Annotated in this window: 47 protein-coding genes; 17 read left to right on the top strand and 30 right to left on the bottom strand. The window is 35.0% G+C overall.

All coding sequences use genetic code 11. The features are described from left to right. Nucleotides 1-380: 380 nt before the first annotated feature. Nucleotides 381-638, bottom strand: a complete 258-nt coding sequence (locus tag QZV03_RS06135; RefSeq protein WP_296874892.1) for a hypothetical protein — start codon at nucleotides 636-638, stop codon at nucleotides 381-383. A gap of 46 nt (nucleotides 639-684) precedes the next feature. Here QZV03_RS06135 and QZV03_RS06140 point away from each other — a divergent pair, with 46 nt between their 5' ends. Then, nucleotides 685-849, top strand: a complete 165-nt coding sequence (locus QZV03_RS06140; protein ID WP_296874895.1) for a hypothetical protein — start codon at nucleotides 685-687, stop codon at nucleotides 847-849. On the opposite strand, the gene QZV03_RS06145 is transcribed toward QZV03_RS06140, so the two are convergent. Then, on the bottom strand, nucleotides 844-1,170 hold the full coding sequence (locus tag QZV03_RS06145) for a hypothetical protein (RefSeq protein WP_296874897.1): 327 nt from the start codon (nucleotides 1,168-1,170) through the stop codon (nucleotides 844-846). The two genes, QZV03_RS06140 and QZV03_RS06145, sit on opposite strands and share 6 nt — an antisense overlap. A gap of 234 nt (nucleotides 1,171-1,404) precedes the next feature. Between QZV03_RS06145 and QZV03_RS06150 the strand changes: the two genes are divergently transcribed. After that, the gene (locus QZV03_RS06150) at nucleotides 1,405-1,932 is read left to right on the top strand and encodes a hypothetical protein (RefSeq protein ID WP_296874898.1); all 528 of its coding nucleotides are present in this window, start codon (nucleotides 1,405-1,407) and stop codon (nucleotides 1,930-1,932) included. On the opposite strand, the gene QZV03_RS06155 is transcribed toward QZV03_RS06150, so the two are convergent. The 11 genes from QZV03_RS06155 to QZV03_RS06205 all read right to left on the bottom strand — a co-directional run bounded on the left by QZV03_RS06155 (nucleotide 1,933) and on the right by QZV03_RS06205 (nucleotide 12,064). Further along, complete coding sequence (locus QZV03_RS06155; RefSeq protein WP_296874900.1) at nucleotides 1,933-2,949, bottom strand: alcohol dehydrogenase catalytic domain-containing protein; 1,017 nt, start codon at nucleotides 2,947-2,949, stop codon at nucleotides 1,933-1,935. After that, nucleotides 2,942-3,652: a 2-C-methyl-D-erythritol 4-phosphate cytidylyltransferase gene (locus QZV03_RS06160; RefSeq protein WP_296874902.1), complete on the bottom strand. Its 711-nt coding sequence runs from the start codon at nucleotides 3,650-3,652 to the stop codon at nucleotides 2,942-2,944. The genes QZV03_RS06155 and QZV03_RS06160 overlap by 8 nt, the downstream gene beginning before the upstream one ends. A 135-nt stretch (nucleotides 3,653-3,787) precedes the next feature. Further along, nucleotides 3,788-4,390, bottom strand: a complete 603-nt coding sequence (locus QZV03_RS06165; RefSeq protein ID WP_296874903.1) for a class I SAM-dependent methyltransferase — start codon at nucleotides 4,388-4,390, stop codon at nucleotides 3,788-3,790. Between the two features lie 309 nt (nucleotides 4,391-4,699). Then, complete coding sequence (gene argJ, locus QZV03_RS06170; protein ID WP_296874905.1) at nucleotides 4,700-5,923, bottom strand: bifunctional ornithine acetyltransferase/N-acetylglutamate synthase; 1,224 nt, start codon at nucleotides 5,921-5,923, stop codon at nucleotides 4,700-4,702. A 15-nt stretch (nucleotides 5,924-5,938) separates the two neighbouring features. After that, nucleotides 5,939-6,349: a hypothetical protein gene (locus QZV03_RS06175; RefSeq protein ID WP_296874907.1), complete on the bottom strand. Its 411-nt coding sequence runs from the start codon at nucleotides 6,347-6,349 to the stop codon at nucleotides 5,939-5,941. A gap of 19 nt (nucleotides 6,350-6,368) precedes the next feature. Continuing rightward, nucleotides 6,369-7,571: a hypothetical protein gene (locus tag QZV03_RS06180; protein WP_296874910.1), complete on the bottom strand. Its 1,203-nt coding sequence runs from the start codon at nucleotides 7,569-7,571 to the stop codon at nucleotides 6,369-6,371. After that, entirely contained in the window at nucleotides 7,564-8,589 is a 1,026-nt protein-coding gene (locus tag QZV03_RS06185; RefSeq protein ID WP_296874913.1) for a Zc3h12a-like ribonuclease, read from the bottom strand. The genes QZV03_RS06180 and QZV03_RS06185 overlap by 8 nt, the downstream gene beginning before the upstream one ends. Before the next feature lie 68 nt (nucleotides 8,590-8,657). Beyond that, the gene (locus QZV03_RS06190; protein WP_296874916.1) at nucleotides 8,658-9,401 is read right to left on the bottom strand and encodes a metallophosphoesterase; all 744 of its coding nucleotides are present in this window, start codon (nucleotides 9,399-9,401) and stop codon (nucleotides 8,658-8,660) included. 4 nt (nucleotides 9,402-9,405) lie between these two features. Further along, a complete protein-coding gene (locus tag QZV03_RS06195) occupies nucleotides 9,406-9,756 on the bottom strand; it encodes a nascent polypeptide-associated complex protein (protein WP_296874918.1) in 351 nt (116 codons plus the stop codon). Nucleotides 9,757-9,818: 62 nt separating this feature from the next. After that, nucleotides 9,819-10,961, bottom strand: coding sequence for an aldo/keto reductase (locus tag QZV03_RS06200; protein WP_296874920.1), 1,143 nt, complete (start codon nucleotides 10,959-10,961; stop codon nucleotides 9,819-9,821). Between the two features lie 17 nt (nucleotides 10,962-10,978). After that, on the bottom strand, nucleotides 10,979-12,064 hold the full coding sequence (locus QZV03_RS06205; RefSeq protein WP_296874922.1) for an acyltransferase: 1,086 nt from the start codon (nucleotides 12,062-12,064) through the stop codon (nucleotides 10,979-10,981). A gap of 62 nt (nucleotides 12,065-12,126) precedes the next feature. Between QZV03_RS06205 and QZV03_RS06210 the strand changes: the two genes are divergently transcribed. Further along, nucleotides 12,127-12,663, top strand: coding sequence for a DNA-3-methyladenine glycosylase I (locus tag QZV03_RS06210; protein WP_296874924.1), 537 nt, complete (start codon nucleotides 12,127-12,129; stop codon nucleotides 12,661-12,663). Here QZV03_RS06210 and QZV03_RS06215 read toward each other — a convergent pair whose 3' ends face one another. The 3 genes from QZV03_RS06215 to modA all read right to left on the bottom strand — a co-directional run bounded on the left by QZV03_RS06215 (nucleotide 12,664) and on the right by modA (nucleotide 15,365). Beyond that, the gene (locus QZV03_RS06215; RefSeq protein ID WP_296874926.1) at nucleotides 12,664-13,701 is read right to left on the bottom strand and encodes a sulfate/molybdate ABC transporter ATP-binding protein; all 1,038 of its coding nucleotides are present in this window, start codon (nucleotides 13,699-13,701) and stop codon (nucleotides 12,664-12,666) included. 12 nt (nucleotides 13,702-13,713) lie between these two features. Next, nucleotides 13,714-14,388 (bottom strand): molybdate ABC transporter permease subunit, encoded by a 675-nt coding sequence (gene modB / locus QZV03_RS06220; protein WP_296874929.1) that lies wholly within the window; start codon nucleotides 14,386-14,388, stop codon nucleotides 13,714-13,716. 149 nt (nucleotides 14,389-14,537) lie between these two features. Next, nucleotides 14,538-15,365, bottom strand: a complete 828-nt coding sequence (modA, locus tag QZV03_RS06225) for a molybdate ABC transporter substrate-binding protein (protein ID WP_296874931.1) — start codon at nucleotides 15,363-15,365, stop codon at nucleotides 14,538-14,540. Between the two features lie 316 nt (nucleotides 15,366-15,681). On the opposite strand from modA, the gene QZV03_RS06230 reads away from it, so the two are divergent. Beyond that, a complete protein-coding gene (locus tag QZV03_RS06230) occupies nucleotides 15,682-16,089 on the top strand; it encodes a pyridoxamine 5'-phosphate oxidase family protein (protein ID WP_296874933.1) in 408 nt (135 codons plus the stop codon). A 12-nt stretch (nucleotides 16,090-16,101) separates the two neighbouring features. On the opposite strand, the gene QZV03_RS06235 is transcribed toward QZV03_RS06230, so the two are convergent. The 5 genes from QZV03_RS06235 to QZV03_RS06250 all read right to left on the bottom strand — a co-directional run bounded on the left by QZV03_RS06235 (nucleotide 16,102) and on the right by QZV03_RS06250 (nucleotide 20,502). Continuing rightward, nucleotides 16,102-16,821 carry a carboxymuconolactone decarboxylase family protein gene (locus QZV03_RS06235; RefSeq protein WP_296874935.1) on the bottom strand — a complete coding sequence of 240 codons (720 nt, stop codon included), beginning with the start codon at nucleotides 16,819-16,821 and terminating at the stop codon, nucleotides 16,102-16,104. A gap of 26 nt (nucleotides 16,822-16,847) precedes the next feature. Continuing rightward, nucleotides 16,848-17,675: an SDR family oxidoreductase gene (locus QZV03_RS06240; RefSeq protein WP_296874937.1), complete on the bottom strand. Its 828-nt coding sequence runs from the start codon at nucleotides 17,673-17,675 to the stop codon at nucleotides 16,848-16,850. A 213-nt stretch (nucleotides 17,676-17,888) separates the two neighbouring features. Beyond that, a complete protein-coding gene (locus QZV03_RS11255; protein ID WP_342764229.1) occupies nucleotides 17,889-18,002 on the bottom strand; it encodes a symporter small accessory protein in 114 nt (37 codons plus the stop codon). Continuing rightward, nucleotides 18,002-19,612: a sodium:solute symporter gene (locus QZV03_RS06245; RefSeq protein ID WP_296874939.1), complete on the bottom strand. Its 1,611-nt coding sequence runs from the start codon at nucleotides 19,610-19,612 to the stop codon at nucleotides 18,002-18,004. Before QZV03_RS06245 ends, QZV03_RS11255 begins: the two co-directional genes overlap by 1 nt. A gap of 92 nt (nucleotides 19,613-19,704) precedes the next feature. Further along, nucleotides 19,705-20,502, bottom strand: coding sequence for a lipopolysaccharide assembly protein LapB (locus QZV03_RS06250; RefSeq protein ID WP_296874941.1), 798 nt, complete (start codon nucleotides 20,500-20,502; stop codon nucleotides 19,705-19,707). A gap of 211 nt (nucleotides 20,503-20,713) precedes the next feature. On the opposite strand from QZV03_RS06250, the gene QZV03_RS06255 reads away from it, so the two are divergent. Further along, the gene (locus tag QZV03_RS06255) at nucleotides 20,714-22,012 is read left to right on the top strand and encodes a phenylacetate--CoA ligase family protein (protein ID WP_296874943.1); all 1,299 of its coding nucleotides are present in this window, start codon (nucleotides 20,714-20,716) and stop codon (nucleotides 22,010-22,012) included. Between the two features lie 12 nt (nucleotides 22,013-22,024). Continuing rightward, complete coding sequence (locus QZV03_RS06260) at nucleotides 22,025-22,456, top strand: amino acid-binding protein (protein ID WP_296874945.1); 432 nt, start codon at nucleotides 22,025-22,027, stop codon at nucleotides 22,454-22,456. A 118-nt stretch (nucleotides 22,457-22,574) separates the two neighbouring features. Here the strand turns inward: QZV03_RS06260 and QZV03_RS06265 are convergent, their stop codons facing one another. From QZV03_RS06265 to iorA, 3 genes are read right to left on the bottom strand one after another with little or no spacing between them, the layout of a single operon-like run. Beyond that, nucleotides 22,575-22,853 carry a hypothetical protein gene (locus tag QZV03_RS06265; RefSeq protein WP_296874947.1) on the bottom strand — a complete coding sequence of 93 codons (279 nt, stop codon included), beginning with the start codon at nucleotides 22,851-22,853 and terminating at the stop codon, nucleotides 22,575-22,577. A 53-nt stretch (nucleotides 22,854-22,906) separates the two neighbouring features. Next, entirely contained in the window at nucleotides 22,907-23,491 is a 585-nt protein-coding gene (locus tag QZV03_RS06270; RefSeq protein WP_296874950.1) for an indolepyruvate oxidoreductase subunit beta, read from the bottom strand. Between the two features lie 4 nt (nucleotides 23,492-23,495). Next, nucleotides 23,496-25,388, bottom strand: coding sequence for an indolepyruvate ferredoxin oxidoreductase subunit alpha (gene iorA / locus QZV03_RS06275; RefSeq protein ID WP_296874953.1), 1,893 nt, complete (start codon nucleotides 25,386-25,388; stop codon nucleotides 23,496-23,498). A gap of 105 nt (nucleotides 25,389-25,493) precedes the next feature. Between iorA and tfrB the strand changes: the two genes are divergently transcribed. From tfrB to glyS, 5 genes are read left to right on the top strand one after another with little or no spacing between them, the layout of a single operon-like run. Next, nucleotides 25,494-26,969 carry a fumarate reductase (CoM/CoB) subunit TfrB gene (gene tfrB, locus QZV03_RS06280; protein ID WP_296874989.1) on the top strand — a complete coding sequence of 492 codons (1,476 nt, stop codon included), beginning with the start codon at nucleotides 25,494-25,496 and terminating at the stop codon, nucleotides 26,967-26,969. A gap of 12 nt (nucleotides 26,970-26,981) precedes the next feature. Next, entirely contained in the window at nucleotides 26,982-27,890 is a 909-nt protein-coding gene (locus QZV03_RS06285; RefSeq protein WP_296874992.1) for a TrmJ/YjtD family RNA methyltransferase, read from the top strand. Then, nucleotides 27,887-28,717 carry a 4Fe-4S binding protein gene (locus QZV03_RS06290; RefSeq protein WP_296874956.1) on the top strand — a complete coding sequence of 277 codons (831 nt, stop codon included), beginning with the start codon at nucleotides 27,887-27,889 and terminating at the stop codon, nucleotides 28,715-28,717. The genes QZV03_RS06285 and QZV03_RS06290 overlap by 4 nt, the downstream gene beginning before the upstream one ends. Before the next feature lie 13 nt (nucleotides 28,718-28,730). Continuing rightward, entirely contained in the window at nucleotides 28,731-29,318 is a 588-nt protein-coding gene (gene dcd, locus QZV03_RS06295) for a dCTP deaminase (RefSeq protein ID WP_296874958.1), read from the top strand. Nucleotides 29,319-29,330: 12 nt separating this feature from the next. Next, complete coding sequence (glyS, locus tag QZV03_RS06300) at nucleotides 29,331-31,025, top strand: glycine--tRNA ligase (protein ID WP_296874960.1); 1,695 nt, start codon at nucleotides 29,331-29,333, stop codon at nucleotides 31,023-31,025. An 8-nt stretch (nucleotides 31,026-31,033) separates the two neighbouring features. On the opposite strand, the gene QZV03_RS06305 is transcribed toward glyS, so the two are convergent. Beyond that, a complete protein-coding gene (locus QZV03_RS06305; RefSeq protein ID WP_296874962.1) occupies nucleotides 31,034-31,810 on the bottom strand; it encodes a winged helix-turn-helix domain-containing protein in 777 nt (258 codons plus the stop codon). A 166-nt stretch (nucleotides 31,811-31,976) separates the two neighbouring features. Between QZV03_RS06305 and QZV03_RS06310 the strand changes: the two genes are divergently transcribed. Then, nucleotides 31,977-32,732 (top strand): TatD family hydrolase, encoded by a 756-nt coding sequence (locus tag QZV03_RS06310; protein ID WP_296874964.1) that lies wholly within the window; start codon nucleotides 31,977-31,979, stop codon nucleotides 32,730-32,732. Between the two features lie 5 nt (nucleotides 32,733-32,737). Continuing rightward, nucleotides 32,738-33,634 (top strand): TDT family transporter, encoded by an 897-nt coding sequence (locus QZV03_RS06315; RefSeq protein WP_296874966.1) that lies wholly within the window; start codon nucleotides 32,738-32,740, stop codon nucleotides 33,632-33,634. 21 nt (nucleotides 33,635-33,655) lie between these two features. Here the strand turns inward: QZV03_RS06315 and sepF are convergent, their stop codons facing one another. Together sepF and QZV03_RS06325 are read right to left on the bottom strand one after the other, a co-directional pair. Further along, a complete protein-coding gene (gene sepF, locus QZV03_RS06320; protein WP_296874968.1) occupies nucleotides 33,656-34,225 on the bottom strand; it encodes a cell division protein SepF in 570 nt (189 codons plus the stop codon). 5 nt (nucleotides 34,226-34,230) lie between these two features. After that, the gene (locus QZV03_RS06325) at nucleotides 34,231-35,283 is read right to left on the bottom strand and encodes a DUF1611 domain-containing protein (RefSeq protein ID WP_296874970.1); all 1,053 of its coding nucleotides are present in this window, start codon (nucleotides 35,281-35,283) and stop codon (nucleotides 34,231-34,233) included. Between the two features lie 196 nt (nucleotides 35,284-35,479). Between QZV03_RS06325 and QZV03_RS06330 the strand changes: the two genes are divergently transcribed. Both QZV03_RS06330 and QZV03_RS06335 read left to right on the top strand, forming a co-directional pair. Beyond that, nucleotides 35,480-36,424 carry a 3H domain-containing protein gene (locus QZV03_RS06330; protein ID WP_296874972.1) on the top strand — a complete coding sequence of 315 codons (945 nt, stop codon included), beginning with the start codon at nucleotides 35,480-35,482 and terminating at the stop codon, nucleotides 36,422-36,424. Next, complete coding sequence (locus tag QZV03_RS06335; RefSeq protein WP_296874974.1) at nucleotides 36,417-36,998, top strand: ZPR1 zinc finger domain-containing protein; 582 nt, start codon at nucleotides 36,417-36,419, stop codon at nucleotides 36,996-36,998. The genes QZV03_RS06330 and QZV03_RS06335 overlap by 8 nt, the downstream gene beginning before the upstream one ends. A gap of 11 nt (nucleotides 36,999-37,009) precedes the next feature. On the opposite strand, the gene QZV03_RS06340 is transcribed toward QZV03_RS06335, so the two are convergent. Then, nucleotides 37,010-37,447, bottom strand: a complete 438-nt coding sequence (locus QZV03_RS06340; RefSeq protein ID WP_296874976.1) for a hypothetical protein — start codon at nucleotides 37,445-37,447, stop codon at nucleotides 37,010-37,012. Nucleotides 37,448-37,713: 266 nt separating this feature from the next. After that, nucleotides 37,714-42,648 carry a hypothetical protein gene (locus tag QZV03_RS06345; protein WP_296874978.1) on the bottom strand — a complete coding sequence of 1,645 codons (4,935 nt, stop codon included), beginning with the start codon at nucleotides 42,646-42,648 and terminating at the stop codon, nucleotides 37,714-37,716. A 445-nt stretch (nucleotides 42,649-43,093) separates the two neighbouring features. Here QZV03_RS06345 and QZV03_RS06350 point away from each other — a divergent pair, with 445 nt between their 5' ends. Together QZV03_RS06350 and QZV03_RS06355 are read left to right on the top strand one after the other, a co-directional pair. Then, nucleotides 43,094-44,245: an adhesin gene (locus QZV03_RS06350; protein ID WP_296874981.1), complete on the top strand. Its 1,152-nt coding sequence runs from the start codon at nucleotides 43,094-43,096 to the stop codon at nucleotides 44,243-44,245. Between the two features lie 34 nt (nucleotides 44,246-44,279). Then, on the top strand, nucleotides 44,280-44,963 hold the full coding sequence (locus QZV03_RS06355; RefSeq protein ID WP_296874984.1) for an MIP family channel protein: 684 nt from the start codon (nucleotides 44,280-44,282) through the stop codon (nucleotides 44,961-44,963). A gap of 21 nt (nucleotides 44,964-44,984) precedes the next feature. Here QZV03_RS06355 and QZV03_RS06360 read toward each other — a convergent pair whose 3' ends face one another. Further along, the gene (locus QZV03_RS06360; RefSeq protein WP_296874987.1) at nucleotides 44,985-45,677 is read right to left on the bottom strand and encodes a nitroreductase family protein; all 693 of its coding nucleotides are present in this window, start codon (nucleotides 45,675-45,677) and stop codon (nucleotides 44,985-44,987) included. Nucleotides 45,678-45,798 lie beyond the last annotated feature (121 nt).

Consider the following 45,798-nt stretch of genomic DNA (forward strand, 5'->3'; position numbering starts at 1 on the left):
GATTCTTTAATCTCAAACATACACAAATTAAAGACTCACTAATATTAAATTAACAACCTCATACATATATAAAGAAACAGTAAGAGAGCAAATGATAATAAAAAAAAATTCCATATAAAAAAAATAATTATAATAAGGAAAACAATCACAAAAAAAGTTTATACTGAATATTAATACACATCAGTTATTATAAAATAAGCTTATTTAAAAAAATAACTATTTAAATCAGATAGTTAACAAAAGTACACCCAATTTGCGATTCATCCCAGACTTACAGAAGTCGAGGTATTCTCGCATTTTTAAGATAAATCTGATTGAAAAATTAAATGAAAAAACACTAAAATTTTCAAAAAATATTAAAAATTAAAATAAAAAAATAATTAAGGATTGCATGCCTCATCAGCCGCACCCATAACTACACTAACTTCCTCAGACAGGTTTATCTCTGATATTCTCTTATCGGATTCATATTTTGCAGTATAATATGCCTGTGCAAAGTTCATTGTAACAAATAGGACCTCTTTGAAATCGATTATGAAATCATCCTTAGGGATTTTGTTTAAAATACCGATTAATTCGGTTGCATCATCACCGGATTCCAAATGAGAGCCAAATTCAGCTCCAAGATTAATCATCATAATTAACACCTACATTATTATTTAGGGTTCATCATATATTAGAATAATGAAATGTCCATACTGTAACAGAAAATTAGTCAAAGTGTTTCATGGAGAACCCGGCGATGAACTTGCCGAGGAATCCCTGAACAACACTGTAATTATAGGAAATTGCTGTTCGATTGAGTCAAACTATTACTGCGAGTATTGTGACGAATTCTTCAATCTATAACTCTAAAATTTCCCTGTCCGGGTCGGCATTCTTGAATAGGTTAACAGTGGTGTCCCTTCCATATGCGAATTTCAAAATGCCTGTGTGAATAACCTTCAAGTCATCATCTGAAAATCCTTCCAAATAGTAGATTTTACCCTTTTCACCAATATTTACCAGAAATCTTATTAAATTTTTGTAAACAAGAATATTGTGAGGCTTATATATGATAATGTCATCAGTGATATATTCCTTAAGCTTTTCAATATCTAAAAATCCCGGTTGGATAACTTCAACATTACAGTTGGGAAATTTTTCCAGGATTATCGATTCATAGTCCACACCATCACCAATTAACTATTGGCCTACTACAATTAAATAAGTTATCCTAATCAATGAACTCTTCAAAGAAATCATCAAAAACATCAGAAATTACAGATTGTAGAAAAATGAAAAATTGTTATTGGTGATTAAAATTGATTTTATGCTTGTAAATTATCTTTATTTATAACTTAACCATTTATAAGCAATGAAAAATAATATTGGAATGCAAATAAAAATTTATGAGGTTAAAAAATGAATGAAATTAATTTAAAAGCCTATGCCAAAATGTTTCAAGAAACATTTAATGACTCAAGAAAAATCGCATTCCTGACTCCAGAACATCTGAAAAAACTAGATGGAAATGCAACTCCAAGAAGAGACATTTTCATGACTGAAGATGGGGAATTTATTGATTTTGAAATCCAATATGAAGATGTTGATGTAGCCGAACTTGTGAAATACATTGAAATTGCTGAAAACCTTTATGAAAAACTTCAAAAACCTATTTCAATTTATGTATTATGCCCAAAAAATAGCAGACTGTTAGTGAAAGAGTGTCCAATTAAGTCAGATGCAGATTTTAAAATCAGAATTGCCTGTTCACATCAAGACCCTTGCCATATGATTCTCAACCACATCAAACATAAGACCAGAAAAAACATTAGTCTTGACCATGAGGACATCCAAATCCTACATATGCTTCCCGTAAACTGTGCAAAAAAGGACAGGCATTACTTTAGAATGGAAACATTACGAATAATTAATGAAAATTACCTGTAATTATTTGTTCCATTTCAAAATGGTTTTTCCGAAGTGGGAATTATGATCCATGTCAAAAGCCTGTCTCAAGTCATCTAGAGTTTTTATTTCACATATGTTTGTAACGAGCTTTTCGAGATATTCAAAAAGTTGAGGATTTTGCTTGAGAGTTTCAACAACTCCAACAAAGTCTTCCCTTTCAGACCGGCTATTTCCCTGAATGGTCAATCCCTTTTCCAAAACCATTCGAGTATTTATAGGTATAGGATACTCACTTACACCAAATAGGTTTACTGTACCCTGTGGATTAATCAGATCGATAATCTGTTCAATTGCAGACTGGGAAGCGCTTGAACCTACACATTCAAAGGCATGATCAATAGCCAAATCCTTTGGGACGTTATGTATCTGATATATCTCATCAGCAAAGGAGAAGAGATTCAAGTTTTCAAGGTGCTTTCCAAAAACAACAATTTTTGAATCCGGAAATTTATTCTTTAAAAATAGTGCAGTGATAAAACCTAAATTTCCATCACCCCACACTCCCAATGTATCCTTTGGAGTTATGGCAAGTTCACCAAACTTGGAAATTCCCTGAAATGCTACACTAATCAGTTCTATAAATACTGCAACATTAGGATTGAAATCATCAGGAATCTTTACAACACGACTTGCATCGAGTTTAACCAAATCTGAGGTGAATCCGTCAAAACCGCTTCCTCTGAATTTGGATTTATATGAATAATTCGCCCTGCAGACATCCTCACCACCGGGAGTGTTCGGTATCATCACTACATTGTCACCGGAGTCAAACTCTCCGGTATTATCATAAACAACCTCTCCGATTCCTTCATGAATCAATGCCATAGGCAATTTCTTTTCCAGAACATCCCCTGGCCTTGAACCCTGATAGTATCTTTGATCAGCCTGACAGATTGAAAGGTAGGTTGGCCTTACAACCACACCATCCAGTTCTATTTCATCAATAGCCTCTTCAAAGAACTTTGGTGATTTGAGTCTGTAGACAATGTTAATCATTTTTATCCTCAAGTATTGTATTTGCTAATTTTAAATCATATGGATAAGTAATCTTGATATTTGTCACTTCACCATCAACCAGATGTACATCTTCATCTTTAAGTGTGAAGATTTTACATGCATCTGTCAGTATATTGGTTTCAGCTTCTGTTAAACTGTTGATTAAATTGAAAAGTTTCTTTATATTGAAGCTCTGTGGAGTTTGGCCTTGGTAATAATAATCCCTCACAGGGATACTTTCAATGGTCTCACCATTGACACTTTCAACGATAGTGTCTGTGGCCGGAACAACGGTGTCACATGCTCCATATTTTCTTGCAGCATCTATATTGTCCTCAATAATCCTATGGGTAACGAATGGACGTACAGAGTCATGTGTAAGAATAATAGAATCCTCATCAATTCCAAAATTCTCATCAATATATTTTATACTGTTCAGCAAGGTGTCATTTCTGGTTTGCCCACCTTCAATGACAATTATGTCATCATTTTCACCAATGAATTCATTGATTAAATTAATAGTGTGGTTTATGAAGTTTTTTGGAATCAATACAATGGTCTTATCAATATCATCATTAATTACAAATTTTTCAATTGTATGAATAATAACAGGCTTGTTTCCTAATGTCAGGAACTGTTTTGGAGTGTCAGTATCTCCCATTCTTGAACCTATCCCACCTGCCAAAATTGCTGCAAAAATCATCAACATTACTCCTTAAATTAATTTTGGAACCAAATAGTCTATAATCACTGTTCCATCATTAACATTTTTAAAAAAAATACTATATAAAATTTTCAAAAAAAAAGTAGTTGAGAGTAAGACTCTCAAATCTAAAAATTATTCCTTTGAAAACATGATTAAAAAATGAGATTTACCTTCAGGAATATCTTCACCGATTTCCTCATTCAAATAAATCTTTTTAAGACCATGGTCATTGAATAATTTTTCCAAATCTTCAGGAGAAGATCTGACTTGTGTAGGAGGTCCATTTGGAACATCCCATGCTTTATAATCCATTATCGCAATTTTACCATCTTTTTTAATTATTCTTGAAAGTTCATCGACAGCCTCATCCATTTTTCTTGACGCTTTAAATCCATGGAAAACATTGACCATTAAAACTACATCTATTGATTCATCATCCACCCCAGGAATACCTTCGGTAATATCTGCCTCAATATTAATCAAGTTTTCAATGTTATTTTCTGATTTATATGTTTCCATATCCTCAATTGATGCGTTATAGATATCCACTGCATATACTAACCCTTTATGATTGTAGTCTTCAAGGATTTTGATTGCATTGTGACCATCACCGCAGCCAGCGTCCATAAATGTTTCATCACCAGCCAACTCCAATTCTTGAATTATTTCATCGGAATCTAAAAAGAATGCACTGGAAAATCCATGTGCTCTGTGTCCATTTTCTGGCATCATCATTATTATCACCTAAATAATAATCTTAAAAAAATAGTATATAATATTTATCAATGTGAAAGAATGTAAATAACAATCAAAAATAGTTAAAAATAAGAAAAAAAAGTTATAAGAGGATTATTTTTTCCAAGTTTGTTTAACTCCTCTTCCTCTTTTACTACCAGGTTTAGTATAACTTCTTTTTTGTCTGGTTCTTCTGTTAGTACCTTTAACTTTAGCCATGTCCTTCCCTCCTTAAAATTTATCATTACAAAATTAGAATTAAATCTATAACATAAAAATATTTGTTTTTAATATATTTAAAACTTTTCTTTAAGTAGTGTATTCTGCATTGATTTTCACATAATCATATGTTAAATCACAGCCCCAAGCGGTAGCTTCACCGTCACCCAAATACATGTCAATATTTACTGTGACATTTTTTGACTGCATTATCTTTTCAGCTCTTTCAAGATAAGGTGTGTCGTCAAAGGCCAATATTTCACCTTTTTTAACCAAATCAACATCATCCACATCATCTGCAATTGAAATTGTGACAATATCCGGATCCAGTTCACAACCTGAGTAACCAATTGCTGAGACTATTCTTCCCCAGTTTGGATCCCCGCCAAATACTGCAGATTTAAACAAACTTGAAGAAATGATTGATTTTGCTGCAAGACGTGCATCCTCATCATTTTTAGCACCATACACATTGGCTTCAATGAATTTGGTGGCACCTTCACCGTCACGCGCCATCTTTTTGGCCAAATCAATGCAAATGTAATTTAATGCTTCCTGGAAATTGGAATCAAGTTCACCATCCCTAGCAACTTCAATTCCGGATGCACCGTTTGCCATCATCAGGCATGTGTCATTTGTACTTTCATCACCATCGACAACAATCATGTTGAAACTGATATCGGCTGCTTTTTTCAATGCCTTATTGATTTCATCTGCAGGAATAACCGCATCGGTTACAATGAATGACAGCATTGTTCCCATATTAGGGGCAATCATACCGCTGCCCTTGGTGATTCCTGCAATCTTAACTTTTTCACCAGTTGTCAAGGTCACTTCAACAGCACATTCCTTTGGAAATGTATCAGTAGTCATGATGGCCTTAGCGGCCGCAAGAGAATTTTCAGGTTTATCACCCAAAGAAGATAAAGATTCATATGCAACTTTTGAAATGATATCTATTGGCATTTCACGGCCTATAACACCTGTGGATGAAATGGCAATCTCATCTTTTGGCAATTTTAAATCTTTAGCAACAAGTTCCACTAGGGTTTCACAGTCCTTAATTCCCTGTTGACCTGTAAAACAATTTGCATTACCACTATTTACAAAAACAGCAGAAATAATTCCTTTCTTAAGAACATTTTTTGTATACTTAACAGGCGCTGCAACAACTTTATTTGATGTAAATACAGCTGAAGCAGCACTGTTTGGTGAAACAATTATGCTGACACCATATTTACCTTCACGAGCGCCTGACACCTTAAGATTTTCTATTACAGAAAATCCTCCATCAAGCTCTTTAATAAAACTCATAAAAATCACAAAAAATCAGTTATTTACATTAGAATAATTATTACTTAACTGAGAAGTTATATTTTCATTAAAGTCAATACTATCAACTTCTTTATCATAAATTACCTGACTAGTATTATTTAATCCTGTTGTCATTTCCCGGGTAACATTTTCAAAATGAGGTCCATCATCATTACCATCATCAAAACTTAATGACACTCCAATTCCAGCACCTATTACAAACGCTGCCAATGCAATAATCATGATTAAAACAACAAAACCACTAGTTTTTCTTTTTTTCTTAGCTCTTCTTGGATTTTGAGAGACAGGCATAGCTGGACGAGCATTAAAGTTATTTTTTCTTCTCCTCCTTACCTTTCTATTGGAGGCCTTATTACGACCATTTCCTGATCTTAAAACTCTCTTATTGTCGTTCTTTCTAGCCATAATTTTTCTCTTTCAATCTTTAAGCAAAAAATGCATAGCCTAATGCTATTATAACACCTATAAAACTGAATGCACCTAATCCTAAAATGGACAGCATATATGCAAATATAAATACGAATGCAAATACTCCAATTAACTTAGGCTTTTCATTTTCCACCAGGTTAATCAATGTCCTGGTGAATTCAGATGGAATATTATAAGCATATAATCCATTTGCCAATTCAAAAACAACTAAAGATAATGGAGAAGTCGCTTCCAAATCATCAACCAATTGTGCTCTTTCACCAGCTTCACGTCTGCTTCTTCCAATTCCTGCTCTGATTTTTGCACCGTTATCCAAAGCAAACCATGCTGCATCAAGTCCTGCACGAATAGCCAAATCCTTTGATGGGAATCTTGCAATAAAGTCATCCCCACCTTCACGGTATCCTTCAAGTTCACCGTCACATTCGGTTTCAATGAAATTCTTGATTCCTGTCATCAACTCAACAAGTTGGTTTCTACCGTTTTTGTTGATGAATTTGGTTGAGTCAATCAAATCGATGAAGAGATAATTTTCCAAATCCACTGGCCTTGATTCCTTAAGAAGGAAAGGTTCATCGAACACCAATGCATACTCTCCACCTAATTTAGTGAAGGCAATTCCAGGAAAACTTCCAACACTTTGAGTATAGTGAATAGCACGTTCAATTGAAGCTGCACCAGTCATTCCTACAGCAGATATAACCTGAATTCCTTCAGATAATCCGATTCCAATCAACTCAATAGCAACACGAATTGCATCGTTTTTACTCAGCATTCTTGCAACCAGTTCTGTTGCTGTTTTTTCCACAATCTCTCCTTTTTCGTTTTGAATAATTTTAACGAAAATATCAATTAAACGAGAAGGATGTGGAAGTTCAATGTAGAAATAACGGTCACTTCCCATGATGATGTTACTAACCAATGCATATTCTTCAATCTTATTTTCTGCAGGTTTCAGTTCATGAAAAGTATAATCCTTTGGCAGGTTTTCAGCCCCTACATCACGAACAAGATTTTGCAAAATTGTATCTGAAGTAATTTCTGCTTTTTCAAGTTCAAACAGGATTGTTTGAGTATAATTGAACAATTCTACATACTCAGTTTCCAAAGAATTTGTTGGAAAAAATTTTGTTCCAACCGCAATAGGATTAAGTTTGGTTGTAAGCTTGATAAAAGACTTAGTTAATGAATTAGCCATCTAAGTCCCCTCCTTTTTCCAATTCTATTTCAAATTGTCCCGGTCTTTCTAAAATCATATCCGGCTTTACAGACACGAACGGGAACTTCCAAGATCCGAGTCTTCCGGCTATAGTGCTTGCAATATTTCTTGAATTTCTTTTAATGAAAACTTCATCATGCTCGCTTACACGTACTAAAATGTTATATGGAGCAGTTTCGGTCACTTCATCTGCAAGCAGAATATTCAATTCAAAAGTGCCAGGTTTTGTAAATAAATCATTTCTTACTGCAATTAAAGGCTTTTTCTCCAAACCTAATCTGTCTGCAACTGTAACTGAAATGTTACCTGCATTTTTTACAGCAAGCTTATAATCTTTAGGATGCACCAATACAAAAATCACATATGGAGCTGCAATTTCAACATCATCAACCATTTCTACGATTTTATTGAACATTGGAATTTTCGCAAAAATGTTCTCCAGTTTGGATTCCGCATTGGTTTCATTATCAATACGAATAATAGCCTGTTTGGCAATATTCAATGGAGAAATCTCTAAACCTTCCTTACCTGTGTAGATTTCCCATTTTTTAAAGTTTAATTCTTTAATGATTTCATCACAAATGTGTTGAAGAATATTTTTATCCTTTTTAGGTTTTTTCGGTTTTCCGAATGTTAGTCTTCCATTGTCAATAATGAATGGAATTCTCATTGAAGCAATATTCCTAAATTCAGCAGCATAATCTCTGAATTTATCATTTGATAAAATTTTTGCTTTTTCACGAGTTGCAATATCCAATATAAAATGATCGGCATCATTTCCTGCCGGAACTTCCTCTACATTATCACTGTCCAGCAATCTAGCAAATTTTTCTTTATCATCAATATCATGACGTAGTGATGCATCAGCTATAATTACAAATTCATCTTCACTTTCCTCTAATGCTTTAACAGCAGCAAGAATGTTGGACATTTGAGGTTGTCCATTTTCGTTTTTAACATGATACGCCACATTAGAAGCATCTACAACTACTTTCATAATATCACCTAAAAATAATAATTTAATTCAGTATATTATATATATTTCATTCAATATTTAAACTTAATTTATAATTTATTTCTTGGATATTTTCCAAATAAAAACCTTTCGCCTTTTACTTCATTTAGAAAAATCTCGATTTCATCTTCAGTTATGTTATAAACATTATAGGAATTCTTATTTTTACCCCTGAGTTTTGTGGAGCATAATGAACCAGCATTTATAATCAATGTGTCATTCAGTTTCCAAATCTTTGGAACATGCTTGTGTCCGGATAAAACCAAATCGACCTCATGGGTTATCAGAGTGTCTAAAATATCGCCAGCATCATTTAAAACATTACGTTCACGGCCAGTTTGAGGAATAGGCACTACATGATGGTGCAAAGCAACAATAATAAAATTTTCATTAATTACACACTCATCCAACTGATGTTCCAGCCACATGTGCTGAGGCCTTCCAACATGACCCCCATCGACATCAGGAGAGCTGCTGTCAATTCCGATGACTGTGAAATCACCATCCATAGTTAATTTCCAGCTTTTTTCACCAACCAACTCTTCAAAAGTCTGATATCCTAAGTTACGGGCATCATGATTTCCAGGAATGGCAAATAATGGAGCTTCAAACATTTCCAAATATCTTTTTGCCTGTTCAAACTCCTTGTAATAACCAGTATCTGTAATGTCCCCTGTCAATATTATCATGTCAGGCTGCAAATTGTTTATTTCAGCCACTGCAGCCATAAATATCTCTTCATCAAAAGAGATGTTAGAGACATGTAAATCTGAAATGTGTGCAATCAAAGTCATGTTATCATTGATTTAATTTCATTATAGCTTCTGCAAGATCTCCTTTACATTCTTCAAGTGCTTCTCTTGCCTTTTCCTGAGAAACCCCTGCACTGTTTGCTACCATTTCAACATCTTCATCAGGAATTTCAATTTCATATTCCAATTCAACCTCACGAGCCTTACCTTCAATCTGGTATGTTTCCTGGCCCATAACATTCATTAGACTTACACTAGGATTATCAATGATTAATTCTTTATCTTCAAAACGGATTATGACTTCTTGAGCACCGTGGAGTTCCTCCATTTTCATACCCATCTTTTTCATCTGTCTTTCCATCTGCTTCATTTGCTTTTTATTCATACCCGGTATCATGTCTATAACCTTCAATAAATTAACTATTTATAATTATATCTTTAATTATTATTAAAAGTAACTTAATTTTCAAATCCGTAAATTTCAGTTTCAAATGTTTTAGCAACATCTTTTAAAACTTCAGGGATATTGATTGATTGTGGACACTCTTCAATGCATGCTTCACATTCGATACAGTCAGAAGCGATTCCAACATCAGGAAGCTTTGAATAGTTGAGGTAGGCATTTCCAAATTGTGTCCAGTCCTCCTTTTCAAGCATCTTATGCTTGTTATACAAATCGAATACCTTAGCAATGTCAATCTCTTCAGCGCATGCATCAACACAGTATCTGCATTTTGTACAGTCAACTGTAATGTTGCTGTTGATGATGTCTGAAACCTCTTTTATAATTTCCATTTCCTCATCATTTAACGGATCGGCATTTTTAAACTCATCAATGTTGTTTTCAAGCTGTTCAAGAGTGCTTGCACCTGTATACACTACGCATACGTCGTCAATGTTGGCTACAAATCTCATTGCCCATGAAACTACTGACCTGTCAGGATTATAATCTTTCATGAGTTTTTCTGCCTCTTGAGGCACATCAGCCAAAAATCCTCCTTTATAAGGTTCCATGATCATTACTTTCTTGTTGTATTTCCTTGCAACTTCCCAGCATTTTCTTGAGTCAATTCCCTCATCGTCCCAGTCAAGGTAGTTGATTTGAAGCAACACGAATTCCAATTCAGGATGCTCAAATAGGATTTCCTCCAAAAATTCCGCATTTCCGTGAGTGGATATTCCAATGTGCTTGATGTAGCCTTCCTCTTTTTTCTTTTGGATGAATGAATATAAGTCAACGTTTTTCCAAGCGTTTTCTGTAAATCCGCTTACATTATGAAGCATATAATAGTCAAAGTAGTCAACACCACAGTTTTCAAGCTGTTGTGCAAACAACGGCTCAAGCTGTGATTCCTCAGTTATTACAAACAATGGCAATTTTGTTGAAATTTTGAATGATTCCCTTGGATATCTTTTAACTACGGATTCCCTGAAGGCTGCTTCACCCACTCCTTCATGATAAACGAATGCTGTGTCAAAGCAGTTGAATCCTGCATCCATATATAAGTCCACCATCTTGTTTACCTGTTCCATGTCAATGCTTGTCTGGTCGTTTTCATCAACCAATGGAAGTCTCATCATTCCCATACCTAATTTAGTCATTATTATCTCCTCTAAAATCATTTTGCTCCAATTACTTTATTGATATATGGCACTTTTTCCAAAACATACATTATTATCATAGAAGTTATGAGAATCAATAATACCATTTCTATAAAAGTACTGCAGTATCCACAATATGGAACGATGTCCCTATAAATACAAAGGAACAATCCCTGTATTAGATAAATGCCATAACTATATTTAGCAATCATGAAAATAAACATTTTAACCATTTTGGTCAATCTTTCACTGAAATTTAAATTAATATTGAACTTATTGAAATTCTTGAACAGCAAGAACACAGCCATCACTTCAATGCACATGAGGATGGAATACCTGTTATATACATACATTTCAGAAGCAGTTGAATGATAGGTCGCAAGTATGACTGTTACCGCTGATGTTATGATCAGCAGCGCCAATGCGAAGTAAGGATTGTTTAGAATCCTTCTTTCAGTGTGTCTTAAGTAATATCCTGCCACTACAAGACCTATTGGGCATGTGAAATAAGACAGCTTAATTGGAAATGCCATATTTAATGTATAATCATACAGACAAGTTATAAGCCAGAAAACCAGAAAGTATTCTGCTTCCACAAGCTCTGAATGCAACAGCCACTTGTTGAATATCGGCATGATGAGGTAAGTTCCCAAAATCATCCAGAAGAACCAGTATGGATCATAACCTCTTGAAGTGGCAAAGAAAACACCCATAAAGAACTCATATATTGAATTAATATCAAAACTATTTATAAATGAAAATCCAAAATAATACGATATTATTACAGCAATAGCACCTGTCACAATCCCCCAGAAAAGGAAAGGGCCAACAATACGTGGAATTCTTTTACCTAAAAACTCCCTTATCGTCCATACTCTGCCCAATGACAATGCTCCCGCTAACATAAGAAACAAATCAACACCAATTCTAAAGCAGTTTCCTATGAACTGTGAAAATATCCAGTCAAATGATGGAATAACTGCATAATCGGCCATTACATGGACTCTGGTGACTGCATAAACGTGAACAACAATAACACAGATGATTGCTAATGCCCTTAAAGCATCAAAATAGAATATTCTCTTAGATTTCGCAACTGTCATAATAAAATTTAACCAAAATAGATTAAAAATATATTTAAATTAAGTTAATAATAAGTATTTTCATGAACACTAACAGATGCCATTGGGCAGGAGACGATGAAACCTACATAAGATACCATGATGAGGAATGGGGAGTTCCAACCCATGACGACAAGGAACTATTTGAAATGCTAGTTCTGGAATCATTTCAGGCAGGGCTTTCATGGATTACCATCCTTAAAAAGCGTGAAAACTTCAAGAAGGCTTTCGATGACTTTGATGTCGTTAAAGTTGCAGGTTATGGTGAAGAAAAAATCAATGAACTTAGGGAAAATGAGGGGATAATCCGCCACAAGGGAAAAATAACCTCCGCAATTAACAACGCCAAGATTTTTATTGAAATCCAAAAGGAATTCGGCAGTTTTGACAACTATATCTGGGGATTTACTGACGGTGAAATAATAAAAGCAGAATACTTGACTGAGTCAGACTTGTCAAAAAATATCTCCAAAGATTTGAAAAAACGTGGAATGAAATTTGTCGGACCAACAATAATCTATTCATACCTGGAATCAATTGGTGTTATTGACAACCATCAGGAGGATTGCTTTAAGTATTAGCTAGTCTTCCAGCAATATTATATTATTGGGATCAATTTTTATATAATCAGGGATGTTAAATTCGTGATCCCGAATTTGCTTATCCTTTTTCCACCACAAACCGTTTGCCAGAGTTATTTCCCACTCAAAAGGCATCTCTAATTTTGTTGCATCCACAGTATCAAATGCATTAAGGTCATCCCTATCAGCAGGGCCAAAGTCGTGTGCCCTTATTCCTATATGGGTAATGTTAGGTGAGATTTTCTCAGCCACTTCCAATTCAAGATTCCAGTCAATAGCCATTACATGATAATCATCGATTTTCTCGATTTTGGAAATGTTTTTACAGCCTGTGAGCTTGGCAACCCTCACATTTCCAGGATTTTCAAAAAGCTCATGGGTTTTTCCTTTCGCTATGACTTTTCCCTCATCCAGTATCAGAAGCTCATCACAGAACTGGAATGCCTCATCACGGTCGTGAGTAACAAGAACAGAAAAACCGTCAAAAATTTTAAGTAAATTTACCAGTTGGATACGTAACTGTTCCTTTAATACAGTATCCATAGCGCTAAAAGGTTCATCCAAAAGTAAAACATCAGGCCCATAAGCCAAAATACGTGCCAAGGCCACTCTCTGCTGTTGACCACCGGACAATTGTCGAGGATATCTTTTCTCCAATCCTTCCAGATGAAAACGCCTGATCATTTCCGAAACGATTTTGCCGTCATGATTTTTAGGCAGCCCACTTGCAACATTCTCCTCAACTGTCATGTTTGGAAACAGCGCATAGTTTTGAAAAAGATAACCAACATGTCTTTTTTGGGGTTTTAAATTAATTTTTTTAGAGGAATCATAATAAACGTACTCTTCATCAGTCGTTAAACTTACAACCCCACTATCAGGATTTACAATACCGGCAATGGATTTTAATGTCATACTTTTACCGCAACCGGAAGGACCAAGAATTCCCAGACATCCATTTTTTAATTCAAAATCGACATCCAAGTCGAATTCCTTGAGTTTCTTGTGGATATTTACTTTTAATGATTTGTCGCTCATAACCCTTCCCCATTATCTCCATTGCTTCTCCTTACGTATTGAAACATAATCCATTACAAAAATGGCTATGAATGCTATAATAACAATGACAACTACATAATTGAATGCATCTCCCATATTTCCTGCAGCCACTTCAGAATAAACTGCCATTGGAAGAGTTCTGGTTTGTCCTGCAATATTACCTGCAAGCATTGCTGTAGCACCGAATTCTCCTAAACCACGGGCGTAAGCAAGAATTCCTCCACCGATAATTCCAGGCAATGCGTTTGCAAATAAGACCTTCCAGAAAATTTTCCACTCGGACATCCCCAATGTACGGCCGGCATCCAAAAGGTTGGAATCAACCTGTTCAAATGCACTTCGAGCGGAACGATACATCAAAGGAAAAGACATGACGACAGCAGCAATAACGGTTGCCCACCATGAAAATGCAATCTTTACGGTGAAAAAATCTATAAAGAATTTACCAATAGGTCCCCTGACACCAAAAATATACAATAAAAAGAATCCCACTACAGTAGGAGGCAATACAAGAGGCAGTGTGAAAATACCGTCAAGTACACTTTTTGTTGTATCGTTTTTTATCATGACAATGCCCCAAGCTACAATCAAACCTAAAAAGAAGGTTATTAAAATTGACAAACTTGCGGTTTTCATTGAAATGAAAATAGGTGACCAATCCATCATGTATTTACTTCCTTAAAAATAATTCAAAAAATAAAATTTATTAACAATATTATATTAAATAATCTGATATTTAAATGAACGACAAGAAAAAATAAATGTGCAAATCATCTTCAACTTAAAGTCGAAGAATGATTGCATTGAAAGTTAAACTATTTGTGAATAGTAAAACCATAATCTACAAATACATCTTGAGCTTCTTTAGATTGCAAGAATTCAAGGAATATTTTTGCAGCATCTGCATCTTTAGAATCTTTTAAAACAGCTACAGGATAAATAACTGGAGTTTTTAAAGCATCTTCAGGAGCTTCACAAACTACTTTAACTTTATCATTAGATTTAGCATCAGTAGCATATACGATACCGCAATCAGCAGATCCTTCTGCAACTTGGTTTAATACAGCAGTTACATCAGTACCTAAAGATAATTTGGATTCAACATCACTCCATATACCTGTATTGTTCATTACTTCTTGAGCATATTGTCCAGCAGGTACGGATTCCGGATCTCCAATAGCAATGTTTCCATTAACATTTTTTAAATCATCGAATGAGGAAATATTTGAATTGGAATCAGCCGGTACGATTAAAACAACTTTGTTTTCTAAAGATTGTACGTTTGTACTGTTGTCAATTAAACCTTTTTCAGCTAAAGCATTCATCTGTTTGTTAGCAGCAGACATGAAAACATCCGCTTCCAAACCGTTTTCAATTTGAGTTTGTAAATCTCCACTTGAAGCGTAAGTTGGAGTGACCTTTACTCCAGGATACTTTTGCTCAAACATCGGAATTAATTTTTCATCATAAACATTTTTTAAACTGGCCGCTGCAGCCAAATTAATTTCCTTACCATTTAAATCAGTACTGTTTGTGCTGTTGTCACCGCCTAAAAAATCAAATAAACCTGCGCTGACTGTTGAAGCTGCACAAACAACTATAAATATAGCCAAAATCGCGATAATTATTTTTTTATTATCCATAATTTCTCCTCTAAAATCGTTGTGAAAAAATGTTCACATACTAATATTTTTAACAAAATCTATATAAATCTTTTGTTATGAAACATATTACTAAAAAAATCATTCGAAAAATAAAAATAGATTAAAAAATATTTTATAAAGATAAAAATACATTTTATCAAAAATAACGAATAATATCATATTGCGTATCAATAACTAAAAAATCGAATGTTATTTTGTTTACTATAGATAGTATGGTTGGACAATGAGAACATTCAATACTATCAAACAAAAAGTTATATAAAATGAAATAAAATTATAATTTAGGTGAAAAAATATGTCAAATATCGAAAAAGTATACGAAATTTTAGAAAAAGCAGAAACTTTCTACCTTGCAACCGTTGATGGCGACAAACCAAAAGTAAGACCATTGGGCGGTCGTGTATTTCATGACGATAAAATCTGGTTTACCATAGGAACATACAAAGACGTCTACAAACAACTTGAAGTCAACCCTAATGCCGAAATTGCCGCATGGGACGGAGAACACTTCCTAAGATACTACGGAGAAGCAGTTCTTGAAAAAAATGAAGAAGTAATTGCAAAAGCATTTGAAGCAATGCCTGAAATCAAGGCAGTTTATGAAGAAAACAACCTTGAAATGGGTGTATTCTACCTCGACAATGCAACTGCCGAAATAAGAAACATGATGGCTATTGAAGAGTCATTTGAATTTAAGTATTAAGGGTTTAACCCCTTAATCACAAATTTCATTAATGATGCCAAGCGCATTTAATAATCTTGGAAAACCAATATACGGCAATATAATAGTTATTGCAGACACCAGTTTTTGCTTATCATTGCCAACGCTCAAATTGCCCTGAGTGTGACCCCTTAACTGATTTTCACAACCACCCAAAGTTGCAATAAATGTGAATGTTATCAATTCCCTTTGCTGGTCATTTAACCCGTCACGGGTGTAGAAGTCACCAAAACAATAACCTTCAAGGAAACTGTCAAAATGTTTTTGACCTTCAGGTCTTGTCTGCTTCATTGCTGTAATTAACTCTTCACCGAAATATCTGTTTTGTATTTCAAGACCCTTTTCATACCTGTCTTCGGAATTGGTATTGGATCTTGGAGACAAAGGCAAATCAATTCCTTTTTTATCGAATACTTTTATTACAACCCCAAAGAAATTGTGTGCACGGCCAAATCCCACATATGGAACAGATTGGTAAAGCAGTTCTTTAACTTCTTCAGGAGTTATATATTTATTTATAGCAGCCAATAAAATCTTTTTAAATGCCTTTGGAGATTGACATGCAATCAATGATGCCAAACTCACCAATACTGAATCCTTTTCATCCAAACTGGAATTCTGGTAAACTTCATCATAAGCAAAGTTTTTAAATATCTCATGAAATTCCGGGTCATTTTTTTCAATTCTTTCAAAATTTTCAAATAAATCTTTCATTTTCACACCTACCTACTATTTTATCATTATAAAGGTTTAAGTTTTCCATAGAAGTATGATGCTGTTGCACCGCCATCCGCTAAAAAGTCACTGCCTGTGATGAATGTTCCCTTATCACCCATCAATAATTCAGCCACATTTGCAACCTCATCCGCTGTTCCAGGCCTTCCGGATGGGCAGTTTGCAAACATGTTTTTGTAGAAATCACCTCTAGGACCCTTGAATTCATCAATAGCAAGAGGAGTTACGATAATTCCCGGAGAAATTGAGTTGATTCTTGCTCCCTTTTCACCCCATCTGCATGCTTCATACATTACCCTTTTAACATTGCATCTTTTTGCCAATTGATAGGCATGGAGCGTATCAACAATATTTTCCTCCTGAAGCACTTCCAAATCCAGCAATTCTTCAGTTGGAGTTGTTGCAAGCTGTTCATCAATTTCTGCACCTAACTGTTTCATCCTATGTCCAGATTGAGAAGATATTGTTACTCCAACACCTCCTTCTTTTATTACTTTTCCGATTTCTTCAAGTAAAACTGCAGTTCCATATAAGTCCACTTTTAATATTGTCTTTATTGGAGCCTGTGACGGTGATACCCCAGCAGCATTAACGAAATATGAAATTTCACCATATTTTTGGGCAGTTTTGATTAAATTTTTAATTGATTCCCTTGAGGAGATATCACATTCCTGAATTTCAACATCAAATCCCGCTTCAACCATTATTTTAGCAATATTTTCTGCATTTTGAATGTTTTTATCCCCTATGACTATTTTTTTGCCATGTCCAATTCTTCTTGCAATTGCCATACCAATTTGGCCTGCTCCTGTTAATAACACTACCTCTGACATAATATCTCCTAAAATAGAATTAGTTTAAAGACATATAAAAATGTTGTTATATGCAACAATTAGGGAAATAAATCCAACCATTAATGATAATCCCAAATCTTCCATATCACTATTAAAAAAATAATACAATATCAAAAAAGTGAACTTGCATACAATAAACAAAAAAAATAGTAAAAAAAAGAGTTATTTAAAATAACTCCTGTTGGAGATAACCTAATCTCCCTTATTCCAATTTACGATACCATAAACAATACATAGAAGTGTGGACAGGATAATTCCAACATATACTCCCCAAATCCATGGGTCTTCCATACCTAAAATCATCATTATGCATCACTTCCTTTTGTGTCTATGTTTTCAAATGCTTTGTCAATAACCTCATCAGCAGGAGGTTTGGTCAGTAAACTTACTACGATTGTAAATATTGCTGATACAGGCACTGCAATCAGCATTACATCAATAAATGGCCATGGAGCGGCCGGCAGGATTGTTTCAACACCAAGGATGAATTGGCATATTCCAAGTCCCACTGCAGTCTTTTTAAATACGAATATTAACCAGAATAAACTTACGAATGTTCCGGACAATATTCCTGCAATGGCTCCAAGTCTTGTGATTCCCTTCCAGTAGAGTGCTCCTAAAAATACAGGCAGGAATGCCGCTGCACAGATTTCAAAGAACAGGCTTGTACCTAATGCAACTACACTTCCCGGAAGTGAAAATGCCATTACCAATGCCAAAATGATAGCTATCAAGATACCTACTCTTGAAATGCTTACCTGATCAAGCTTTTGTTTGGATTTTTCCCTTATTGTACCGTAGATATCCACACCAAAGGCAGTTCCCTGTGTGTGAAGCTGTGATGAAATTGTTGACATTGCAGCCGCAATAAGGGACAATAGGAAAATATATACAAACCATTCAGGAAGTGCCATTGTAATGAATGTCGGAATAATCTTATCGATGTTTCCTCCAACAACATCCACTGCAATCTTACCCAATTTATCGAAGAAATATACATTGGATAGGGATCCTACAATATAAGCGGTTGTCGGCATGATTGCAATGAATATACCTCCAATAAGAACTGACCTGTTAAGTTCCTTATCTGATTTAACGGTCATGAACCTTACAATCAATGAAGGTTGTGCGAGTACCCCGATACCTACACCAATCAATGTTGAGGATACAAGTGACCACCAGAAAGGTGTTCCAAATTCCGGAAACGAAGTCCAACCTGTTCCGCCCGTTGCCATTGCATCGGCAGGATACAAGTGACCCATGTTTGTAAGTGCGGTGTTTGCTGTGTCCACTCCTCCAAGCAACCAGTAAACAAATACAAGAAGGAACATCATTGCCACAACCATGATGGTTCCCTGTAATGCGTCTGTATACATTACACCACGGATTCCACCAAAGAGCACATAGAATGTGATAATGATAGATAATATTAAAAGCGCAATGCTGAAATCAATCAGTAAGGATGATTCCAAAAATCTTGCAGCACCGATTAGCACTACCGCCGCATAAAGTGGCATTGCACAGAATATGATTAATCCGGATACATAGTGGATGAATTTGGAATCGAAACGTTTACCTAAAAATTCCGGAAATGTCAGGGATTCCAGTGCATGTCCCATACGACGGGTTCTTTTTCCTAAAAATACAAATGCGATAAATACACCAATTATAATATTTAAAAATGCTAGCCATAAAACACTCATTCCATATTGGCCTGCAACTCCACCGAAACCTACAATTGCCGCCGTTGAGATGAATGTTGCACCATAACTCATAGCCATAATGAATGGGTGTGTGTCTTTACCAGCAATCATAAAGTCTTCAGAGGAATTGGTTTTCTTGTAAGCATAGTAACCTACAAAGACTAAGGCGAATATGTAAACAATAAATATTATTGCCAAAATCATAACGTCCATAATTAATTACCTCTAAAAATATTCACCATTTAATATATTGCTTGTAAAATATTTAAACATTATTATAATACCTTATGGTACATTATCGTTCATCAAAGTACAAAATAATTTACACCATGAATTTGGCCGTGATCCGTGCCGTTTTCCTTGAATTTGAGCATGATTCTAATGGCGTCTTCAACATCCAACTCAATGTTATCATCAAGCATCAACTGTGCATTCAAATCATCAGTCAGATGCTTATAGATTGCTCCCTTGTACAATTCAACATAATTTTCATCTTCCTTTTGAACATTAGCCTCATTCAGCAAATCCAGTGCCCCCTCATAGTCTTTTGAAAGCAATTTCATGAAAAACAGAGGCATGGAATCAATTAGCCTTTTATCGGAAATGTCGTATAACTTCACTATTGCCTCCTCCTGAGATTTCTTATCCCTGAGCTGAACAGCAGTTAAAAACTTTTCATCCAATGCATCCACATAATTTTCATCAATTTCCAATGCCATATTGACATATTCAAGAGCCTTCGAATTGTCATGCAAATAATTGTACAATTTGGCCATGTACAACAAATCCACCTTGTCGGTTTTATCAACAATCCTTTCTAAATGGATAAGGGCAGATTCCATCTCATCATACTCCTTTAAAAGTATATGGCATCTGGCCTTGTCAAACCACAATGGAAATTCCCGAGGATACTTTTCAATTAACCGATTTGATAATGACAGGGCTTGCCTATATCGTTTTAAATGAATCAGACAGGAAATTTTGTACAGCAAAGAAATTTCATAATCATCATCGTCTTGGCCAATACCTTCAAAATGCTTTAATGCACAATCATAACTTTCATTTTCAAATTCTTCAATTCCTTGTTTGAATTTAGATTTCATTAAAATCACCACGATAATCTATAAAATAATCAACATATAAATGTTATAGTTTAAATAAAGTCAATATTGATGTTTATTTATAATTTAACAAGTTTAAATCAATTTTTACCTTAACTTGAAAAAATAAAAAAATTAAACAAATTAACAAAGTTTTATATGATTCAAAGTGAATAATTAAAATATTAATAAAATTTGAAAAAATAGGGATACTATGTTTTGGAATGAAAAAGCAGAATGTATGAATAAAGAAGAAAAAGAAAAAGTACAACTAGAAAGACTACAAAAGACTGTAAAGCTCGCCTATGAAAATGTCGAGTTTTATAAAAAAAGATTCGATGAAATCGGATTAAAACCAGAAGATATTAAAACATTAAAAGACATTGAAAAAATTCCATTTACAACAAAAAGTGACCTAAGAGAAGCTTATCCATTAGGACTTTTAGCAGTCCCTCGTGAAGAGATTGTGGAAGTACACGCATCATCCGGAACCACAGGAAAACCAACCGTAACCGCATATACCCAAAATGACTTGGACATTTGGGGAGAATGTATTGCACGTGGACTCAAAATGGCCGGTGCTAAAGAAGAATACATTATCCAAAACGCATACGGATACGGATTATTCACCGGAGGATTCGGTATACACCACGGTGGGAATAAAATGGGAGCAATCACAATTCCAATTTCTGCGGGAAACACCCGAAGACAATTAGATACAATGATAGACTTCCAAAGTGATATCCTAACATGTACCCCTTCATATGCAATGTATCTTGGTGAATCAAGAGAAAAGGCAGGAATCGCATTAGAAGACATTAATCTGAAAGCAGGAATCCACGGAGCTGAAATGTGGACAAACGAAATGAGAAAAAGAATTGAAACTTCTCTTGGAATTAAAACCCACAACATCTACGGTTTAACCGAAGTAATGGGTCCTGGTGTAGCACAGGAATGTGACTGTCAGAACGGAATGCACATTCAGGATGACCACTTCTACCCTGAAATAATCGATCCAAAAACCGGTGAAACCTTGGATTACGGTGAAAATGGAGAACTTGTCCTAACTTCACTTACCAAAACTGGAATGCCTATTTTAAGATTTAGAACAAAAGACTTGACATCACTCATCGGTGAGAAATGTGAATGTGGAAGAACCACTGTCAGAATGACCAGAATTACCGGTAGAAGTGATGACATGCTTAAAATCAAAGGAGTTATGGTTTTCCCATCCCAAATTGAAAAAGCATTACTTAAAGTTTCAGGCGCAAGCCCTAACTACATGATCCACGTAACCAGACCGGACATTCTTGATGAAGTAGAAGTGAAAGTAGAAGCTTCAAAAGAGTTATTCTCAGATGAAATGAAAAAAATGGAACAAGTTGAAAAACAAATTCAGGCATCCATCAGATCAGAAACTGGAATCAGGGTTGACGTTACTATTGTTGAACCGGAATCCCTTCCAAGAAGCGAAGGTAAAGCAGTACGTGTAATTGACGAAAGAAATCTTTAAAAAGGTGATAAGATGGCAGTTAAACAAATCTCAATTTTCGTAGAAAACAAAGAAGGAAGAATTAAAAAAGCAATCGACACATTAGCAAAAGCTAATATCAACATCCGTGCATTATCCATTGCAGACACAACCAAATATGGTATTTTAAGATTGATTGTTTCAGATAACAAAACAGCAATTGAAGCACTTGAAAAAGACGGTTTTATTGTTAAAGAAAATGAAGTTATCGTTTTAGCAATACCTGACGAACCAAACGGATTAAATTCAACCTTGGCTGTTTTTGATGAAAAAAATATTAACCTTGAATATTTATATGCATTTGTCGGAAGCAACAGCAATGAAGCTATTGTTGCAATGAGATTAGAAAACATGGAAATGGCAATCGATGCACTTAAAGGCAGCAACGTTAAAATTTTAGACGAAGCAGACATTAAAAATATATAGAAAAGATTTACTCTTTTCTCCTATTTTTTTTAAACACCACTAAAATTAGAAAAACTATCTATAAAAAAAATCCACACTAATTTTGTAAAAATATTAAAAAAAGATAAGAAAAAGATATCTAAAATTCTTTTAAAAGATTAGATATATCTTCTCTTGAATAACCCAAACGTACAAAAAGACTTTTTAAAGGTTCATTATCAGGAATAGTGCCTAATTCTCTCCAATTTTTAAAGTCATTGCTCAATATACCATTAATTAAAAGTTGAATGGTAATTAAATCATCACTTTTAATAGCAATGAAAGCGTCTTCATCTTTAAAAACATTTTCAGGATCAATTAATGATATCCTTCCGTTTCTGTCTTTTTTTACAATAGCATTGTCAATTTTATAAGCCATAATACCACAACTGTTAATCTAATTAAATATATTATATAAATACTATTTAAAATTTAACCTTTGATAGATTTGTACCCACTTTCAATAGCCTTTAAATTCATGTCATGGAATTTAGGTTTTAAGTTATTTTTCATTGCATCAATGACAGATTCCTTTGTTAGTGGAAACTTGTCATCAGCAGTAACCGCACCTAAAAGAACCATATTCAATGATAAAACGCTTCCCGCATCAATAGCCAATTGGGTTCCGTCTATAGGCAGCACATGCTTAAAGTTTTCCTTTAATGTTCTGGTTATGCTGTCAACACTAGGATAAGCCTTGTCTGTTGAAGATGGGATTATCGGATGAGTATTGTAAACGATCTTGGTTTCAGAGTTGACCTTGTCAAGTCCCCTTATAGTTTCAATAGGCTCAAAGGAAAGCAACATGTCTGCACCCTGTTTTGGTATGATTGATGAATTGTATCCTCCAATTTTCAATTCAGTTGATACGGATCCTCCTCTTTGAGACATACCGTGAATTTCACTCATAACTACATCCAAACCCTGGTTCATTGCAGCTTCACCAATGATTGTGGAGGTTTTAATAATTCCTTGACCTCCTACACCGCAAATATAAATACTATAATGATTATCCATATTATCACCTACCTGCCTCTAGAGCACCATACTTACAAACCTGTATACAAACATTACAGCCGTCACATTGCGCTTCATCAATTACTATCTTTCCATTGATTTTTGAAATGGCCGGACATGCCAGTTCACTTACACACTTGTCACAGTTATTACAGTTTTTCTCAACCAGCTGTACAGGAGGTTTTTTAGTCAAACCTTTAATCAAAGTACATGGAGCTTTTGATATGATAACTGCAGTATCTTCTCTTTCAATAGCCTCTTTATAAGTTTTAACGACTTGGTCTAAATTAAACGGATTGATTACACGTACAAAATCACATCCGCATGCCAGAGCAAGTTTACGGATTGAAACTTCAGGAGCCTCATCGCCCATTCCGTCAACAGGAATTCCAGGGTTAGGCTGACCACCGGTCATTGCAGTGATTCTGTTGTCAAGAACGGTCAATACAAAATTGTGTTTGTTGTGTACCGCATTGATTAATGGTGAAACACCACTGTGGAAAAATGTGGAATCTCCAATGAAGCTTACAACCTTCTGGTCAGTTGAAACTGAAAATCCGCAGCCGTCACCGACACTTGAACCCATTGACAATAGGTAATCGGCAGCATTGTAAGGAGGATTGATACCTAAAGTGTAACAACCGATATCTGAAGCAAATACAACATCGGATGGTTTCAAACCCAATTCCTCGATTGCAATGTTTACTCCATAATACATTGCCCTGTGAGGACATCCCGCACACAATACCGGAGCACGTGAAGGAATATCGTCCTGAAGCTTTTCAAGACTTGAAGAGAATTTAACTTCTGAATCCTGTTTGAAATTTAAAACCTTGTTTATGCCGTCGGCCACGACATCGGAGTTGAATTCATGATAAATAGGAAAAGTTTCATCCAGTTTACCGTGCACTGTAACATTGAGTTTTTCAGCACCAACAACCGCCAAGGTATCTCTTTCAATAATCGGGTCCACTTCCTCGACAATGAAAACCTCATCCAAATCCTTCAGGAATTCGGCTACAAGGTCATGAGGGAACGGATATGAAAATCCTAATTTTAAGATGTTAATGTCCAAATCATTGAACTTGCAGACATCATGGGCATAATTGTATGCACTGCTTGAGGTTATTATACCGTACTTCTTATCGCCTGAAAGTTCAACTTCCCTATTGAATTCACTTTCATTGGTTAGTTTTTCAATTTTATGGATTTTGTCCCATAATCTTACGTGCATATCTCCTGCAAAGGCCGGAACCGGAACATACTTGGAAGGGTCCTTGTTAAAGTGTCCTCTTTTCCAGTGATTGTCGTTGTTTGATGAATTGTCAGCCACATCTCCGAATTCGACAACACCCCTCATATGGGATACACGGGTTGTTGTTCTCACAATTACCGGTATTTTAAACTGTTCTGATAAATCAAATGCATATTTAACCATATCTTTTACTTCTTGACAGTTGGATGGTTCTAAAATAGGCATGTTAGCTAATTTTGCATAATTACGAGTATCCTGTTCATTTTGAGATGAGAAAAGTGAAGGGTCATCGGCTGACAGGATCACCATTCCGCCGTTCACACCGGAATATGCGGTAGTCATGAATGAATCCGCAGCGGCATTCAAACCTACATGTTTCATGAATGTAAATGACCTTAAACCAGAAGCCGCAGCAGTGGCAGCAACTTCCATGGCGACCTTTTCATTAGTTGAAAATTCAAAATAGATATTCGCATCCTTAGCCAATACTGACAATATATTTCCAATTTCTGATGAAGGAGTTCCTGGATATGTAGCTGCAATGGAAACACCTGCCTCAATAACTCCCCTTACAGCAGCTTCATTACCTAGCAAAAACTGTTTTTCACCAGATACTCCTGTGACTAATTCTTTTAAATTCATTATAATTTCCTCAAAATAATATTAATAACAATATATTATATAGTACAACAAACTATAAATATATATTATAATGTTTTATAAACTTACAAGTTTAGAGGGGAAATGATGATTAAAGTTTATGTTTCAAGATTCAATAGTGAAACAGACACAGAACCTCATCTGGAGTGTTATGAAATTGAAAAGACACCCCATATGAAGGTTCTCGATGCTCTGCAAGCTATTAATGACAAATATGATGCAGATATCAGTTTTCAAAGTTCCTGTAGGGCAGGACAATGCGGATCCTGCGGAATATTATTCAAAGGAAATGGGGCCCTTGCCTGTCAGAAGGAAATTAAGGACGGAGCAATAATCGAACCTCTCCATTTTCCAGTTATTAAGGATTTGATTGTTGACAGGTCAAGCATTGAAGCTAAAGTAAAGCAATTGGAACTGTCTCTTCAATGTGACCATAAATGTGAAAGCATCAACGAAGACATCACAAAAAGTGAATCCAGCGAAACTAAAAAGGTAAGAAGCTGTATCGAATGTTATTCCTGCCTTTCAACCTGTCCGGTTGTCAACATTGCAACTGAGGAGTTTGGCGGACCGTACCTTATGAGATACATCAGGAAATTTGAAACAGATCCAAGAGATAACTTTGACAGACTCAAAGAAGCCCTTGATGACGGATTGTACAACTGTACAAGTTGCGGCAAATGCTTATCCGTTTGTCCGAAAAACATAAACACCTTTGGAGACGCAATTGAAAAGATGCGTGCAATTGCAGTGGCCAACGGTTCAGGACCTCTCCCAGAACATGTTGCATTCAAGGAAAACATTTTGGAAACCGGAAGGTCTGTTAAAACCAAAAATACACCATTCCTCAAGGAAGCTGTACACGAAACCGGCTCCAAAATTGCGTTCTTTACAGGCTGTATGGTGGACTACAAATTCCCCGAACTTGGCCACACATTAGTTAAAATTTTAAAGGAAAACGGAATTGACATTGATGTTCCTGAAGGCCAGGTATGCTGCGGCTCACCCCTTTTAAGAACAGGCCAGACTGATATCGTCCAGGACCTTGTTGATAAAAACAAGGAAGTGTTTAAAGATTACGACACGGTCATTACAATCTGTTCCGGCTGTGGAGCTACACTGAAAAACAATCATCCTCATTTTGGATCTGAACTAAATGTAATGGACATAAGTGAATTTCTGGAAGACAAAATCGACGCTTCAAAACTAAATGAAGTGAACATGAAAGTCACATATCACGACCCATGCCATTTAGGAAGAGGACAGGGAATAAAAGATGCTCCTAGAAACATTATTGAAATGATTCCTGGAGTGGAATTTGAAGAGATGAAATATCCTTGCCAGTGCTGCGGCGCAGGCGGAGGAATCAAATCCGGAAAACCTGAAATTGCAATGGACTTATCAAAATCCAAAGCTGAGATGATAAAGGATACAGGTGCCGAAGCAGTAATTACAATATGTCCGTTCTGTGAATTGAACCTGCAGGATGGTTTGAATGCAATTGACTTGGAAAACGTTGAATCAATGCATATTCTCAAATTATTAGAAAAAAGTTATGAATAAGATTACTTGGAGTTGATTAAAATAGGAGATGCTGCCGTAACTGAAGAAAAAGTGGTGGAAACAACTGCCATGAATTCCCCAGAAAGCAAAGAAGAAAGCAAAACCGAAAAGAAATCAACATCTACAAAAAAAGCAAAATCAAAAACCCAATCCCGAGGCAGTGCCAGGGCTAAACTCATTAGGGAAAAAGAGGAAAAGGAACTTAACCTATTTAAAGAAAATATTTACATCGTTTTTGTTGAATGTGAAACCCCTGGAAATGTTGGTTTTCTGGCAAGGACAATGGCAAACTTCGGATTGAAGAATTTGGTTTTGATAAATCCAACAAAATTAACAAATGAAGCTTATTACCAGGCAACACATGGAAAGTATATCGTGGAAAATGCAAAGATATACCAGAGCCTGGATGAGTTTTACCAGTCACAAAGAATCGACTTCAAGGTTGCATCTACAGGAATGGCTGGAGGAAGCTACAATTTATCAAGAATTCCAATAAGGCCTGAAGAGCTTGGCAAATCAATGAACGTTTCAAATAAGATTGCAATACTGTTTGGAAGAGAGGGGGATGGACTGACAAATAAGGAAATAAGTGATTGTGACATTTGCGTATCCATTCCAACCGATCCGACATACCCAATAATGAACATTTCACATGCAGCCGCAATAATATTTTATGAATTATTTAAAAACAAGCATGACTATGCAGTTGAGGGCCTGAGTGAAAGCAGCAATTTAGAAAAAGACTATTTGCAAAAAGATATGAACGATTTAATAGATTCTCTTGATATACCTGAGCATAAAAAGAAAAATGCTAAAAAGACATTCAACAACATTATTTCAAGAGCATTCATAACAGGACGAGAAGCCTTTACATTAAAAGGCATTTTAAGAAGATTAAAAAATAAGATTGGTGAACAATGAGGCGACCTAGATTTGTAGACATTAGCAGATTTTCTCTAAAATACGTCTTCAATTGGAGATTTTGGATTGCAGAAATTACAAAAAAATCAAAAGTATACAGAAAAATCGTTGACAAAATGCTTTTTGAAGATGACGAAATTATCGTCATTCCGAATACAATCAACATAAATCAGAAAATAGAATCAGAAGGCTCTGAATTTTTACCTACACAAATTATCAAGGATGTTATCAAACGTTGTGATGACATAGTAATTATGAATTCCTGCTTATGCAGGTCATCAAACAACTGTCAGGATTATCCTCAGGACATAGGTTGCATTTTCCTTGGACCTACAGCAAGAAAAATTCCTAAACATATTGGACATTTGGCCACAGTGGAAGAGGCATTAGAACAAGTTGATAGGGCAGATGAAGCAGGATTAAGCCACATTATCGGAAGAAATAAGATTGATACCGTTTGGATGAATATCAGACCTGGAAAAGGACTGTTAACAATCTGTCATTGCTGCCCATGTTGCTGTTTATGGAAAGTATATCCTAATTTAGATAATGAAATAAGTGAAAAATTAGAAAAACTTGACGGAGTCACAGTTAAACTTCAAGAAGAGAATTGTAAAATGTGTAAAAAATGTTTAAATGAAGTTTGCATGTTTGATTCCATTAGTCTAAAAGACAATAAAATATCCATTGATTATGATAATTGCAAAGGCTGCGGACTTTGCGTTAATGCATGTAAATTTGATGCTATAACAATTGATTATAGTGAAAAAACCATCGATAACATAGTTAATAGAATCGACAATTTATTAGAGATAAGAGAATTATAATTTGCGTGAAAATATGGCAATATTGAGTGATAAAACTATAAAAGAATACCTTGATGAGGGAAAAATTGGAATTGAACCCCTTTTAGATGAAAAACAAATCCAACCTTCATCCGTTGATATGAGATTAGGAGATGAATTTAAAGTATTTAAGGTTATCAGAAAACCATATATCGACCCGAAAGATGAAGAAGACGTTGCATCATATATGGAATCAACAACCGTCCCTAAAGGAGATGCATTTATAATTCATCCAAATGAATTCGCACTAGCTACCACATTAGAATATGTTAAAATACCTGATGACCTTGTTGCAAGGGTAGAAGGCAGATCCAGTATGGGCAGGTTAGGAGTGACTATGCACGTTACAGCAGGTTTTATCGACCCTGGTTTTGAAGGAAAGATAACTTTGGAAATATCAAACATCGGAGCAATGCCTGTTGCATTATATCCTGGACAAAGAGTATGTCAGATTGTGTTTGAAACCATGACAACACCTTCCGAATTACCATATGGACACCCAAGCAGAAAAAGTAAATATATGGGTCAAACTCGCCCTGAAAGCAGTAGAGTTAAATTAGATTATGAATTAAAAAAAGATTAGGAGCAATTATTTATGAATCATGATAAAATGTCAAATATTAGTGCAAAAAGAGGATTTTTATGGCCATCTTTTGAGATATATTCCGGAGTATCAGGTTTTACCGATTATGGTCCTCTTGGAGCCAGTTTAAAAAATAACATCATGCAGAAATGGAGAAAACAATACGTTTCTGGTGAAGGGTTCTATGAAATTGAAGGACCAACTGTAATGCCAAAAGAAGTTCTGAAGGCATCAGGACACGTGGACAACTTTACCGATCCTATGTGTAAATGCGAAGAATGTGGAGAAGTTTTCAGAGCGGACCACATTATCGAAGAGGTCATTGGTGAGGACGTGGAAAGCCTTGAAAACGAGGAGCTTGACCAAATCGTTATCGACAACAACATCGTATGTCCGGAATGTGGAGGAAAACTTTCAAACATCTGGAATTATAACCTCATGTTTAAAACTGAAATCGGTGCCAAAGGTGATAAAGTAGGTTATATGAGACCTGAAACAGCACAGGGAATATTCATCCTATTCAAACGTTTGGAAAGATTCTTCAGAGGAAAATTGCCTTTCGGTGCAGTGCAGCTGGGAAAAGCATACAGAAACGAAATATCCCCAAGACAGGGAGTAATCAGACTCCGTGAATTTACCCAGGCCGAAGCTGAAATATTTTTAAACCCTAAGGACAAGACCCATCCTAAATTTTCACAGATTGAAGATGTGATGCTGCGCTTAAATTCACAGGAAGTTCAGGAAAACAATTTGGAACCTTTAGAAATAACCGCTCGTGAAGCACTTGACAAAGGTATTGTAGCAAATGAAATGCTGATTTATCAATTATATTTAGCACGTAAATTCCTGACTGAAATTGGAATACCTGAAGATGTTTTAAGATTCAGACAACACCTCAAAGGAGAAATGGCCCATTATGCCCTTGATTGCTGGGACGTTGAAGTTAAAACCGACAAATACGGTTGGGTTGAAATAATCGGAATTGCAGACAGGGGAGACTACGACTTAAGTTCCCACTCCAAATTCAGTAATGACGAATTGAACGTGTTCATTGAATACGATGAACCTAAAAAAGTTCAAAAAACAATCGTCAAACCTAACTTATCCAAATTCGGACCGATATTTAAAGGAGATTCTCCTAAAGTCAAACAGGCAATCGAAGAGGCTGATGTTGATGAAGTCAAACAGGCCTTGGAAAACGACGGCAAATTCACCATCGAATTGGATAAGGTTTATGAAGTAACCGAAGATTTGCTTATCTTTGAGGATGTTGAAGAGGAAATTACCGGAGAAAAAATTGTTCCCCATGTAATTGAACCGTCATTCGGTATTGACCGTATTACCTACTCAGTTTTACTTCACTCCTTTACCGAAACCGATGAAAAGGACTACTTCAAGTTTGATAAATCAGTAGCACCAGTTCAGCTTGGAATTTTCCCATTGGTAAACAAGAAGGGACTTCCGGAAGTTGCACAGGAATTGACTGAAACCTTAAGAATGGAAGGTTTTAAAGTTGAATATGATGCAACCGGAACCATCGGTAAAAGATACGCAAGAGCTGATGAGATTGGTATTCCACTTGCAGTAACTGTTGATTTCGACACCTTAGAAGACAATCAGGTCACTATAAGAGACAGAGACACTGAAGCTCAGGAAAGAATAGCAATCGAAGACTTGAAAGATTACTTAGAAAAATTTTATAAATGAGTGTAAACTCATTTATTACTCTTTTTAAAATTTCTAAATAGGTTATTGGCCCACATCATCGCATCCTTGTTTTCAGATACCACCAATCTGTTTTGATCAAAATGACCATTATCCTTAAACAAACCCAAAATCATCATTTTATCAGTGACAATCAAGAGAAAATTGTTTTTAGATTTGAATGATGATATGTATCGGGAGTCCGATTTTTTCTCATAAATATCATAGATTTCATCAGAAACGATTAAATCCACAAATTTTCCATCATTGACTAGTGAATTTAACCTTTCATTGAAGTTAAGCTGATAAAATGGCAGAATGCAACGTGCACGATTAGCATCAGCCAATGAAGATTCAATGCAGGTATTGATTTTATATGCATCGATGCCGACTGATTCCACCAACTCCGCTTTTCCAAGCAAATACAATTCATTTATGGATTTTTCCGGAACCATATCAATAACATGACCCTCAATAATGTTAAAGAATCTGTTAAGCAAGTTTACAACTTCCTTAAGTTCCAAAACATGTTTTATCTGTACTTTTAGGGAATTGGATAAAAAGTATTTGTTGGATTCACGGTAAACAAAATCCCTAATTTCCAAACCATGCAAAGTGCTTGAAATTGAACTGTAGTTTAATTCAGTGCTTTTAGCCAGATCCTTCATGTTTTGGGATTTTTCTAATAGTGAAGCCAATATTTTTAATCTGATAATTGAATTTGCAGCGAATTTAACATCATCAGATACCACATCATAGTTTTTTAAGTAGTTTGAACTTTCTGTCATATTTGTCACCTACATTTTATTACTCGCACCTTTATTTTTTATTACGATAGGATATATAAACTCTTGAAGTGCAGAAAAGTGAAAAATCGCACTTACAAAAACTTTATTAACCAAAAAATGTTAGATAACTTTTAAGAAACAAAATTAATTTTGACTTGGGATTAAAATGATAGACACACACATGCATGCAGATGCAAGAAGCGGAGAAGATTTTGAACAGATGTATTTGGCTGGAATTGATTGTGCAATAACCTGCAGTTATTACCCATATAAAATACCAGAGGATATTGTTCTTTTGAATCATCTAAATAGAATTCTTGAACTAGATACAAAAAGAGCTTCAGAACATGGGATTGATTTGAAGGTTGCTCTTGGAATCCATCCTACAAATTCAAATGTCAATCCTGAAAAAATCTTTGAAAGCTTGTATGAATGGATTGAAACAGAACAGATTGTTGCCATCGGCGAAATCGGCCTTGAAGATTTAACAGATAATGAAGTCAGCATATTCAAACAGCAATTGGACATAGCAGATGAAACAAATTCCAAAGTAATCATACATACTCCCCGCAAAAATAAAAGTGAAGTCTTAAAAGTGATTTTGGACATTATCCCAGAGCATATCAGTGAAAAACAAGCAGTAATCGACCACATAAATCCAAAAGTCATCGGAGATGTAATCGATTGTGATTGCATGTTGGGCTTAACTGTACAGCCTCAAAAAATGGATAAATTTGAAGCAATATCAATTCTGGACGAATATGGATTTGACAAATTCCTGTTGAACAGTGATATAAGCAACAAGCCATCAGATCCCCTTTCCGTACCGAAAACAGTCCGTGAACTAACAAGGCAGGGCTATGGAAAAAGCGAAATTGAAAAGGTCTCACATAAGAATGCTCAAAAATTTTTTAATCTTTAGATAAAATGAATATCATTAAAAAACTACCTATTCCAGTTTCCGGATTAATCCTTGCATCATTATCCCTGGGAAATCTTCTTCAGAACATACATCCCAGCCTTAGATTTCTTTTTGGAGCAATAGGCATAATATTTCTAATCTTAATCCTTCTAAAAGTTGTTTTTTATCCTCAACTCATAAAAGATGACTTTAAAAATCCGGTCATTGCAAGCAGTTCAGGAACATTTTCAATGAGTTTGATGATCCTATCTACATATCTCATGCCATTTATGCCAGGTATTTCATATACCCTATGGATAATTGGAATAGTGCTTCATATTTTATTAATAATTTACTTTACCTATCATTTTATCGTGCACAATTTTGATATTTCCAATGTTTATCCAAGCTACTGGATAGTCTATGTTGGAATCACCATGGCCGCAATTACTGCAAACGTCCATGGAATCAATGATGCGGATTTCATATTCTTCATTATCGGATTTATCGGAATGCTTGTATCCACACCGTTAGTATTATACAGGGAATTTATTTATGATAAAATTCCGGAAATGAACAGACCGTTAACATGTATTTTTACAGCATTGTTCAGCATATTGATTGTGGGATATGTTAACTCCGCAGACATCATTTCAAACGAGTTTCTAACAGTTCTATATAGCATAGCATCAATATTCTACATTTTCGCAATATACAAACTGATAAGAAATATAAAAATAAGGTTCTACCCAAGCTTTGCGGCATTCACATTTCCATTCGTAATCAGTGCCCTTGCAACAAAGGGAGTTCTGGGCACACTAAAAATAGGACTTTTAAATTATGTTTTAGCTTTGCAGACGGTTATAGCGACAGTATTGGTTGTATATGTATTAATCAAATACATTAAATTCTTAAAAAAATAGTTAAAGTAGAAATTAATCTACTTATCCTTTATTGATAACTTTAACCTTTTTAGGTGAGATGATAATTAAATTTTTCTCTTCACTACGTGAAAGCAATAAAGCTTGAGCACCATATCTTGCCCTCATTTGCTTAATTTTTTCTCCTGCCAATTTAAAGTTAGGAGCACTTTCTCTTTCTAAAAAGGATAAATCAACGATGACCGGATTCTTTTCTTCAAGCACCTGGTCAACAATATAATTAATGTCATCGATTGTTTTTGGTCTGATTAAAACAATTTCATAAAAAGACTGTTCAGGTTCAATAACTTCAAAATCATCATAAATAGGAGTTGGTTTTGGCATAGGGCTGGTTGGGTCCCTTGCAGGATTTGGAACTTGCCTGTGAGGCACATTAGGATTTTGTCTGTATTGCGGTTGAGGATTTGGCCTATACTGCTGTTGACGAGGATCTTGTGACCTGTTTGGATTTTCCTTAGGTTTTAATACATCACGAATTGAGTCAACAAGGTCTGATAGCTCGTTTTTCGGTTTGTTACTGCTGTCTGTTTCTTCAAAGCCTAAACTTTTTTTAACGTCATCTAAAAAACTCATTCAAATTACTCCTCTAAATATTCAAAAATAGCATCTAATAATTTTGAAGCGCCATTTTTATAAACATCCTCTGCAGGCAGATTAAATGTATCTTCAAAGTATTCAGGACACATGTCTAAACTAGCATTTTTAAGATTAATTGACAATCCAACAACTTTGGTCGGTTCAACAGCTTCAATAGCTCTAATTTCCTCTTCAATACCCCTAGGTTCTCTGTAAGGGTGGTTTGGTCTATGACCTACAATAACTGCATCAGGAGATGCACCTATTAAAATAGCGGCTGACAGACCTCTTGGATGAGGATTTCCGATTTCAGTTAAACTAGATTGTCCTTCAATAAAAATAATATCAGGTTTTTTTGTTTCTTCAACATATTTGATAGCAGACAGGACTGCAGACGGAACATCCATAGCAGATAAACTTCCTGCCCTAAAGTTAAAATCAGTTGGTTCTTCCAATCCCATTTCATCAGTGGAAATTATAGCAGGATTTAATCCTCTTTCGGCACTTGCCAAACCTAACATTTTAGTGGTTGTTCTTTTTCCACATTCCTGAGATGTTCCTCCAACAAAAATTACAGGTGCTTTAGGAGTATAGGATATTTTAGGTAAAACTTCACATGATTTTTTAGGGGCAACACCCGCAATTTTTTCAACTACATCAAGTCTTGGACTAATCTCTTTAATAACAACATTTTTGGAATCAGCAAATTTCTTTAAAGACAAGTTTTCGGAAATGGACAATGATCTAAAAGAAGTGACAACATTCAAACCTGCATCAATAGCCTGAACAGCATATTTTAGTGCAACACCTTCTGCACCAATAGGCAACATTATAACAAGTGATTTGGCCTCAGGAGCATCTTTTAAACATTCTTCAAGACTGCTTGATATTATTTGGCCACAATATTGTTTTCCCTGTTTTCTGACATCATCATCAATAAATCCTACTGCTTCAATGCCATCAAGATTGGCGAATTTCTCTCCGCCTCCTCCACATCCAACGACAATGAATGGATTTAAATTTTGAATATCTTTTACTGATTTTACTGAATACAAAAACTTCACCCCTATCCTATAATTTATAACTTATAACTAATCATGTAGTTTATCATAATAATTTTTAAAAAATAATTTTAAAAAAATTGTTATTATAATTAATTATAATTTTCCACCTTTATAAAGTATAATGTTTTTTAAGGAAAAATTACATATATTATAAATAATATTAAAAAACTTTTTAGGAGACACTAACATGAGAAAACCTTATGTTATATTAATTGGAAGCGCATCAGGAATTGGAAAATCAACAATTGCTGCAGAACTGGCCAAATCACTCGATATTAAGCATTTAATTGAAAGTGACTTTATAAGAGCTGTAGTGAGGGGCATAATTGGTAAAGAATATGCGCCAGCATTGCACAGTTCCTCCTATGATGCATATAAACATATTAGAAACAAGAACAGATATGCAAGTTATGATGAATTGGTTGCAGCCGGATTCGATGACCATGCATCATACGTGATACCTGGACTTGAAAAGATTATCCAAAGGGCAATAACAGATTATGACGATATTGTAATTGAGGGCGTACATTTAGTGCCGGGATTGATTGACATTGACCAGTTCAAAGAATTTGCAAACATTTATTTCTTTGTTTTAAGTTCCGATGAGGAATCCCACAAGGAAAGATTTGTAAAAAGAGCTGTTCAGATACATCGTGGTGGAAAACAACTGGATTTCTTTAAGGAAAATAGAATAATCCACGACCACCTATTGAGTCAGGCAGAGGCGAATAATGTGCATGTAATAAACACTGAAAGTGTTGAAAAAACCCTGGATAAAATATTATCAATTATCAACAGGTCCTGCACCACCGTAAACCTAATCAACAGTGTCGATGAACTTGAAGATGTAATCGACATAATCATCAACCAAAATGGCGGAAGTCTTGAAAAGATCACATATAACATCAAAGGATTTAAAGAACCTTTAATCAGGAATATTTCCGTTTCAGATGGGGAATCCGCAAATAACTTCATTAAGAATATTAACAATGATAAAAACAAAAAAGAATATTTAACCGAATTATATGAATTATCAGAATATAGAAAAACAACAATCTGTGCTTCCAATCAAGAAAAGTTAGATAAAATCGTAAACGAATTAACTGAAAAAGGATATGTTTTAAATGAATGATGAAACAATTAATGAAATGATTATCAAATGTCCCGCATGTGCCAAGGAAGGCGTTGCCAAATCCATCATGAAGGAAATAGAAATACCTCATTTCGGAAAAGTGATGGAAACTACCATCCAATGTCCGGCATGCGGATTCAAACACTCAGACATTATTGCTTTAGAGCAGAATGACCCTGCAAAATATGTTTTAGAGATTAATAAAAACACTTTATCTGTGAGAATTGTCAGATCACAATCAGCAACCGTCATGATTCCGGAAATTGGCGTTAAAGTTGAGCCTGGTCCAAAATCTGAAGGTTATATAACCAATGTGGAAGGCGTGCTTACCCGTTTTGAAAGTGCTGTTAAAAAAGCATTGAACTTGTTTGAGGATGAGGAATCTCAAAGAAACGGTAAGAAAACACTGAATGAAATTCTTGAGTTAAAAAAAGGAAACGGTACTGCCACATTAATAATACTTGATCCTTTCGGACAGAGTAATGTTGTAAGTGAAAGCGTTGAAATATTAGACATTCCTGAAGAGGAATTAAGCGAATTAAAAACAGGTTTTAGTCATATTGAAGATAATTAAAGGAAGAAAATCTATTCTTCTTCCTCTTCTTCATCATTTGCTGAGAAGTTGACGAATGTGTCCTCTTCAGCAACATCTTTTAATTTTAATGTTCTTTGTACATCCATAGCTAATGCATTACAATCTGCTTTAATAGCTTCTAAATGTAATAAAATTCTTTCTTTTTCTTGATTAATTCTTTCAATATTAGTGTATGGATAAACTGATTCTTTAAGCATTTCGTATTCGATGGTGGTGTATGGATATTCATTTAATTGTTTACATACGTTTTTTAACACTTCACCTAAGAATTTGTTCATTTCAACTTTTACCCTTTCCCTAATCATTTTGTCATCGTCAAGATTTTCTTTCATTAATCTTACAACTTCAGCTTTAGCAAAAGGTAATTTTTCTTCATCTTCATCAAAGTATTCTTCGGAAGTTTCTTCAATTTTTTCTTCTTCAGCCATAATTACACCTCTTTCGATTAGTTAATAATATTGAGCGAATCACATAATTTAGAGAAAAATCGCAATTACATCAATATCTACCTAATAGTTTATTGGAAGTTTTATATAAAGGTTTTGATTATTTTACAGAAACGGAGCATTATTTGACCAGTTATTACATCAACATATAAAATAATGATACGTCAAATTAATAATTTTAATACTTGGAAAATTTTGAAAAACCGTTTTAAAAAAATAAAAAATAGTAGCATAAATGCTACTTTAAATCATCTTTTCTTTGAAATACCGGAGCCTGAAAATATTACTGAAACCAGCAATGAAAGCAACAATAGTGCCAAAGGATTTGCAGTTGGATGCAATTCAAGATTGCTTGGGGCTTTTTTATCAAAATGACCCTCATTAGAAGTATTTGGTAATCTATTGTCCTCTTTTTCGGTCACATTGACAACAGCATAGTCCTTATTGTTGGATTTGTCATAATCATAATTATCACTAGTCACTGTAACAGTGTTCTTTATAATTCCAGAACCTGTAGCGATAACTCTGATGATCAGTCTTGCGGATTCCCCATAACCGAGACTGTCAATAGTCCAGACATTTGTAAATCTATTGAATTTACCTATTGTAGTCTTAAATGATTTGACTTTCAACAAATCATCCAAGATTTCTGAAATTTTGATATTGCGCGCAGTATCCGGACCGTTATTGACAACCTCAATCCTATATTCGATAACATCCCCAACACGATAACTGTATTTTGATGCGATTTTGGTAACTGCCAAATCACTTGCGGGTGCCACATCAATTAACCGGTTTGCCTGATTGTTTGACATGTCCAAATCAAGTTCATCAGCCCAAACCTTAGCATTGTTAACAATGCTGCCTGTTGAAATCACCTTACAGATAATTTCAAGTGATTTTGTCTCACCAACTTCCAAACTGCCAATTTTCCAAATTCCTCTGGAATAATCACCATTTGAACTTACGAATTTCAGCTGTTCAGGAAGGATATCGCGAACAACAACATTGTGCGCAACATTCGGACCGTTATTTGTTACAATCAATATCCATTTAACATTTTGTCCGTATTTAGGGGATTCCTTATTAACCAGTTTAACGATTGACAAATCAGCGATAGGCCTTACATCAATTTCATCTTTTGCATGGTTGTTGGCCATATTCCAGTCATATTCACGGGCACTGGCTTCAACATGATTAGGAATAACACCCAATGCATCAGATATTGTAGTTATGTTTAAATAAACAGTATCGCCAACATTCAATGAGCCGATGTTCCAGATATCACTTTCATAAATCCCCTTTGATGATTCATAGTCTGAAAATATCAACTCATCAGGCAAAATATCTTTAAGGAATACTCCGGTTGCATCATCAGGACCATTGTTTTTAACGCTGATCATCCATTTGACACTTTCACCAAATATCGGATTGGTATTGTTTGCCTCAATCATTACCTGCAGGTCTACGGCAAGCGGAACATCAATGCTTTCGCTGTCATTATTATTGCTTTCGTCATAGTCATACTCGTCAGCATGAATTGAAGCAATGTTAATGATTTTTCCGGTTTTGTTGACCCTGCAGACTATTTCAAGTGTTTGGACCTCACCATTTTCAAGACAGCACATTATCCAATGATTTGTATCATAAAACCCTTTGGTTGCAGTATAGTTGACAAATGTCAACCCCTCAGGCAACACATCTACAACTTCAATCTCAGTAGCCTTGTCAGGTCCGTTATTTGAGATGACCACTGTCCATTTTACCAGGTCATTGTAATTTGGAGATGAGTTGTTTACCATCTTTACAACAGCCACATCAGCGGATTTTTCCACATCAATTGTCTCATTATCCTCATTGTTGGCCAAATTGTAGTCATATTCACTTCCGTTTACTGAAACGATATTTTCAATTGAACCTGTAGCGTTCACTGTGCAATCAATATTTAATATATATGTCTCTTCAACGTCCAGTTCATCAATGAAAAGAATTCCGGTTTTAGGATTGTAATCTCCTTCACTGTCGTCTTCAATCCAAATCAGTGATGAAGGAAGCAAGTCTTTTACGGTTATATTGTGTGCAACATCAGGTCCGTTGTTGATGATTTCAATTGTCCATGTTATAATGTCATTAAATTGAGGATTTGAGTCTGAAACTGATTTTGTAACAGATAAGTCCGCTGCAAGATTGACAAAAATATTCTCATCGTCAGCATTGTTTGTCAAATCAGGATCATAATTGTCACTTTCCACATTTGCAGCATTAACATGATTTCCAGTATTTTCAACCAATGTGATTATTTCAATGACAACCTCTTCACCGACCTTAATGTTGTCAATAGTGAATACATCATCGACATAATCTCCTTTTGTCATGATTGAATCAACATATGAAAATCCTTCCGGCAAAAGATCAATGACTCTGACATTAACCGCATCATCAGGACCGTTATTCTTAATAGCTAATTTCCATTTTACCAAATCATTGAAGTTAACGACACTTGCATTAACGGTTTTAATAATTGACAAGTCTGATGCAGGATTAACATAAATTATTTCACTGTCATTGTTGTTGGTTGGGTCAAAATCAAATTCTGTTGCATTTACACAAACAAGATTTTCAAATAAACCTGTTGCATTAACATGACATCTGATATTGAGCCTGACTGTTTCACCCCTGATTAATGATTCAATGTTCCATATTCCAGTTTTTTCATCATAATCTCCGTCAGAATCTATGAAAACTAATGATTTTGGTAAGATGTCTTTCATTATGACATCATGTGCAGTATCCGGACCATTGTTTGTAATTACAATTGTCCAGACGATTTCATCATGATAGTTAGGATTTGAATTGGAAACACTTTTTACAACAGCCAAATCCGCTGCAGGATTAACAAAAATTGTCTTATTTGCAAAATTATTGGTGTAATTTTCATCGAATTCATTTGAAGTGACATTTACACCGTTGACTATTTTTCCGGTTTTGTTAATGACTGTAGTTATCTCGAAAGAGAATACCTCATTAACCTTCAATTCATCTATTGTCAATTTTCCGGTATTGCGGTTATACCTTCCGTTGGAGGTATCATTAACCCAAATTAAACCGTCAGGCAATACATCACTAAGAGTGACGTTGGTTGAATCATTGGGACCATGGTTTTTAACGGTGATTTTCCATGTCACAATGTCCTCAAAGTTAGTAATATCCTTTGAAACTGTTTTTGTTACTTCATTATCAACCTTTGGATTGACGACAAAAGTTGTGGCATTAGTGATTGCCTTATAGTAGGTATCTTCGTAATGTCTTGCGTTAACTGTGTATTTTCCAGGTTTTAGATTATCCAAATCCACTATAATTTGACCTAAATAATTTGTAGGAGCCATTTCATTATACACCATTGTTCCGTCTTCATGCTGGACAGTCAGCAAAACATTGATATTATATTCACGGGAGTCCTGATACAGCACACCGGTATTGGTGGCCCCATTAACAGGATATTCATCATCAACAAGAATATTCTGGTTGCTAGCAGCATTGAAAATCGCATTTGAGACAGCCAGATTATCATAATCCCCAATATTATTTCCACCGAATAGGGTTACAGTGATTTTTTCGCCATCGCCATAAAATATATCCCTGGCAGAAATCGGCAATGCATAAACCCATGCTTGATTCTGGAAGAATTCATTATTTTCCAATGTGAGCCTATCACCGCTTTCATCATAATAAATGGCACTTCCATTTCTTGCAGTATTGAACCTGAATTTGTTATCCTTGATTGTAGCCAGTGAACTGTCAACATAAATTGCACCGCCTAAACCATCATCAAGCTTTTTAACGTCCGGAACTGCCTGATTTGAAATGAATTCCGAATTTTCGATTTTGGTATTTGTACCTATGACGTAAATGGCACCACCATCAACATTTGCAATATTTGACCTGAATAATGAATTTTTAACGTTTACATCCTCAGCTTCAATATTGATAGCACCACCATATTCGGTTACCCTATTATCCTTAAAATTGGAATCCACAATATCAATATTCATACCTTTTGCTTGAATTGCACCTCCTATTGGAGCCGTATTGCCACTAAAATCACAATTATACACACCAAATTTCATATAATCATATAAATATCCTGTGGAAATTGCTCCTCCATACATTGTTGCAGAATTATCCATAAAAGTACAATTTACAACATTTCCGGATGAGTGAAAAGTCAATGCTCCCCCTTCATCGGCAAAATTATCCATGAATATACATCCAATATATTCAGTACCTTGACGAACACATCCCGCTCCACCATGAGAGTTCTCATTAATTGAAATTGCTGAATTATTTTTAAAAACACAGTCTATAACCTTTACATTGGATCCTGGTTCATCAAGACCTACTTGAATCGCACCACCCCAACATCCAACCTTAGCTTTCACCCAATTTGAGTCAAAAAGACAATTTGAAATAACCGTTCCTTTACCAAATGCTGCCAGAGCTCCCGCACAACTATAATCTTCAAAATTATCACGATATCCCATATTTCCTATAAATTTACAGTTAGATACCTTCAGATTTGCAGCAAGGTCCAAATCATAACTAGAACATATGGCTCCACCCCCTTTAGTACAACGATTATTTTCCATTACACAGTTATCCACTAAAACATTTTTTGGAGCAACAAGAATTGCACCTCCATTTTCATGATTTCCATTTATAAACTTAATATTCTTTACTTGAGTTCCCGCCGCATCAGATTTTATATATAAAATACGATTTAAATTTCTACCATCCAATACAGTAGACGAACTTCCAATTATATTCAATTTTTTATTTACCGAAATGGTAGATCCAGTAGAGTAATATTGACCATCCAATTTAATGGTATCTCCAGGATTTGCACCATTAATAACTTTTTGGATATCTCCAAATGTCCTTCCACTTACTTCTCTTTCCGCACTTAATACATCACCATCATCAGCATTCGCCTCCAAAATTTCATTTTCTTGAGAATTTTCTAGTCCTATATCATCAGATCCAATTCCTATTTCATCAGCCGTATCGTTCAACTCCACTGCAAATGAATTTTCAACTGAACAAACTGCAGTAAACATTAAACAAATAACAGCGATGCATAATAGAATATTTTTTCCAATAACCATCTTTCCATTATTTTTTAACATTTAAATCACCTTTTGTGAGGACGATTTTAAACACTATTAATTAACAAAAAGCTATTAACTAGCAATTAACCTTTTTATTCCAAGTTTAAGATTTAAAATAATAATACACTCCCTTAAATTTAAAAATAACCATAAATCAATAAGAGCATTATTAAATAACATCCCAACACAAATCGTTTTCAAACAAACAACCTGCCAAAATTCAGCAGTTACTTTTAATTTAAAAGCCAATACCAAGATTATCAAATCAAAAACAATATTGAACTCAAAATAAAAGGTAATCTTTCTAAATCCTCAAAAAATCTATTAAATTCTGCTATATATAAAACTATGTATTATCTGAACTCAAAATTGATTTTAGAGTAAAATTTTACAAGTAAAAGTAAATATTATAATTGCCATAAAAAAATATTTTATTGATAAAAATTAAATTAACATATAATTAATGACCAAGGTAAGAGACATGAAAAAACAAATAGCAATAATGATAATGGCTTTACTGATAATAGCACCAATCATCCAGGATGTTAGTGCAACAAAAACCGTCTTTATCACATCCGATAATATTATCGACCATGATACTGACTTAAAGCTACTAAACTCATTAAAAACATATATAGAAGAATTGAGCGGAGGCGAACTGCAGGTGATTGTAGACAATCAGGCCCCCGCTGCAGGAGAGGGATGGAGATCAATAGAAGTAACAAGTGATGTGAGTATTGATTTGGCCGCATCGGATGCCGGAAACTATCTGCAATTGGCAACAGCATCAGCAAACTCTGAAAAGCAAATAGTATTTGTAAATATGGGGAATTATGACCTGGACAACCACACCAATTTCTTAAGAAGAGCATGGGATGATAACTACTCAAATGAAAGTTTAGCCGGAATGCATGACCCAGGAACATTTCTTAAAAATTCAGGAATATATTATGTCCAGCCAACAAAAGAATTCCCGCAAAATGTTGACAATGGAGTTTTATCAAGATATGATGAAGAAATGAACAAACAGATTGCTCAGGAAATTGTAGACATCATCAACACTCATGAAAATGATACAAAGGTTTTAAGTGATGGCCTGCTAACCAATAATGTCATAAAACCTGCCGTAATGGCAAGTGCAAGTAAGGAATTGATACAAAGTGGAGATAAAGAGATGAAGGGCACTTACGGAAATTATACCGGCCCGCAACTTTTATACCAAACCAGTTCCTATTTGAATGGTAACGGGTTAGATTTCCCAAAGGCATTTGACGAACCTGAAAACCCGATGGGAATTTCATTTATGGTAAAAGACACATATTCCATTTATGACTATTTCAAAATGGGAGGAATAGTTAGAGAATATATGGACCAGAATGGAAGAGCCCCGGATTCAATTGAATATGATGGAGCACGTATCGGCTACTATGATTTATTATATAACTTTGCAAAAATTACTCAAAATCATACTGATGTCGAACATATGGGCTTTGAAAGTGAATATCACTTCGATAGAGTAAACGATTCAATATTACTACACATATTCCCATTCGTATTAATATTATTCGTATTATTCATCGCATATTTACTTTATAAAAGAATAAGAAGATATTAATAAGATGACAAATAAATTTTACATGAGGTAAATTATGAAAAAATATATAGCAGAATTAATAGGAACACTGGTTTTAGTCCTATTCGGTTGTGGAAGTGCAGCCATAGCAGGATCTGTTTTAGGCAATCTAGGAATCGCTTTAGCATTCGGTTTATCTATAGTTGCTATGGCTTATGTGATTGGTGACATTTCAGGATGTCACGTCAATCCTGCAGTATCCATCGGTATGTGGATTGACGGAAGATTAGAAACAAAAGACCTGATAATGTACATTATTTTCCAATGTATTGGTGCAATTATCGGTATTGCAATTTTAGCGGTTATTATCAACTCCGCTCCAAGTCTTGGAGGATATACTGCAACAGGCCTTGGTCAAAACGGATTTGGCTCCGCATCAAGTGTTGGTCTCGATGTTGTAGGAGCAATATTGGTAGAAATAATCTTAACCTTTGTATTTGTATTTACAGTACTTGGAGTTACTAAAAAAGCAGAAAATGGAGCTGTTGCAGGTATTGTTATCGGTTTAACCCTTGCATTTGTACACATTTTAGGCATTCCTTTAACCGGTACATCAGTTAACCCTGCACGTAGTTTAGCACCTGCTCTTTTCCTTGGCGGACAGGCATTACAACAAGTTTGGGTATTTATTTTAGCTCCGGTAATTGGTGCAATCATTGCAGGAATTTTTTACAAAGGATTAACCGCAGAGGATGTTTAAATCCTCTTTTTTTACTTTTTTTTAAATTTTAATGCTTCCAGTATATGTATAACCTTTTAGTTCATTATAGTCGCTTTTTTTGTTAAATTCAAATGATTCGGTATTGGAAACATATAAATGAGCCAATGCTATACCCATGTCAATTGGATTCCATTTTTTCAGGATTTGACGTTTTAAGATATTCTGCCTGACCTGATAGACATCAAATCCCTCGTCAGTATGTTTGAAATACCATGGTTGAGTATTCATAGCTGACGGAGCAAGACGTGCCGGAATCAATCTTTCATCCTCCACGTCGGAAATTTTGGATAACTGTTTTCTTTTGAAGCTGTCCTTATCACGGGTCATTTTGTCGGACTTTCCAAAAGAAATCATGATTACAAACTCGCCATCTTTCTTTTTGGGAGAAGCCATTCCAACCCAGCAGTTGCCGATACCCAAACTTTGAAGGTGTAAAGATAACTGTTGGAATACAAATCCAATGTTTTCAAGGTAATTGTCCTTTTTTTCTGAATACAGGGCCAAATAATAAGGGGCAGACCATGGAGTGCGGACATTTACTTCACCCGGATTTAAAATTTCATAGCGATAACTTATATTGGGATTTAGCGGTTTAACGTTTTTCATGAATTCATGTATCAAATCCATGTCGATTTCATCTTCCAAATAATTTCGACAGGATTTTCTTATGTATATTTGATTTTGTAAAGTCATTATTTCAATAGTTTAAAACTCCGTCTCTTTCAAAAACTTGTGTGATTTGAATTTGCGCTAGTTTTTGAGTCACAAATTTTTTTCGTTCTATTTTTTCTTTATTTTTAATTTAAAAGCAGTA

It is taken from the genome of uncultured Methanobrevibacter sp. (assembly GCF_902788255.1).
In the GTDB taxonomy this organism is placed as follows: Archaea; Methanobacteriota; Methanobacteria; order Methanobacteriales; family Methanobacteriaceae; genus Methanocatella.

What these genes read in the sequence shown, in the direction of transcription:
- QZV03_RS06135 (WP_296874892.1), bottom strand. Translation starts at nt 638, where the DNA reads ATGATGATTAATCTTGGAGCTGAATTTGGCTCTCATTTGGAATCCGGT.
- QZV03_RS06140 (WP_296874895.1), top strand. Translation starts at nt 685, where the DNA reads ATGAAATGTCCATACTGTAACAGAAAATTAGTCAAAGTGTTTCATGGA.
- QZV03_RS06150 (WP_296874898.1), top strand. Translation starts at nt 1,405, where the DNA reads ATGAATGAAATTAATTTAAAAGCCTATGCCAAAATGTTTCAAGAAACA.
- QZV03_RS06155 (WP_296874900.1), bottom strand. Translation starts at nt 2,949, where the DNA reads ATGATTAACATTGTCTACAGACTCAAATCACCAAAGTTCTTTGAAGAG.
- QZV03_RS06160 (WP_296874902.1), bottom strand. Translation starts at nt 3,652, where the DNA reads ATGATTTTTGCAGCAATTTTGGCAGGTGGGATAGGTTCAAGAATGGGA.
- QZV03_RS06165 (WP_296874903.1), bottom strand. Translation starts at nt 4,390, where the DNA reads ATGATGATGCCAGAAAATGGACACAGAGCACATGGATTTTCCAGTGCA.
- argJ (WP_296874905.1), bottom strand. Translation starts at nt 5,923, where the DNA reads ATGAGTTTTATTAAAGAGCTTGATGGAGGATTTTCTGTAATAGAAAAT.
- QZV03_RS06175 (WP_296874907.1), bottom strand. Translation starts at nt 6,349, where the DNA reads ATGGCTAGAAAGAACGACAATAAGAGAGTTTTAAGATCAGGAAATGGT.
- QZV03_RS06180 (WP_296874910.1), bottom strand. Translation starts at nt 7,571, where the DNA reads ATGGCTAATTCATTAACTAAGTCTTTTATCAAGCTTACAACCAAACTT.
- QZV03_RS06185 (WP_296874913.1), bottom strand. Translation starts at nt 8,589, where the DNA reads ATGAAAGTAGTTGTAGATGCTTCTAATGTGGCGTATCATGTTAAAAAC.
- QZV03_RS06190 (WP_296874916.1), bottom strand. Translation starts at nt 9,401, where the DNA reads ATGACTTTGATTGCACACATTTCAGATTTACATGTCTCTAACATCTCT.
- QZV03_RS06195 (WP_296874918.1), bottom strand. Translation starts at nt 9,756, where the DNA reads ATGATACCGGGTATGAATAAAAAGCAAATGAAGCAGATGGAAAGACAG.
- QZV03_RS06200 (WP_296874920.1), bottom strand. Translation starts at nt 10,961, where the DNA reads ATGACTAAATTAGGTATGGGAATGATGAGACTTCCATTGGTTGATGAA.
- QZV03_RS06205 (WP_296874922.1), bottom strand. Translation starts at nt 12,064, where the DNA reads ATGACAGTTGCGAAATCTAAGAGAATATTCTATTTTGATGCTTTAAGG.
- QZV03_RS06210 (WP_296874924.1), top strand. Translation starts at nt 12,127, where the DNA reads ATGAACACTAACAGATGCCATTGGGCAGGAGACGATGAAACCTACATA.
- QZV03_RS06215 (WP_296874926.1), bottom strand. Translation starts at nt 13,701, where the DNA reads ATGAGCGACAAATCATTAAAAGTAAATATCCACAAGAAACTCAAGGAA.
- modB (WP_296874929.1), bottom strand. Translation starts at nt 14,388, where the DNA reads ATGATGGATTGGTCACCTATTTTCATTTCAATGAAAACCGCAAGTTTG.
- modA (WP_296874931.1), bottom strand. Translation starts at nt 15,365, where the DNA reads ATGGATAATAAAAAAATAATTATCGCGATTTTGGCTATATTTATAGTT.
- QZV03_RS06230 (WP_296874933.1), top strand. Translation starts at nt 15,682, where the DNA reads ATGTCAAATATCGAAAAAGTATACGAAATTTTAGAAAAAGCAGAAACT.
- QZV03_RS06235 (WP_296874935.1), bottom strand. Translation starts at nt 16,821, where the DNA reads ATGAAAGATTTATTTGAAAATTTTGAAAGAATTGAAAAAAATGACCCG.
- QZV03_RS06240 (WP_296874937.1), bottom strand. Translation starts at nt 17,675, where the DNA reads ATGTCAGAGGTAGTGTTATTAACAGGAGCAGGCCAAATTGGTATGGCA.
- QZV03_RS11255 (WP_342764229.1), bottom strand. Translation starts at nt 18,002, where the DNA reads ATGATGATTTTAGGTATGGAAGACCCATGGATTTGGGGAGTATATGTT.
- QZV03_RS06245 (WP_296874939.1), bottom strand. Translation starts at nt 19,612, where the DNA reads ATGGACGTTATGATTTTGGCAATAATATTTATTGTTTACATATTCGCC.
- QZV03_RS06250 (WP_296874941.1), bottom strand. Translation starts at nt 20,502, where the DNA reads ATGAAATCTAAATTCAAACAAGGAATTGAAGAATTTGAAAATGAAAGT.
- QZV03_RS06255 (WP_296874943.1), top strand. Translation starts at nt 20,714, where the DNA reads ATGTTTTGGAATGAAAAAGCAGAATGTATGAATAAAGAAGAAAAAGAA.
- QZV03_RS06260 (WP_296874945.1), top strand. Translation starts at nt 22,025, where the DNA reads ATGGCAGTTAAACAAATCTCAATTTTCGTAGAAAACAAAGAAGGAAGA.
- QZV03_RS06265 (WP_296874947.1), bottom strand. Translation starts at nt 22,853, where the DNA reads ATGGCTTATAAAATTGACAATGCTATTGTAAAAAAAGACAGAAACGGA.
- QZV03_RS06270 (WP_296874950.1), bottom strand. Translation starts at nt 23,491, where the DNA reads ATGGATAATCATTATAGTATTTATATTTGCGGTGTAGGAGGTCAAGGA.
- iorA (WP_296874953.1), bottom strand. Translation starts at nt 25,388, where the DNA reads ATGAATTTAAAAGAATTAGTCACAGGAGTATCTGGTGAAAAACAGTTT.
- tfrB (WP_296874989.1), top strand. Translation starts at nt 25,494, where the DNA reads ATGATTAAAGTTTATGTTTCAAGATTCAATAGTGAAACAGACACAGAA.
- QZV03_RS06290 (WP_296874956.1), top strand. Translation starts at nt 27,887, where the DNA reads ATGAGGCGACCTAGATTTGTAGACATTAGCAGATTTTCTCTAAAATAC.
- dcd (WP_296874958.1), top strand. Translation starts at nt 28,731, where the DNA reads ATGGCAATATTGAGTGATAAAACTATAAAAGAATACCTTGATGAGGGA.
- glyS (WP_296874960.1), top strand. Translation starts at nt 29,331, where the DNA reads ATGAATCATGATAAAATGTCAAATATTAGTGCAAAAAGAGGATTTTTA.
- QZV03_RS06305 (WP_296874962.1), bottom strand. Translation starts at nt 31,810, where the DNA reads ATGACAGAAAGTTCAAACTACTTAAAAAACTATGATGTGGTATCTGAT.
- QZV03_RS06310 (WP_296874964.1), top strand. Translation starts at nt 31,977, where the DNA reads ATGATAGACACACACATGCATGCAGATGCAAGAAGCGGAGAAGATTTT.
- QZV03_RS06315 (WP_296874966.1), top strand. Translation starts at nt 32,738, where the DNA reads ATGAATATCATTAAAAAACTACCTATTCCAGTTTCCGGATTAATCCTT.
- sepF (WP_296874968.1), bottom strand. Translation starts at nt 34,225, where the DNA reads ATGAGTTTTTTAGATGACGTTAAAAAAAGTTTAGGCTTTGAAGAAACA.
- QZV03_RS06330 (WP_296874972.1), top strand. Translation starts at nt 35,480, where the DNA reads ATGAGAAAACCTTATGTTATATTAATTGGAAGCGCATCAGGAATTGGA.
- QZV03_RS06335 (WP_296874974.1), top strand. Translation starts at nt 36,417, where the DNA reads ATGAATGATGAAACAATTAATGAAATGATTATCAAATGTCCCGCATGT.
- QZV03_RS06340 (WP_296874976.1), bottom strand. Translation starts at nt 37,447, where the DNA reads ATGGCTGAAGAAGAAAAAATTGAAGAAACTTCCGAAGAATACTTTGAT.
- QZV03_RS06345 (WP_296874978.1), bottom strand. Translation starts at nt 42,648, where the DNA reads ATGTTAAAAAATAATGGAAAGATGGTTATTGGAAAAAATATTCTATTA.
- QZV03_RS06350 (WP_296874981.1), top strand. Translation starts at nt 43,094, where the DNA reads ATGACCAAGGTAAGAGACATGAAAAAACAAATAGCAATAATGATAATG.
- QZV03_RS06355 (WP_296874984.1), top strand. Translation starts at nt 44,280, where the DNA reads ATGAAAAAATATATAGCAGAATTAATAGGAACACTGGTTTTAGTCCTA.
- QZV03_RS06360 (WP_296874987.1), bottom strand. Translation starts at nt 45,677, where the DNA reads ATGACTTTACAAAATCAAATATACATAAGAAAATCCTGTCGAAATTAT.